The 55,257-nt window shown below is 72.5% G+C and carries 54 protein-coding genes and 1 riboswitch (2 of these 55 cut by a window edge); of the genes, 31 read left to right on the plus strand and 23 right to left on the minus strand.

All coding sequences use genetic code 11. The features are described 5' to 3' along the window. A protein-coding gene (gene tkt, locus ACGFZK_RS25270; protein ID WP_393851134.1) for a transketolase crosses the window boundary here: on the minus strand, positions 1–1,288 show its 5' portion. It extends 800 nt beyond the left edge of the window; only the first 1,288 of its 2,088 coding nucleotides appear in the window; its start codon is at positions 1,286–1,288; its stop codon lies off the left edge, out of view. A gap of 327 nt (positions 1,289–1,615) precedes the next feature. Here tkt and ACGFZK_RS25275 point away from each other — a divergent pair, with 327 nt between their 5' ends. From ACGFZK_RS25275 to ACGFZK_RS25285, 3 genes are all read left to right on the plus strand, one after another. Continuing rightward, positions 1,616–2,563, plus strand: coding sequence for a heme o synthase (locus ACGFZK_RS25275; protein WP_393851232.1), 948 nt, complete (start codon positions 1,616–1,618; stop codon positions 2,561–2,563). Between the two features lie 24 nt (positions 2,564–2,587). Next, a complete protein-coding gene (locus ACGFZK_RS25280; protein ID WP_393851135.1) occupies positions 2,588–2,953 on the plus strand; it encodes a hypothetical protein in 366 nt (121 codons plus the stop codon). A gap of 127 nt (positions 2,954–3,080) precedes the next feature. After that, positions 3,081–4,172, plus strand: a complete 1,092-nt coding sequence (locus ACGFZK_RS25285) for an amidohydrolase family protein (protein ID WP_393851136.1) — start codon at positions 3,081–3,083, stop codon at positions 4,170–4,172. On the opposite strand, the gene ACGFZK_RS25290 is transcribed toward ACGFZK_RS25285, so the two are convergent. The 4 genes from ACGFZK_RS25290 to ACGFZK_RS25305 form a co-directional block, all read right to left on the minus strand. After that, on the minus strand, positions 4,169–5,158 hold the full coding sequence (locus ACGFZK_RS25290) for a heme A synthase (protein WP_393851137.1): 990 nt from the start codon (positions 5,156–5,158) through the stop codon (positions 4,169–4,171). The genes ACGFZK_RS25285 and ACGFZK_RS25290 overlap by 4 nt on opposite strands. A 4-nt stretch (positions 5,159–5,162) precedes the next feature. Continuing rightward, positions 5,163–6,296 (minus strand): hypothetical protein, encoded by a 1,134-nt coding sequence (locus tag ACGFZK_RS25295; protein WP_393851138.1) that lies wholly within the window; start codon positions 6,294–6,296, stop codon positions 5,163–5,165. A gap of 67 nt (positions 6,297–6,363) precedes the next feature. Further along, entirely contained in the window at positions 6,364–7,146 is a 783-nt protein-coding gene (locus tag ACGFZK_RS25300; RefSeq protein WP_393851139.1) for an ABC transporter permease, read from the minus strand. Next, complete coding sequence (locus ACGFZK_RS25305; protein ID WP_393851140.1) at positions 7,143–8,069, minus strand: ABC transporter ATP-binding protein; 927 nt, start codon at positions 8,067–8,069, stop codon at positions 7,143–7,145. Before ACGFZK_RS25305 ends, ACGFZK_RS25300 begins: the two co-directional genes overlap by 4 nt. A gap of 390 nt (positions 8,070–8,459) precedes the next feature. Between ACGFZK_RS25305 and ACGFZK_RS25310 the strand changes: the two genes are divergently transcribed. The 8 genes from ACGFZK_RS25310 (at position 8,460) to ACGFZK_RS25345 (ending at position 15,058) form a co-directional block, all read left to right on the plus strand. Next, a complete protein-coding gene (locus ACGFZK_RS25310) occupies positions 8,460–9,221 on the plus strand; it encodes a helix-turn-helix transcriptional regulator (RefSeq protein WP_393851141.1) in 762 nt (253 codons plus the stop codon). Next, a complete protein-coding gene (gene sufB / locus ACGFZK_RS25315) occupies positions 9,218–10,633 on the plus strand; it encodes a Fe-S cluster assembly protein SufB (protein WP_393851142.1) in 1,416 nt (471 codons plus the stop codon). Before ACGFZK_RS25310 ends, sufB begins: the two co-directional genes overlap by 4 nt. A gap of 79 nt (positions 10,634–10,712) precedes the next feature. After that, positions 10,713–11,891 (plus strand): Fe-S cluster assembly protein SufD, encoded by a 1,179-nt coding sequence (gene sufD / locus ACGFZK_RS25320; protein WP_393851143.1) that lies wholly within the window; start codon positions 10,713–10,715, stop codon positions 11,889–11,891. Next, complete coding sequence (locus ACGFZK_RS25325; protein WP_393851144.1) at positions 11,891–12,208, plus strand: bifunctional 3-phenylpropionate/cinnamic acid dioxygenase ferredoxin subunit; 318 nt, start codon at positions 11,891–11,893, stop codon at positions 12,206–12,208. The genes sufD and ACGFZK_RS25325 overlap by 1 nt, the downstream gene beginning before the upstream one ends. A gap of 7 nt (positions 12,209–12,215) precedes the next feature. After that, positions 12,216–12,980, plus strand: a complete 765-nt coding sequence (gene sufC, locus ACGFZK_RS25330) for a Fe-S cluster assembly ATPase SufC (protein ID WP_351291360.1) — start codon at positions 12,216–12,218, stop codon at positions 12,978–12,980. After that, positions 12,977–14,233, plus strand: coding sequence for a cysteine desulfurase (locus ACGFZK_RS25335; protein ID WP_189973804.1), 1,257 nt, complete (start codon positions 12,977–12,979; stop codon positions 14,231–14,233). The genes sufC and ACGFZK_RS25335 overlap by 4 nt, the downstream gene beginning before the upstream one ends. A gap of 22 nt (positions 14,234–14,255) precedes the next feature. Beyond that, entirely contained in the window at positions 14,256–14,717 is a 462-nt protein-coding gene (sufU, locus tag ACGFZK_RS25340) for a Fe-S cluster assembly sulfur transfer protein SufU (protein WP_393851145.1), read from the plus strand. Then, positions 14,714–15,058 carry a metal-sulfur cluster assembly factor gene (locus tag ACGFZK_RS25345; protein ID WP_215020285.1) on the plus strand — a complete coding sequence of 115 codons (345 nt, stop codon included), beginning with the start codon at positions 14,714–14,716 and terminating at the stop codon, positions 15,056–15,058. The genes sufU and ACGFZK_RS25345 overlap by 4 nt, the downstream gene beginning before the upstream one ends. 283 nt (positions 15,059–15,341) lie before the next feature. On the opposite strand, the gene ACGFZK_RS25350 is transcribed toward ACGFZK_RS25345, so the two are convergent. Then, positions 15,342–15,611, minus strand: coding sequence for a hypothetical protein (locus tag ACGFZK_RS25350; RefSeq protein ID WP_393851146.1), 270 nt, complete (start codon positions 15,609–15,611; stop codon positions 15,342–15,344). 20 nt (positions 15,612–15,631) lie between these two features. Here ACGFZK_RS25350 and ACGFZK_RS25355 point away from each other — a divergent pair, with 20 nt between their 5' ends. Continuing rightward, positions 15,632–15,952 (plus strand): DMT family transporter, encoded by a 321-nt coding sequence (locus tag ACGFZK_RS25355; protein WP_393851147.1) that lies wholly within the window; start codon positions 15,632–15,634, stop codon positions 15,950–15,952. Beyond that, positions 15,952–16,503, plus strand: a complete 552-nt coding sequence (locus tag ACGFZK_RS25360; protein WP_393851148.1) for a TetR/AcrR family transcriptional regulator — start codon at positions 15,952–15,954, stop codon at positions 16,501–16,503. Before ACGFZK_RS25355 ends, ACGFZK_RS25360 begins: the two co-directional genes overlap by 1 nt. Here the strand turns inward: ACGFZK_RS25360 and ACGFZK_RS25365 are convergent. Beyond that, positions 16,494–17,483 (minus strand): winged helix-turn-helix transcriptional regulator, encoded by a 990-nt coding sequence (locus ACGFZK_RS25365; protein WP_393851149.1) that lies wholly within the window; start codon positions 17,481–17,483, stop codon positions 16,494–16,496. The genes ACGFZK_RS25360 and ACGFZK_RS25365 overlap by 10 nt on opposite strands. Positions 17,484–17,576: 93 nt before the next feature. Between ACGFZK_RS25365 and ACGFZK_RS25370 the strand changes: the two genes are divergently transcribed. After that, positions 17,577–18,836, plus strand: coding sequence for an MFS transporter (locus ACGFZK_RS25370; RefSeq protein WP_393851233.1), 1,260 nt, complete (start codon positions 17,577–17,579; stop codon positions 18,834–18,836). Positions 18,837–18,845: 9 nt separating this feature from the next. Continuing rightward, on the plus strand, positions 18,846–19,826 hold the full coding sequence (gene dapD, locus ACGFZK_RS25375) for a 2,3,4,5-tetrahydropyridine-2,6-dicarboxylate N-succinyltransferase (RefSeq protein ID WP_393851150.1): 981 nt from the start codon (positions 18,846–18,848) through the stop codon (positions 19,824–19,826). Between the two features lie 91 nt (positions 19,827–19,917). Here dapD and ACGFZK_RS25380 read toward each other — a convergent pair whose 3' ends face one another. From ACGFZK_RS25380 to ACGFZK_RS25390, 3 genes are all read right to left on the minus strand, one after another. Next, a complete protein-coding gene (locus ACGFZK_RS25380) occupies positions 19,918–20,169 on the minus strand; it encodes a hypothetical protein (protein WP_393851151.1) in 252 nt (83 codons plus the stop codon). A 145-nt stretch (positions 20,170–20,314) separates the two neighbouring features. After that, positions 20,315–20,779 carry a GNAT family N-acetyltransferase gene (locus ACGFZK_RS25385; RefSeq protein WP_393851152.1) on the minus strand — a complete coding sequence of 155 codons (465 nt, stop codon included), beginning with the start codon at positions 20,777–20,779 and terminating at the stop codon, positions 20,315–20,317. Positions 20,780–20,848: 69 nt separating this feature from the next. Beyond that, positions 20,849–22,690, minus strand: coding sequence for an endonuclease/exonuclease/phosphatase family protein (locus tag ACGFZK_RS25390; RefSeq protein WP_393851153.1), 1,842 nt, complete (start codon positions 22,688–22,690; stop codon positions 20,849–20,851). A gap of 381 nt (positions 22,691–23,071) precedes the next feature. Between ACGFZK_RS25390 and ACGFZK_RS25395 the strand changes: the two genes are divergently transcribed. The 3 genes from ACGFZK_RS25395 to ACGFZK_RS25405 all read left to right on the plus strand — a co-directional run bounded on the left by ACGFZK_RS25395 (position 23,072) and on the right by ACGFZK_RS25405 (position 26,852). Beyond that, entirely contained in the window at positions 23,072–24,580 is a 1,509-nt protein-coding gene (locus tag ACGFZK_RS25395; RefSeq protein ID WP_393851154.1) for a hypothetical protein, read from the plus strand. A 69-nt stretch (positions 24,581–24,649) separates the two neighbouring features. Beyond that, positions 24,650–25,168: a proline dehydrogenase gene (locus ACGFZK_RS25400; protein ID WP_393851155.1), complete on the plus strand. Its 519-nt coding sequence runs from the start codon at positions 24,650–24,652 to the stop codon at positions 25,166–25,168. A 244-nt stretch (positions 25,169–25,412) separates the two neighbouring features. Further along, complete coding sequence (locus ACGFZK_RS25405; RefSeq protein WP_393851156.1) at positions 25,413–26,852, plus strand: alkaline phosphatase PhoX; 1,440 nt, start codon at positions 25,413–25,415, stop codon at positions 26,850–26,852. 51 nt (positions 26,853–26,903) lie between these two features. Here ACGFZK_RS25405 and ACGFZK_RS25410 read toward each other — a convergent pair whose 3' ends face one another. The 4 genes from ACGFZK_RS25410 to ACGFZK_RS25425 form a co-directional block, all read right to left on the minus strand. Then, positions 26,904–27,080 (minus strand): hypothetical protein, encoded by a 177-nt coding sequence (locus ACGFZK_RS25410; RefSeq protein WP_393851157.1) that lies wholly within the window; start codon positions 27,078–27,080, stop codon positions 26,904–26,906. A 102-nt stretch (positions 27,081–27,182) separates the two neighbouring features. After that, on the minus strand, positions 27,183–28,442 hold the full coding sequence (locus ACGFZK_RS25415; protein ID WP_393851158.1) for a TerD family protein: 1,260 nt from the start codon (positions 28,440–28,442) through the stop codon (positions 27,183–27,185). A 62-nt stretch (positions 28,443–28,504) separates the two neighbouring features. Then, on the minus strand, positions 28,505–28,759 hold the full coding sequence (locus ACGFZK_RS25420) for a hypothetical protein (protein WP_393851159.1): 255 nt from the start codon (positions 28,757–28,759) through the stop codon (positions 28,505–28,507). A 164-nt stretch (positions 28,760–28,923) separates the two neighbouring features. After that, on the minus strand, positions 28,924–30,447 hold the full coding sequence (locus tag ACGFZK_RS25425) for an aldehyde dehydrogenase (NADP(+)) (protein WP_393851160.1): 1,524 nt from the start codon (positions 30,445–30,447) through the stop codon (positions 28,924–28,926). A 128-nt stretch (positions 30,448–30,575) separates the two neighbouring features. Between ACGFZK_RS25425 and ACGFZK_RS25430 the strand changes: the two genes are divergently transcribed. From ACGFZK_RS25430 to ACGFZK_RS25475, 10 genes are all read left to right on the plus strand, one after another. After that, the gene (locus ACGFZK_RS25430; RefSeq protein WP_393851161.1) at positions 30,576–31,358 is read left to right on the plus strand and encodes an IclR family transcriptional regulator; all 783 of its coding nucleotides are present in this window, start codon (positions 30,576–30,578) and stop codon (positions 31,356–31,358) included. A 219-nt stretch (positions 31,359–31,577) separates the two neighbouring features. Next, complete coding sequence (locus ACGFZK_RS25435; RefSeq protein WP_393851162.1) at positions 31,578–32,570, plus strand: hypothetical protein; 993 nt, start codon at positions 31,578–31,580, stop codon at positions 32,568–32,570. Positions 32,571–32,575: 5 nt separating this feature from the next. Then, the gene (locus ACGFZK_RS25440; RefSeq protein ID WP_393851234.1) at positions 32,576–33,856 is read left to right on the plus strand and encodes a sensor histidine kinase; all 1,281 of its coding nucleotides are present in this window, start codon (positions 32,576–32,578) and stop codon (positions 33,854–33,856) included. 59 nt (positions 33,857–33,915) lie between these two features. Next, entirely contained in the window at positions 33,916–34,536 is a 621-nt protein-coding gene (locus ACGFZK_RS25445; RefSeq protein ID WP_393851235.1) for a response regulator, read from the plus strand. A gap of 62 nt (positions 34,537–34,598) precedes the next feature. Continuing rightward, positions 34,599–36,047 carry a peptidoglycan D,D-transpeptidase FtsI family protein gene (locus ACGFZK_RS25450; RefSeq protein ID WP_393851163.1) on the plus strand — a complete coding sequence of 483 codons (1,449 nt, stop codon included), beginning with the start codon at positions 34,599–34,601 and terminating at the stop codon, positions 36,045–36,047. A gap of 62 nt (positions 36,048–36,109) precedes the next feature. Then, on the plus strand, positions 36,110–36,652 hold the full coding sequence (locus ACGFZK_RS25455) for a GNAT family N-acetyltransferase (protein WP_393851164.1): 543 nt from the start codon (positions 36,110–36,112) through the stop codon (positions 36,650–36,652). A 68-nt stretch (positions 36,653–36,720) separates the two neighbouring features. Further along, positions 36,721–37,428 carry a DsbA family oxidoreductase gene (locus ACGFZK_RS25460; protein WP_393851165.1) on the plus strand — a complete coding sequence of 236 codons (708 nt, stop codon included), beginning with the start codon at positions 36,721–36,723 and terminating at the stop codon, positions 37,426–37,428. A 69-nt stretch (positions 37,429–37,497) separates the two neighbouring features. Beyond that, on the plus strand, positions 37,498–38,559 hold the full coding sequence (locus tag ACGFZK_RS25465) for an aminotransferase class V-fold PLP-dependent enzyme (RefSeq protein ID WP_393851166.1): 1,062 nt from the start codon (positions 37,498–37,500) through the stop codon (positions 38,557–38,559). Positions 38,560–38,589: 30 nt separating this feature from the next. Next, positions 38,590–39,693, plus strand: coding sequence for an amidohydrolase family protein (locus ACGFZK_RS25470; protein ID WP_393851167.1), 1,104 nt, complete (start codon positions 38,590–38,592; stop codon positions 39,691–39,693). A 282-nt stretch (positions 39,694–39,975) separates the two neighbouring features. After that, positions 39,976–40,905: an SCO1860 family LAETG-anchored protein gene (locus ACGFZK_RS25475; protein WP_393851168.1), complete on the plus strand. Its 930-nt coding sequence runs from the start codon at positions 39,976–39,978 to the stop codon at positions 40,903–40,905. A gap of 159 nt (positions 40,906–41,064) precedes the next feature. On the opposite strand, the gene ACGFZK_RS25480 is transcribed toward ACGFZK_RS25475, so the two are convergent. After that, a complete protein-coding gene (locus ACGFZK_RS25480) occupies positions 41,065–42,306 on the minus strand; it encodes a CapA family protein (protein WP_393851169.1) in 1,242 nt (413 codons plus the stop codon). 158 nt (positions 42,307–42,464) lie between these two features. Then, positions 42,465–43,886, minus strand: a complete 1,422-nt coding sequence (gene cobC / locus ACGFZK_RS25485) for an Rv2231c family pyridoxal phosphate-dependent protein CobC (protein ID WP_393851170.1) — start codon at positions 43,884–43,886, stop codon at positions 42,465–42,467. Between the two features lie 131 nt (positions 43,887–44,017). Here cobC and ACGFZK_RS25490 point away from each other — a divergent pair, with 131 nt between their 5' ends. Next, positions 44,018–44,743, plus strand: coding sequence for a ZIP family metal transporter (locus ACGFZK_RS25490; RefSeq protein WP_393851171.1), 726 nt, complete (start codon positions 44,018–44,020; stop codon positions 44,741–44,743). A gap of 20 nt (positions 44,744–44,763) precedes the next feature. Here the strand turns inward: ACGFZK_RS25490 and ACGFZK_RS25495 are convergent, their stop codons facing one another. The 7 genes from ACGFZK_RS25495 to ACGFZK_RS25525 all read right to left on the minus strand — a co-directional run bounded on the left by ACGFZK_RS25495 (position 44,764) and on the right by ACGFZK_RS25525 (position 53,467). Beyond that, positions 44,764–46,245: a cobyrinate a,c-diamide synthase gene (locus ACGFZK_RS25495; protein ID WP_393851172.1), complete on the minus strand. Its 1,482-nt coding sequence runs from the start codon at positions 46,243–46,245 to the stop codon at positions 44,764–44,766. Positions 46,246–46,262: 17 nt separating this feature from the next. Continuing rightward, entirely contained in the window at positions 46,263–46,862 is a 600-nt protein-coding gene (gene cobO / locus ACGFZK_RS25500; protein WP_030013115.1) for a cob(I)yrinic acid a,c-diamide adenosyltransferase, read from the minus strand. Beyond that, complete coding sequence (locus ACGFZK_RS25505) at positions 46,862–49,009, minus strand: putative cobaltochelatase (RefSeq protein ID WP_393851173.1); 2,148 nt, start codon at positions 49,007–49,009, stop codon at positions 46,862–46,864. The genes cobO and ACGFZK_RS25505 overlap by 1 nt, the downstream gene beginning before the upstream one ends. A gap of 79 nt (positions 49,010–49,088) precedes the next feature. After that, positions 49,089–50,609, minus strand: coding sequence for a cobyric acid synthase (locus ACGFZK_RS25510; protein WP_393851174.1), 1,521 nt, complete (start codon positions 50,607–50,609; stop codon positions 49,089–49,091). Further along, positions 50,606–51,568, minus strand: a complete 963-nt coding sequence (locus ACGFZK_RS25515) for a cobalamin biosynthesis protein (RefSeq protein WP_393851175.1) — start codon at positions 51,566–51,568, stop codon at positions 50,606–50,608. Before ACGFZK_RS25515 ends, ACGFZK_RS25510 begins: the two co-directional genes overlap by 4 nt. A 58-nt stretch (positions 51,569–51,626) precedes the next feature. Continuing rightward, positions 51,627–51,712, minus strand: a riboswitch (cobalamin riboswitch). A gap of 157 nt (positions 51,713–51,869) precedes the next feature. Next, on the minus strand, positions 51,870–52,091 hold the full coding sequence (locus ACGFZK_RS25520; RefSeq protein ID WP_393851176.1) for a hypothetical protein: 222 nt from the start codon (positions 52,089–52,091) through the stop codon (positions 51,870–51,872). A gap of 26 nt (positions 52,092–52,117) precedes the next feature. Beyond that, positions 52,118–53,467, minus strand: a complete 1,350-nt coding sequence (locus ACGFZK_RS25525) for an anion permease (protein WP_393851177.1) — start codon at positions 53,465–53,467, stop codon at positions 52,118–52,120. A 310-nt stretch (positions 53,468–53,777) separates the two neighbouring features. On the opposite strand from ACGFZK_RS25525, the gene ACGFZK_RS25530 reads away from it, so the two are divergent. Then, on the plus strand, positions 53,778–54,908 hold the full coding sequence (locus ACGFZK_RS25530; RefSeq protein WP_393851178.1) for an alpha/beta hydrolase family protein: 1,131 nt from the start codon (positions 53,778–53,780) through the stop codon (positions 54,906–54,908). 132 nt (positions 54,909–55,040) lie between these two features. Further along, on the plus strand, positions 55,041–55,257 hold the 5' portion of the coding sequence (locus tag ACGFZK_RS25535; RefSeq protein WP_393851179.1) for a hypothetical protein. The gene runs 1,208 nt beyond the window's last position; the window shows 217 of its 1,425 coding nt (coding positions 1–217); the start codon lies at positions 55,041–55,043; its stop codon lies beyond the right edge, outside the window.

The raw sequence follows: 55,257 nt of genomic DNA on the forward strand, positions 1-55,257 counted from the left end.
GGATGGTGCGGCCGTACGGGTCGGCCTCCGGCAGGGGGTTGCCCACCGGCAGGAACGAGGAGTCCTTGTCGATGGTGGTGTTGTTGGAGCCGGCGAGGTCGGCCGAGCCGCCCCACAGCTCCGGGATGACCGCGCCGAGCGCCTGGAGCACCTTGCCGGAGGCGGCGCGGGTGGCGAGGCCCTTGCCGGGCTCGAAGGAGGGGAGCTTGTCCTCCCAGCCCGCGGGCAGCTCGTTGGCGTTGATGCGGTCGAACTCGGCGGCGCGCTCCGGATTGGCGGTGCGCCAGGCGGAGAAGTCCTTCTCCCACGCGGCGCGGGCGTCGCGGCCGCGGTCCAGGGCCTTGCGGGTGTGCGCGATGACCTCGTCGGAGACCTCGAAGGTCTTCTCCGGGTCGAAGCCGAGGACACGCTTGGTGGCCGCGACCTCGTCGTCGCCGAGCGCCGAGCCGTGCGCGGCCTCGGTGCCCTGGGCGTCCGGGGCGGGCCAGGCGATGATCGAGCGGGCCGCGATGAAGGACGGGCGGCCGGTCTCGGCCTTGGCGGCCTGGAGGGCCTTGAACAGCGCCTTCGGGTCGAGGTCGCCGTTCTCCTGCTGCGCGACGCGCTGGACGTGCCAGCCGTACGCCTCGTAGCGCTTCAGGGTGTCCTCGGAGACGGCCGTCTCCGTGTCGCCCTCGATGGAGATGTGGTTGTCGTCCCAGAGCAGGACGAGGTTGCCGAGCTTCTGGTGGCCGGCCAGCGCGGACGCCTCGTGGGAGATGCCCTCCTGGAGGCAGCCGTCGCCCGCGATCGCGTAGATCATGTGGTCGAACGGCGAGGCGCCCTGCGGGGCCTCGGGGTCGAACAGGCCGCGCTCGTAGCGGGAGGCCATGGCCATGCCCACCGCGTTGGCGATGCCCTGGCCGAGGGGGCCGGTGGTGGTCTCGACGCCGGCCGTGTGGCCGTACTCCGGGTGGCCGGGGGTCTTGGAGCCCCAGGTGCGGAACGCCTCGAGGTCCTCCAGCTCCAGCCCGAACCCGCCGAGGTACAGCTGGGTGTAGAGCGTCAGGGACGAGTGCCCCGCGGAGAGCACGAAGCGGTCGCGGCCCACCCACTCGGGGTCCGCCGGGTCGTGCCGCATCACCTTCTGGAAGAGGGTGTACGCGGCGGGGGCCAGGCTCATCGCCGTACCGGGGTGGCCGTTTCCGACCTTCTGGACCGCGTCAGCGGCCAGGATGCGGGCGGTGTCGACGGCCCGCTGGTCCAGTTCGGTCCACTCGAGCTCTGTGGTGGTCGGCTTGGTGCTCACCGTGGGTCAGGGCTCCTCTCCACATGTATGAATCCCGGTGACGAACGGTGCACCGGCGCGATTCCGAGCCTACCCCTGCAACGGCGTGCAGCTATTCGAGTGCAGGCAGTCCGTCACCGCGCCGCCGGCCCTTGTTCACCCGCCCACCGGCGCCCGGCGAGGCCCGCGCCCCGTATGTATGCACGGTCCGATCGGCCCAACACGAAGCGACCCCGGCGCAGGGCGACGTAAGTGCAACGTCTACAGTGGCGTGGTACGCGCAAGCCTTAACCGGGCCTTCATGTTGTGGGCGGTCCGAGTCGGAGCTTGCTGGATTCTCTCTCAGGGGTGTGCGTGACGGCCGTCGAATCCCGTCCAGCGGGGGTGCTCGGGACGAGCCCCGGTCACCGGCCGCTCGGGACCCGCGTCATGGCTTTCGTGGCATTGACCAAGCCGCGGATCATCGAACTTCTGCTGATCACCACAGTGCCGGTGATGTTCCTTGCCGAGCAGGGTGTTCCGTCGTTGCGGCTGGTCCTCGTGACCTGCCTCGGCGGCTACTTGTCCGCGGGCGGCGCCAACGCGCTGAACATGTACATCGACCGCGACATCGACGCGCTGATGGACCGGACCTCGCAGCGCCCGCTGGTGACCGGCATGGTCAGCCCGCGGGAGTGCCTGGCCTTCGGCCTCACCCTTGCGGTCGTCTCCACCCTCTTCTTCGGCCTGCTGGTCAACTGGCTGTCGGCGGCGCTGTCGCTCGGTGCGCTCCTCTTCTACGTCGTGGTCTACACGATGCTGCTGAAGCGGCGCACCGCGCAGAACATCGTCTGGGGCGGCATCGCGGGCTGCATGCCGGTGCTCATCGGCTGGTCGGCCGTCACGAACGAGGTCTCCTGGGCCGCGGTCATCCTCTTCCTCGTCATCTTCTTCTGGACGCCGCCGCACTACTGGCCGCTGTCGATGAAGGTCAAGGACGACTACGCGCGGGCCGGCGTGCCGATGCTCCCGGTCGTCGCGGGCAACCAGGCCGTGGCACGCCAGATCGTCCTCTACAGCTGGGTGATGGTGGCGGTCTCCCTGCTGCTGACCCCGCTGGGCTACACCGGCTGGTTCTACACCGCGGTCGCGCTGGTCTCGGGCGGCTGGTGGCTGTGGGAGGCGCACACGCTGCACGCACGGGCCAAGGCGGGCATCACGGGTGTGAAGCTCAAGGAGATGCGGCTGTTCCACTGGTCGATCACCTACGTGTCGCTGCTGTTCGTGGCGGTGGCCGTGGATCCCTTCCTCCGCTGATTACTCGCCGGTAGCATGCCTTCCATGGGAGACACCGAAGACACCGCCGCCGCGGACACCGCAGGCGCCGCGGACAAGAAGCAGGACCGCAGGGCCGCCAAGCTGGCCCGGCAGATCGGCGCGTTCGCCAAGCAGCACGGCGGCGCCGAGGGCCAGCTCGCCCACATCGGCCAGGCCGGCACCCGGATCGTGCTCGTGGGCACGGACGGCGGCTGGGGCGACCTGGTCGCCCCCACCTTCGCGGTGGCGCAGCTGGCCGCGGAGAAGGCCGGGCTGACCCTGCACGACGAGTTCGACGGGGAGTTCGCCGCGCGCGTGCGCACGGGCCCGTACGAGTGGACGCGGATGGCCGGCATCCAGCTCGGCGGACGCCGGAACCCGGCGGCCTGAGCCCGGTACGGCGTCCGGGGGACCCGGGAGTGCCGTCTCGGTCAACAGCCCGAGCAACACCTCACACCCCGCTCACCCGTTAGGACGTGTGGAAGCCCCTTCCTCACGTCCGCAACGGGATGCCCGGATGATCGAAACGCCGCACCTGGTGGACCAGTACTGCCACGGAGTACTCCGTACGGAGCTGGGCCTGGGCACCTTCGAGGCCCAGCTGACGCGCTCGGCGGGCCCGCCCGCCGCGGGCACCACCTTCTTCGACACGCAGACCGGCTTCGCGGTGCGCCGCTGGTGCCCGCCGTTGCTGGGGCTGGAGCCGCACGCCACCCCCGCCCGCTATCTGGCGCGGCGGCGCGAGCTGGGCGCGGCCGAGACCGCGCGGCGGCTGCTGAGGGGATCCGGGGTCGCCGCCTACCTGGTCGACACCGGGCCGGCCGGGGACCTCACCGGGCCCAAGGAGCTGGCGCTCGCCGGGGACGCCGAGGTCTTCGAGACGGTCCGGCTGGAGTTGCTGGCCGAGCAGGTCGCCGACACCTCCGGAACGGTGGGCGCCTTCCTCTCCAATCTCGCCGAGGCCGTCCACCACGCCGCCGCCGGGGCCGCGGCCTTCACCTGTGCCACGGCCTTCACCTGCACGGACGCCCCGGCCTTCGAGCCCGATCCGCCCGGTCCCGGCGCGGTGCGCGGGGCGGCCGGGCGGTGGCTGGCCCGGCGGCCGAGGGGCGGAGCCGTCCGGGACCCCGTACTCCTGGCGCACCTGCTGTGGAGCGCGGTGGCGTCGGGGCTGCCGCTCCAGCTGCACACGGGCGCGGTCGACTCCGCGCCGCTGACCGGGTTCGTACGGGCCACCGCGGGCCTGGGCACGCGGCTCGTGCTGCTCGGCGGCTATCCGGACCAGCGCCGCGCCGCGCAACTGGCGGCGGCCTTCCCGCACGTCTACGCGGACACGGGCGCGGCCCTCGGGCAGACCGGGGCGCGGGCCGCGGCGGTCCTGGCGGAGCTGCTGGAACTCGCGCCGTTCGGGAAGGTGCTGTTCTCCAGCGGCGGCCGTCGGCTGCCCGAACTGCACGCGGTGGGCGCCCTGGTGTTCCGCGAGGCGCTCGGCCGGGTGCTGGGCGGCTGGGTCGCCGAGGGTGCCTGGTCCTGGCGGGACGCGGAACGGGTGGCGGCGATGGTCGCGGCGGGCAACGCCCGCCGCCTCTACCGCCTGGATCCGCCCTAGACGGCGGAGAGCTGCGGGTCGCCCTGGGAGGGGGCCTCGGCCTGCTCGGCCGGCCGCTCGCGCAGGCTCAGGGCGATCCGGAGCGCGGCGATCCAGACCAGGCAGGAGCCGAACATGTGGGCGGCGACCAGGGCCTCGGGGACCTGGGTGGCGTACTGCACGTAGCCGATGGCGCCCTGGGCGAGCAGCACGATCAGCAGGTCCCGGGCGCGCGCCCGGGTGTCGGCGGGGGCGTCCACGACGCGCAGCACCAGCCACATCGCGACGGCGAGCGCGCACACCAGCCAGGCGGCGACGGCGTGCAGGTGGGCGGTGGTGTCCCAGTCGAAGGGCATGCGCCTGATCTCGCTGCTGTCACCGGCGTGCGGACCGGAGCCGGTCACGACGGTGCCCGCCGCGATCAGAACGAGGGTGGTCGCGAGCAGTGCCCACGACAGCTTGCGCACCGGGCCGGGCACGCGGGGCCGGGGGGCGCCGTCGCCCTCGCGGGTGCGCTGCCAGGTGACCGTCGTCACGGCGATCAGGGCGGTGGCGAGCAGGAAGTGCCCGGCGACGCTGTAGGGGTTGAGCCCGGTGAGGACGGTGATGCCGCCGAGCACCGCGTTCGCCATCACGATCACGAACTGGACCCAGCCGAGCTGCGTCAGGGAGTGCCGCCAGGGCTTGGCCGAGCGGGCGGCGATGATCCCCCAGCCGACGGCCGCGCTGAGCACGTAGGTCAGCATGCGGTTGCCGAACTCGATGACGCCGTGGAAGCCCTGCTCCTGCGTCACGATCAGGCTGTCGTCGGTGCACTTGGGCCACGTGTCGCAGCCGAGGCCTGATCCGGTGAGCCGTACCGCGCCGCCGGTGACGACGATGACCACGCTCATGACGAGCGCGGCGAGTGCGGCCCGCTGGACGGCCCGGGGTGACGGGGTCCAGCGGCGAGCGATGTGGGCGAGGGGGTTCAACACGCCCCATATCGTAGGCGACCCCTTGTGCAAAGTTTCACGAGGGGTCGGTCATGGGGGCGTCCGGGCCGGCGAGCAGCCGGAACCGGGCCCCCGCGAGGTCGCCCTCCTCGTGCCACCACAGGTGGACGCGCCAATGGCCACCCTCGCCCGGGTAGTCCGCGGAGCTGACGAAGCCGCGTAGCAAATCGTCCGCTACGTCCTTGGCCGTCCGATTCCTTACTTCTGTGGCGCTGTGCCAGGGATGTTCCAGTACGTTCCACAGTCCGTCACTTCCCCGCACCTCGAAGCGCCACACGGCGAGCCAGGGCGTGACCTCCAGCATCGTGCGCACCTGCTCGACGCCGAGCCCCAGCCCGGCCGCGATCCCCGCCTCCGGCACCCCCTGGATACGGGCGGCCACCACGGCTTGGGGCAGCAGCCGTTCGGGCAGCAGACCCTGCGTGCGCAGACTGGCCAGGGAGTCGAAGGCCAGGAAGCGCAGGCGCAGTTCCAGCTGGCGGCCGATGTGGTCGAGGGCCTCCTCGGCGTCCCCGGACTCCTCGGCGGCCGGGTCCGCGAGCAGCAGCTGCCGGAAGTCGGACTCGGCGGCCACGGCCCAGGCCACGGCCTCCTCGGCGGACCCCAGCTCGGCGAGGCGGTCCCCGAGGAACACCTTGGCCTGGGCCAGGCCCCGCCGGTTGACCGGATCCTGCTGGTCCAGGCCCGCCCACACCTCCACCGCGGTCCGGGTCAGATCGCGGGCGCGCTCACCGGCCGCCCGCTCCATGGCGCTCGGCCCCGCGCCGGCCGCCGGACCCAGCGGGTGCCTCGGCAGCCGGGCCCCGTCGCTCAGCGGCCAGGCCAGCCAGACCCCGTGGTTGATCAGCCCGCGGGCGTACCAGCGGGCGAACTCGGGGGAGTGCCCGGCCGCACGCTCGGAGCTGCGCAGCCCCTCCTCGATCGTGGCGAGGGCGCCCGCGCGGTCCCCCGCGGCGAACCGCAGGGTGGCCCGGTCGGCGAGGCGCAGCCCGAGCAGGGCGGTGCACCGCGGGTCGTCGTCGAAGGGGCGCAGCGCCCCGATCAGCTCGTCGAGGAGCCGCTCGCGCTCCCCGGGCTCCGTGTGCTCCTCCCCCGAGCGCACCCGTGCCCATTGCTCGTCCAGCCGTAGAACGGCTTCCCGCTGCACCATGTCCGCCCCCCGGCTTCATGTGTGAGGGGCCCATCCTCGCGGCTGCGCCGCCGCGGGGGGAGGGGTTTCATTCCCAGCGGAAGAGCCGCGCGGCGGCGCCCAGACCGAGTACGGCCCAGCCCGCCAGTACGGCCGCGTCGCCCCACGGCAGCGTCGCCCCGTGCTGGAGCACCTCGCGCAGCCCGTCGGACAGGGCGGAGATCGGCAGCAGCCCCAGTACGGTCTGCACCGTCTCCGGGAACTTCTCCAGCGGCACGATCACCCCGCCGCCGACCAGCAGCAGCAGGAAGACCAGATTGGCGGCGGCCAGGGTCATCTCGGCCTTGAGGGTGCCCGCCATCAGCAGCCCGAGCCCGGAGAAGGCGGCGGTGCCCAGCAGGATCAGCGCGGCGACCGACAGCGGGTCGCCCTGCGGGGACCAGCCCAGCGCGAGGGCGATCACCGTCAGCAGGGCGATCTGCAGCACCTCGGTGACCAGCACCGACAGGGTCTTGGCGGCCATCAGCGCCCAGCGGGGCAGGGGGGAGGCCCCGAGCCGCTTGAGGACCCCGTAGCGGCGGTCGAAACCGGTGGCGATGGCCTGGCCGGTGAAGGCGGTGGACATCACGGCGAGCGCCAGGATCCCCGGCGCGAGGAAGTCGACGGACTTCCCGCTGCCCCCCTCATCGACGGGCACGGTCACGATGTCCACCGCCGAGAAGAGGGTCAGCAGCAACGCCGGGATGATCACGGTCAGCAGCAGCTGTTCCCCGTTGCGCAGCAGCATCCGGGTTTCGAGGGCCGTCTGCGCGAGGATCATGCGGGACACGGGAGCGGCCCCCGGGCGGGGGGTGAACGTACCGGCGCTCATGCGCGCAGCTCCTTGCCTGTGAGCTCGAGGAAGACGTCTTCGAGGGTGTGCCGCTCCACCGTGAGGCTGTCCGGCATCACGCCGTGCTGCGCGCACCAGGAGGCGACGGTGGCCAGCAGCTGCGGATGGACGTCCCCGGTGACCCGGTAGACGCCCGGGGTGAGCTCGGCGGCCTGGGTGCCGTCGGGCAGCGCCTTGAGCAGCGAGGCGAGGTCGAGGGAGGGGCGGCCGGTGAACCGCAGGGTGTTCTCGGCGCCGCCCCGGCACAGCTGCTCGGGGCTGCCGTGGACGATGACCCGGCCCGCGTCCACGATGGCGACCTCGTCCGCGAGCTGCTCGGCCTCGTCCATGTGGTGGGTGGTGAGGACGACGGTGACGCCGTCGGTGCGCAGCTCCCGTACGAGGTCCCAGGTCGCGCGGCGGGCGTGCGGGTCCAGGCCGGCGGTGGGCTCGTCGAGGAAGACCAGTTCGGGGCGGCCCACCACGGCCATGGCGAGGGCGAGGCGCTGCTGCTGGCCGCCGGAGAGCCTGCGGTAGGGGGTGCGGCCGCAGCCGCCGAGTCCGAGGCGTTCCACCAGGGTGTCGACCTCGAGCGGGGCGGCGTACAGCTTGGCCATGTGGCGCAGCATCTCGACGGCGCGGGCTCCGGAGTAGACGCCTCCGGACTGCAGCATCACGCCGATCCGCGGGCGCAGGGCCCCGGCCTGCGCGACCGGGTCGAGGCCGAGGACGCGGACGGTGCCGGCGTCGGGCCGGTGGTACCCCTCGCAGGTCTCCACCATGGTTGTCTTGCCCGCGCCGTTGGGACCGAGGACCGCGGTGACGGAGCCGCTCCGGACGGTGAGGTCCAGGCCGTCCACCGCGGTCTTGGCGCCGTACCGCTTCACCAGTCCGCGGATGTCCACGGCGGGGTCGTTGCTCATGAGGGGTGAGTCTACGGAGCGCGGGGAGGGGGCCCAGGTCCCGGGGTCGGGCCGGCCACGCGCAGCGGGAGTCGCCGTGGCAGTCGCCGTGAGATTCGAACACCGCGAAGTGAATACGGCTTTTTCAGTCGGTTGGCCCTGCGCGGATCGGCATGTTTCCGTGATCTTTTCCGGAACCCGGTGTTTACGGCGCCGGGAGAACCTCTCGGGTGGAGGTGTGCTGGTGGGAGCCGTCCTCGGGGCCGGCGGAGGGGGCCGGAAAGATAGCGGACTACTCCCCTCCGAATAACTCTCCGTCGATAAATTAGGTAACCCTTAGTGATGGAGGCCACCAGGGGTGGCGTCCATCACGGCTTGTCGCCGCTCGGTTAATTACGCAACAATGGCGTTGTGAAATACGGCGAACGGCAGATCGACACCCCTCACGGGGAGCTCGGCACCGGGGAGCGGTCAACCCGCAACCGGGTGGCGCGCTCGATCCTGGACCACGGTCCGTCCACCGTCGCCGACCTCGCCCAGCGCCTCGGCCTCACCCAGGCCGCCGTCCGCCGCCACCTCGACACGCTCGTCAACGACGACGTGGTCGAACCCCGTGAGCAGCGTGTGTACGGTGCGCGGACCCGGGGCCGGCCCGCCAAGGTCTTCGCGCTCACCGACTGCGGCCGCGACGCCTTCGACCAGTCCTACGACACGCTCGCCGCGGACGCCCTGCGCTGGATCGCGCAGTCGGTCGGCGGCGGCGAACAGGGCGAGGTGGCCGTGGCCGCCTTCGCCAGGTCGCGGATGGAGGCGCAGGCGCAGGCCTACAAGGTGGCCGTCGAGGCCGCCGCCCCGCAGGAACGGGCGGAGGCCCTTGCCAGGGCGTTGACCGTGGACGGGTACGCTGCTACGGCGAAGAGCGCTCCCGGTCCGCACAGCGGTGAACAGCTCTGCCAGCACCACTGCCCGGTCGCACACGTCGCCGAGCAGTTCCCGCAGCTCTGCGAGGCGGAGACCGAGGTCTTCTCCCGCCTGCTCGGGACCCATGTGCAGCGCCTCGCCACGATCGCCCACGGCGACGGGGTGTGCACGACGTTCATTCCGCGTAGCGCGAGCACCACACAGACCGACACATCAGTATCTGCAAGTACGGCCGGGAGGAACCCCGCATGACCACGGAGATCGCTCACCCTGAGCTCGATGGCCTGGGCACCTACGAATACGGCTGGGCCGACTCCGACGCGGCCGGTGCCGCTGCCAAGCGGGGTCTGTCCGAAGAGGTCGTCCGCGACATCTCGGCGAAGAAGTCCGAGCCGGAGTGGATGCTCAACCTCCGCCTCAAGGGCCTGAAGCTGTTCGACAAGAAGCCCATGCCGAACTGGGGCTCGGACCTCAGCGGCATCGACTTCGACAACATCAAGTACTTCGTGCGTTCCACCGAGAAGCAGGCCGCTTCGTGGGAGGACCTGCCCGAGGACATCAAGAACACGTACGACAAGCTCGGCATCCCGGAGGCGGAGAAGCAGCGCCTCGTCGCCGGTGTCGCGGCCCAGTACGAGTCCGAGGTCGTCTACCACCAGATCCGTGAGGACCTGGAGGAGCAGGGCGTCATCTTCCTCGACACGGACACCGCGCTCAAGGAGCACCCGGAGCTCTTCCAGGAGTACTTCGGCACGGTCATCCCGGTCGGCGACAACAAGTTCGCGTCGCTGAACAGCGCGGTGTGGTCCGGCGGCTCCTTCATCTACGTCCCCAAGGGCGTGAAGGTCGACATCCCGCTCCAGGCCTACTTCCGTATCAACACGGAGAACATGGGCCAGTTCGAGCGGACGCTGATCATCGTCGACGAGGACGCCTACGTCCACTACGTCGAGGGCTGCACCGCCCCGATCTACTCCTCGGACTCGCTGCACAGCGCCGTGGTCGAGATCATCGTCAAGAAGGGCGGCCGCTGCCGCTACACGACGATCCAGAACTGGTCGAACAACGTCTACAACCTGGTCACTAAGCGCGCCGTGGCGTACGAGGGCGCGACCATGGAGTGGGTCGACGGCAACATCGGTTCCAAGGTCACCATGAAGTACCCGGCCGTCTACCTGATGGGCGAGCACGCCAAGGGCGAGACCCTGTCCATCGCCTTCGCGGGCGAGGGCCAGCACCAGGACGCCGGCTCCAAGATGGTCCACATGGCGCCGAACACCTCCTCGAACATCGTCTCCAAGTCGGTGGCGCGAGGCGGCGGCCGGACCTCCTACCGAGGCCTGGTCGAGATCGGCGAGGGCGCCCACGGCTCGAAGTCCAACGTGCTGTGCGACGCGCTCCTGGTCGACACCATCTCCCGTTCGGACACGTACCCCTACGTGGACGTGCGCGAGGACGACGTCTCCATGGGCCACGAGGCCACCGTCTCCAAGGTCTCCGACGACCAGCTCTTCTACCTGATGAGCCGCGGTCTGACGGAGTTCGAGGCGATGGCCATGATCGTGCGCGGCTTCGTCGAGCCCATCGCGCGCGAGCTGCCCATGGAGTACGCCCTCGAGCTGAACCGGCTGATCGAACTGCAGATGGAGGGATCGGTCGGCTGACCCCGGCCACGCGGCATCCCCGCCGCACATCCTTTGACGTAGGCAGTGTTCTTTAAAGAGAGTGAGCAAGACGACAGCCATGGCTGAGGCTCAGAACATTCCGGCGGGTTCGACCACCGCCGGCGCGATCGCGGTGGCCGCCGAGTCCACCGTTGCCACCCGGATGAGTGCGCCCCCGTCCTTCGACGTGGCGGACTTCCCGGTTCCGAACGGCCGCGAGGAGGAGTGGCGGTTCACCCCGCTCGCCCGCCTCAAGGGCCTGCACGACGGCACCGCGGTCGCCAACGGCACCATGAAGGCCCAGATCGACGCGCCCGAGGGCGTCACGGTCGAGTCGGTGGAGCGCGGCGACGCGCGCATCGGCAAGGCCGGCACCCCGGTGGACCGGATCGCCGCGCAGGCGTACTCGGCCTTCGCCAAGGCCACGGTCGTCACCGTGCCCAAGGAGACGGTGCTCACCGAGCCGGTGCGCGTGACGCTGCACGGCGAGGGCGGCACCACCTTCGGGCACACCGTCTTCGACGTCGAGGCCTTCGCCGAGGCCGTCGTCGTCATCGACCACACCGGTGACGGCGTGCGCGCCGCCAACGTCGACTTCCTCGTCGGCGACGGCGCCAAGCTCACCGTCGTCTCCGTGCAGGACTGGGACGACACCGCCGTCCACGTGTCCCAGCACAACGCACTGATCGGCCGCGACGCCACCTTCAAGTCGATCGTCGTCACCTTCGGCGGAGACCTCGTACGCCTCCACCCGCGCGTGACCTACGCCGGCCCCGGCGGCGAGGCCGAGCTCTTCGGCCTGTACTTCACGGACGCCGGCCAGCACCAGGAGCACCGCCTCCTGGTCGACCACAGCGCCCCGCACTGCAAGTCGAACGTGGTCTACAAGGGCGCGCTGCAGGGCCAGGACGCCCACGCGGTCTGGATCGGTGACGTGCTCATCGAGAAGACCGCCGAGGGCACCGACACCTACGAGATGAACCGCAACCTCGTCCTCACGGACGGCGCGCGGGTCGACTCGGTGCCGAACCTGGAGATCGAGACCGGCGAGATCGTCGGCGCCGGCCACGCCTCCGCGACCGGCCGCTTCGACGACGAGCAGCTCTTCTACCTGCAGGCCCGTGGTATCCCGGCCGACGAGGCTCGCCGCCTGGTCGTCCGCGGCTTCTTCGCGGAGCTCGTCCAGCAGATCGGTGTCGACGACATCGAGGAGCGCCTGCTCACCAAGATCGAGACCGAGCTCCAGGGTTCCGTCTGATGAATTACGTCAAGGCCTGTGCGCTCAGCGAGCTGGAGGAGAACACCCCGAAGCGGGTGGAACTCGACGGCACGCCGGTGTCCATCATCTCCACCGAGGGGGAGGTGTTCGCGATCAACGACATCTGCTCGCACGCGAACGTCTCGCTCTCGGAGGGCGAGGTCGAAGACTGCATGATCGAGTGCTGGCTGCACGGGTCGGCCTTCGACCTGCGCACCGGCAAGCCCTCGGGTCTGCCCGCGACGCGCCCCGTACCCGTATACCCCGTAAAGATCGAAGGGGACGACGTGCTCGTCTCCCTCACCCAGGAGTCCTGAGGTATCCATGGCAACGCTTGAAATCCACGACCTGCACGTCTCCGTCGAGGCCGAGAACGGCGCCCGCGAGATCCTCAAGGGCGTCGACCTCACCGTCAAGCAGGGTGAGACGCACGCCATCATGGGTCCGAACGGCTCCGGCAAGTCCACCCTGGCCTACTCGCTCGCCGGTCACCCGAAGTACACCATCACCGGTGGCACCGTGACCCTCGACGGCGAGGACGTCCTGGAGATGTCCGTCGACGAGCGCGCCCGCGCCGGCGTCTTCCTCGCCATGCAGTACCCGGTCGAGGTCCCCGGTGTCTCGGTCTCCAACTTCCTGCGTACGTCGGCCACCGCCATCCGCGGCGAGGCGCCGAAGCTGCGTACCTGGGTGAAGGAGGTCAAGTCCGCGATGGAGCAGCTCCACATGGACCCGGCCTTCGCCGAGCGCAACGTCAACGAGGGCTTCTCCGGCGGTGAGAAGAAGCGCCACGAGATCCTGCAGCTGGAGCTCCTGAAGCCGAAGATCGCGATCCTCGACGAGACCGACTCCGGCCTGGACGTCGACGCGCTGCGCATCGTCTCCGAGGGCGTCAACCGTGTCCGCGAGACGGGCGAGGTCGGCACCCTGCTGATCACGCACTACACGCGCATCCTGCGCTACATCAAGCCCGACTTCGTGCACGTGTTCGCGAACGGCCGTATCGCCGAGTCCGGTGGCGCCGAGCTCGCCGACCAGCTGGAGGCCGAGGGTTACGACAAGTACGTGAAGGGTGGCGCGACCGCGTGACACAGCTGCCTGGCCTCCTCGACATCGAGGCGATCCGCAAGGACTTCCCCCTGCTGGATCGTGTGGTCCACGACGGGAAGAAGATCGTTTATCTGGACAACGCGGCGACTTCGCAGAAGCCGCGCCAGGTGCTCGACGCGCTGAACGAGTACTACGAGCAGCACAACGCCAACGTCCACCGTGGCGTGCACGTGCTCGCCGAGGAGGCCACGGCGCTGTACGAGGGCGCTCGCGACAAGGTCGCCGCCTTCATCAACGCGCCGAGCCGCGACGAGGTGATCTTCACCAAGAACGCCTCGGAGTCGCTCAACCTGGTCGCGAACATGCTCGGCTGGGCGGACGAGCCCTACCGGGTCGACCGTGAGACCGAGATCGCCATCACGGAGATGGAGCACCACTCCAACATCGTGCCGTGGCAGCTGCTCTCGCAGCGCACCGGCGCGAAGCTGAAGTGGTTCGGCCTCACCGACGACGGCCGGCTCGACCTGTCCAACATCGAAGAGGTCATCACGGAGAAGACGAAGATCGTCTCCTTCACGCTGGTCTCCAACATCATGGGCACGGTCAACCCGGTCGAGGCGATCGTCCGGCGCGCCCAGGACGTCGGCGCCCTCGTGCTGATCGACGCCTCCCAGGCCGCCCCGCACATGCCGCTGGACGTGCAGGCCCTCGGCGCCGACTTCGTGGCCTTCACCGGCCACAAGATGTGCGGCCCGACCGGCATCGGCGTCCTGTGGGGCCGCCAGGAGCTCCTGGAGGACCTGCCTCCGTTCCTCGGCGGCGGCGAGATGATCGAGACCGTGTCGATGCACGCCTCGACCTACGCCCCGGCGCCCCACAAGTTCGAGGCGGGTACGCCCCCGATCGCCCAGGCCGTCGGCCTCGGCGCGGCCGTGGACTACCTGAGCGCGATCGGCATGGACAAGATCGCCGCGCACGAGCACGCGATCACCGAGTACGCGATCAAGCGCCTCGCGGAGGTGCCCGACCTGCGGATCATCGGCCCCACCACGGCCGAGGACCGCGGCGCCGCGATCTCCTTCGTCCTGGGTGACATCCACCCGCACGACGTCGGTCAGGTACTGGACGAGCAGGGCATCGCGGTCCGCGTGGGACACCACTGCGCGCGCCCCGTCTGCCTGCGCTACGGAATTCCTGCGACGACGCGAGCGTCTTTCTACCTGTACTCCTCTCCGGCCGAGGTCGACGCGCTGATCGACGGGCTGGAGCACGTACGGAACTTCTTCGGCTGACGGACGAGGCGACGAGGACGCAGTGAAGCTGGATTCGATGTACCAGGAACTGATCCTGGACCACTACAAGCACCCGCACGGGCGTGGCCTGCGCGACGGCGACGCCGAGGTGCACCACGTCAACCCGACGTGCGGTGACGAGATCACGCTGCGCGTGAAGTACGACGGCGAGACGCTGACCGATGTCTCGTACGAGGGCCAGGGCTGCTCCATCAGCCAGGCCAGCGCGTCCGTACTGAACGAGCTGCTCGTGGGCAAGGAACTGTCCGAGGCGCAGAAGATCCAGGCTGTCTTCCTGGAGATGATGCAGTCCAAGGGCAAGATCGAGCCCGACGAGGCCATGGAGGAGGTGCTGGAGGACGCGGTCGCGTTCGTCGGCGTCTCCAAGTACCCGGCTCGTGTGAAGTGTGCTCTGCTGAGCTGGATGGCGTGGAAGGACGCGACGGCCCAGGCTCTGGGCGACGCGGAGAGGAAGACGGCATGACCGAGAACGCGACGCCCGAGGCGTCGATCAAGCCGGCCACCGAGGAGGAGGTCCGCGAGGCCCTCTACGACGTGGTCGACCCCGAGCTGGGGATCGACGTCGTCAACCTGGGCCTGATCTACGGCATCCACGTCGACGACGCGAACATCGCCACCCTCGACATGACGCTGACCTCGGCGGCCTGCCCGCTGACGGACGTCATCGAGGACCAGGCGAAGTCGGCGACGGACGGCATCGTCAACGAACTTCGCATCAACTGGGTCTGGATGCCGCCGTGGGGCCCGGACAAGATCACGGACGACGGCCGCGAGCAGCTCCGCGCGCTCGGCTTCAACGTCTGATCGCCGCTCGACCACCGCATGACCGAGGGCCCCCGACACACTCGTGCCGGGGGCCCTCGGGTTTTCCGGAACGCTGTTCTCCGGGTGGACGGGTGGTGTGCGGAGTCGTCCACCGCGGCCGAATCTTCTCGACGGCCGTCACGACGCTGCGGCCGTAGACGAGAGGACCTTCCGTGCCCGTTCGTTTCGCCGCCGGGACCGCCGGGACCGCCGGCGCTGCCGCACGGCTGGTCGGCCTGGCCGGCTCCTGGGCCGCGGACGACAACTCCGACCCGTACGCCCTCTACCAGTGGGACGGCGTCCCCGGCCACGCGCCGGTCAAGCGGCTGGACCTGGCGACCACCGACCCCGGCGGCTGGGAGGCCATCGTGGAGGTGCCGGAGCTGTCGGTGCCGGGTGCCCGGGTGCAGCTGTTCACCGACGGCGGGTCCGCGGACCTGTACGGGCACGGCACGGAGGCCAAGGACCTGACGCACGCCGAGTGGAAGAAGGCCCGGGCGGCCTGCTTCACGCTGGGCTGGTTGCCGCCGGCGATGTGTACGTCCGTACGCATGGATGTGTACAGTTGTACGCATGCCCTACGTCATGCTTGCCGCGGCCATCGCCGCCGAGGTCGCCGGAACGACCGCCATGAAGTACAGCGACGGCTTCACGAAACTGTGGCCGTCGCTGGGCACCCTGCTGGGCTACGCCATCGCCTTCACCCTGCTCGCGCAGACGCTGAAGTCGATGTCGGTGGGCACGGCGTACGCCGTATGGGCGGGCGTCGGCACTGCCGCGATCGCCGCCATCGGCATGGTGTTCCTGGGGGAGGCGGCCACCGCCGCGAAGATCGCCGGGATCGTGCTGGTGATCGCCGGGGTGGTCCTGCTGAACCTCGGAGGGGCCCACTGATGGCCCCCGGTGTGCGGCGCTACGACCCGGACCGCCGCCAGCGGATCATCGACGCGGCGATCCGGGTGGTGGGCGACAAGGGCATCGCGGGGCTGAGCCACCGCAGCGCGGCCGCGGAGGCCGACGTGCCGCTCGGGTCGACGACGTACCACTTCAAGACGCTGGACGATCTGCTGGTCGCCGCCCTGCAGCAGGCCAACGAGGGCTTCGCGCAGGCGGTGGCGGGCTCGGCCGCGCTGGCCGACCCGGACGCGGACCTCGCCGGGGCCCTGGCCCGCCTGCTCGGGGAGTTCCTGGCGGCGGACCGGGGCGGGGTGGAGCTGGAGTACGAGCTCTACCTCGCGGCCCTGCGCCGCCCGGCGCTGCGGCCGGTGGCGGCCGCGTGGTGCGAGGCGGTGGCGCAGGCGCTGACCCCGCGGACCGATCCGGTGACCGCGCGGGCGCTGGTGGCGGTCATGGACGGGATCGGCCTGCAGGTGCTGCTGACGGGCTCCGCGTACGACGAGTCGTACGCCCGCGAGGTGCTGCGGCGGATCCTGCGTCAGGACTGAGCGGCGGGGGGCCGGAGGGGATCCGCGCCGGGGCCCGCGGCGGCTCCCGCGATACCGCCCGCGGCTCCCGCGATACCGCCCGTGGCTTGCGCAGTACCGCCCGTGGCGGCCGTGCGGACGGCCGCGAGAGCGCTCTGCACGCTCGCCTCGATGTCCTGGATCGGGTAGATCACCTCGCGGACCGTGCGGTCGCGGTCGATGACCAGCGTCAGCCGCTTGATCCGGCTGGTGCCCGCCGTGCGGAACGTCGGCAGGCGCAGCGCAGCCGTCAGCGCCAGGTCCGCGTCCGACAGGAGGGGGAACCGCAGGCGCTCCTGCTCCGCGAACTCCCGCTGCTCGTCCGGACGCTGGGCCGACACCCCGTGCACGGTGGCGCCGGCCGCGGTGAACTCCGCGAGCTGGTCGCGGTACGTGCACGACTCGAACGTGCAGCCCTTGGCGCCCGGGATCCCGGCCCAGCCGGGCGGGTAGGAATCGGCGCGCGCGTACGCGCCGGGAAAGCAGTACAGGACCGTGAACGGGGTGTCCGCCGCCACCGGGTCGCTCAGCCCGCCGAAACGGTCCGGCAGCAGCAGCTGCGGCACCCGCGTGCCGCGCAGCGCGTGCACCCGCTCCGCCTCGCGCGAGGCCTCGTCGGTCGTCGCCGTCATCTCTCCCTCTCCCAGGACCCAGGTGTCTCCCCAGTCCTGGAGGGCCACCAGGACGGGCAGCAGCCCCCGTCCGCGCGGGGTCAGCCGGTACTCGTGCCGCACCGGGCGCTCCTGGTACGGCTCGCGCGACAGCACCCCGGCCTCGACGAGCAGCTTCAGCCGCTCCGCCAGCACCTTGCGGGACATCCCCAGCTCGCGCTGGAGCTCGTCGAAGCGGTGCAGGCCGCGCGCGGCGTCGCGCACGATCAGCAGCGTCCACCAGTCGCCCACCACGTCGAGGGCCTGGGCGATGGCGCAGTCCGCGTCGCCGAGGTGTGTGCGCTGGGCCATGGGAACTCCTTTGTCCGTTGACCCAAGGCTGTCATGCTGACATAGTCCGTTCCCAAAGGGAACTAACTCACGGATCAGGGGGGCGCGGGGGTGCTGCAGGGGTTCAAGGACATACCGAGGGTCGTGTGGCTGCTGGCTGCGGGGGTCTTCGTCAACGCCGTCGTCAGCTTCACCTTCGTCTTCGTCTTCCTCTACCTGACCGGTCCGCGCGGCCTCGGCGCCGCCCAGGCGGGCCTCGTCACCGGAATCGGCGGCATCGGCCTGGTCGCCGGCAACTTCACCGGCGGCTGGTACGGCGACCGCTTCGGCCACCGCCGGGTGCTCCTCACCGCCGCCACCCTCGGCGGCCTCGTCCTGGCGGCGCTCCCGCTGCTCCCCACCCCGCTGCTCTACGCGGCCCTGCCCGTGGCCGAGTACGCCTCCGGCGTGATCCGGGCAGCCAACTCCGCTCTGGTCGCGGTCACCGTCCCGGAGGGCGCCCGACGCCAGGCCTTCGCCCTCGTGCGCTGCGTGTCCAACGGCGGATTCACCCTGGGGCCGCCGCTGGGCGCGCTGATCGCGACCGGCCTCTCCTACGACTGGCTCTTCGTCGGCGACGCCATCGGCACGCTCTTCTTCGCCCTCTGGACCGCCCGGGTCGTACCGGCCCGCGGCGCTCCCCGCACACCCGCCGCGGCCCGGGACGGGGGTCCGGGCCGCGGCGAGCAAGGCCTCTGGCGCGAACTGCGGGCCCGCCCCGCCGTGCTGGTCCTGCTCGGAGCGATCCTGGTGACCGACGTCGTCTACCGCCAGCAGTACTCCACCTTTCCCGTCTTCCTCGCCGACCACGGCCTGGACGCGCGCGCCTTCGGGCTCGTCATCGCCGTCAACGGAGGGGTGATCCTGCTGCTGGAGCTGCCCGCCGCCGTCGCCCTGCGCGAGCGGCCGGCCCTGCCGGTCATCGGCACGGGGCTGGTGCTGGTCGGCGCCGGGTACGCGGCGCTGCTGCTCGGTGCCGGGATCGCGAGCGCCGTGGCGATGATGATCCTGCTGAGCCTGGGCGAGATCCTCTACAAGACCACCGCCACCGCCTACGTGGCCGACCAGGCGCCCGAGCACGCCATCGGGCGGTTCCAGAGCCTGTACGCGGGGGTCTCGGTCAGCGGGGTCGTCCTCGGCCCGCCCCTGGGCGGAGCCCTGTATTCCGCCGCGCCCGGGCTGCTGTGGCCGTTGTGCGCGCTGCTGGCGGCGGGGGCGGGGGCGATGCTCCTGGGGGCGCACGCGCGGCGGGCCCGGCACGCGGCCCGGCACGCGGCGCGACCCGTGCGACCGGCACATGAGACCGGTTCGCAACCAAAGGCCGTCGCCGGTTAGGTTTCGGATATGACTGCTACGCGTACCACCGGCGCCGTCGCCGCCGGACTTGCCACCATCACCGCCGACGGCACCGTCCTCGACACCTGGTTCCCCGCCCCCGAGCTGGTTGCCGAGCCCGGCCCGGCCGGCACCGAGCGCCTCACCGCCGACCAGGCCGTGGAACTGCTCGGCGCCGCCGCGGCCAAGGCGATCCGCGCGGACGCGGTCCGCGGCGTCGAGGTCGTAGCCGTCCGCACGGTCATCTCGTCCCTGGAGGACAAGCCGCTGGACGCGCACGACGCGTACCTGCGCCTGCACCTGCTGAGCCACCGCCTGGTCAAGCCGCACGGCCAGAACCTCGACGGCCTCTTCGGACTGCTGACCAACGTCGCCTGGACCTCGCTGGGTCCGGTCGCCGTCGACCAGGTCGAGACCGTCCGCCTCAACGCGCGCGCCGAGGGCCTGCACCTCCAGGTCACCTCGATCGACAAGTTCCCGCGGATGACGGACTACGTCGCCCCCAAGGGCGTGCGCATCGCCGACGCGGACCGCGTCCGCCTCGGCGCGCACCTCGCCGAGGGCACCACCGTCATGCACGAGGGCTTCGTCAACTTCAACGCCGGCACCCTCGGCACCTCCATGGTCGAGGGCCGCATCTCCGCGGGCGTCGTGGTCGGCGACGGCTCCGACATCGGCGGCGGCGCCTCCACCATGGGCACCCTCTCGGGCGGCGGCAAGCAGATCATCTCGATCGGCGAGCGCACCCTGATCGGCGCCGAGGCGGGCGTGGGCATCGCACTGGGCGACGAGTGCGTGGTCGAGGCCGGCCTCTACGTGACCGCGGGCACCCGCGTGACCCTCCCGGACGGCCAGATCGTCAAGGCCCTGGAGCTCTCCGGCGCCAGCAACATCCTCTTCCGCCGCAACTCGGTCACCGGCGCCGTCGAGGCCCGCCCGTACAAGGCGGCCTGGGGCGGCCTGAACGAGGTCCTGCACAGCCACAACTGACGCCCGTACGCGTCGACCCGTGTCGACCTGCGACTGAGCGCCCTTCCGAAGCCGGGAGGGCGCTCTCGTGTGTGCGGTGGAAGCCGGCCGGTCAGCTCAGGGGGATCGTGCGGATCAGGCCCGCGAAGGCCTGCTTCTCCGCCTCGGTCAGTTCCACCGACTCCATCGGGTGCGCGGCCGGGCCGCGCTGCGCCGGGATCCTCGGCAGGCCTTCGGCGGCGGGCTCCGGCTGGTGGAAGCGGTTGTCCCACAGCATGTGACCGAAGCCGGCGACCCACACGAGCGCGGCCACGAGCAGGACGGCGAGGCCGATTTCCTGAGCGAGGGAGATGGAGGGGAACACGAGGATCCTCCGGAAGTGCGGTCGGTACGAGCCGGTACAAGATCGGGCGTGGAGATACTCAACCACCACAACCGGTCGAATCGGCAGGGATGTGTCGAGCGTCATGCCGGGGTCGAATGTCCCCACCTTGTCCGGGAAAGCCCCGTTACGGCTCCAGGCGCAGCTTGAAGCCCTCGTGGCTGCGCGCGAAGCCCAGCCGCTCGTAGAAACGGTGCGCGGCCGTCCGTCGCTTGCCGCTGGTCAGCTGGATCAGGCCGCAGCCGCGCTCGCGGGCCCGCTCGGCGGCGAGCCGCATCAGTTCGGCGCCGAGTCCGGCGCCCCGCCGGTCCGCGCGGACCCGTACCGCTTCCACCAGCGCCCGCTCCTGCCCGTTCCGGGCCAGGCCCGGGATGTACGTCAGCTGGAGGCAGCCGAGGACGACCGTGCCCGTACCGTCCGTGCCGTCCGTGAGGACCAGCATCTCGTTGCGCGGGTCCGCCCCGATCGCGGCGAAGGCCCGCTCGTGCGCCTCGCCGACCGTGATCGTGGTCGGGTCGAGGACCGTGTCCTCGTCGCCGAGCAGGGCGAGTACGGCGGGCAGGTCCTGGCGGGTGGCCTCACGGAGGATCATGGCCGGATTGTGGCAGGGGGCCCGGCCGGGACGGCAGCCGGACCCCCTGCAGCTTCCGGACCCGGGGGGTTACGGGCGGAAGCGCAGCACCTGCGGGTCGTGGTCGCTGTTCTGCGCCGCGAACTCCGCGTTGATGTGCACGCTGTCGTACGTGTACTTCTTGATCGCCGGACTGGTCAGGATCTGGTCCAGCACCTGCGCGTTGCCCTGGTAGACGTAGGAGTACCGCTCCGCCTTCGGCAGCGACTTGATCGCCGGGTACAGCGCCCCGCCGTCCGCCAGCGCGTCCGTCGTCGCCGAGAACTCGAAGTCGTTGATGTCACCGAGGACCAGGACGTTGGCGTTCTTGTCCTCCGCCAGGATCTGCTTCACGAAGCCGTTCACGGCCTGCGCCTGCTGCAGTCGCTTGGCCTCCGAGGAGCGGACCGGCGGCTGGTGGTGCGAGGTCAGGCCCTCGTCGCCGCCCTTGGAACCGAAGTGGTTGGCGATCACGAAGACCGTCTTGCCACGGAAGACGAACTCGCCCGCCAGCGGCTTGCGGCTGTCCGCCCACGCCGGGTTGGCGGGGTCGACGCGGCCGGGGGAGTGGGTCAGGGCGGCCTTGCCGTTCACCTTGGTCACGCCGGTCGCGGTCACCGCGTCACCCGGGGCGCGCTCGGTGAAGGAGACCCGCGCCGGGTTGAAGAGGAACACCTGGCGGATGTTGCCGCCGGGCTCGCCGCCGTCCTTCTTGTCCTCGGGGTTGACGGTCCGCCACTGGTAGGCCGGGCCGCCCGCCGCCGTGATCGCCGCGGTGAACTTCGCGAGGGTCTGCTCGGCCGAGACGGTGCCGTCGTTCTTGGCGCCGTTGTCGTCCTGGATCTCCTCCAGTGCGAGGACGTCGGGGGAGGCCAGGTTCTCGACGACGGCCTTCGCCAGCGCGTCGAACTTCTCCTGCGGGTCGGTCGGGTCGAGGTTCTCGACGTTGTACGTCGCCACCGCGAGCTCCTGCTCGGCCTGCGGCTTGGTCTTCTCGGGGGCGAGGGTGCCCGCCTTGACGGTGCCGAGGGTGCGGGCCACCAGCGTGTAGCCGCCGAACTGGTTGAAGTCCAGCGGGCCTTCCGTGGTGCCGGTCAGCTTGTCGCCGACGTTGGCCACCGGGAACGGCTGCTGCGCGACCGGCGCGAGCTGCTGGACCTGCAGGCGGCCGGTGTTCTGGGACTCGTAGGAGCCGTAGATGGTGCCGCCGCGCTTGGCCGTGTTCTCCCAGCCCTTCACCGTGACCCACAGCTCCGAGTACGGGTCGGTGGCGCCGACCACGCGGGAGGTGCCGATCTTGACGTTCATGCCCTCCAGCGACTCGTAGTAGTCGAGTGCGAAGCGCGAGGGCTCCAGGGTCAGGCCGTTGACGCTGCCGCCGGCGGCCGGGTCACCGGCCGGGGTGTACTCGGCGGGGACCGTGTACTCGTTGATCGCGGTGGCCGCGGGCACCGCGTTGCCGGAGGAGACCACGGTCACCGTCGGCTTGGAGATCTGGGTCACCGACTGGTTGCCGGAGGTCAGACCGCCGGGGATGTACTCGCCGACCGTGCCGGAGACCTTGACCGCGTCGCCCGCCGCGACGGTCGGGACCGCGTTGGTGAAGACGAAGACGCCCTCGCTGGTGGCGTCGTTGTCGTCGGCGTCCGGGTCCTGGATCCAGAAGCCGCGCGAGCCGTACGTACGCACGCCCGTCACGATGCCCTCGACGTCGGTGACCTGCTTGCCGTTGAGCGGGGATATCCGGGTGGTGCCCTGGATGTCGTGGATGCGTATCGGATCGGCGGACACGGCGCCTTCGGCCGCGTCGGCGGAGCCCGCGAGCAGGCCGGTGGCCAGTGCGGTGGCGACGAGGGCCGCGACGGCGGCGGAACGGGGATGCGAGGAGCGCATGGGCAGGAACTCCGGTGTGGGAGAGGGGAAAGGTGGGGGGTGCGGCAGCGAGATCTGCGGGAGACTTGCCGCTCCCTATACATCTACGCGCGTCAATTTCCTGTGTGGTCAGCAAAGTTGTCAAGCCCTCCAGGGAATACGACAGCTGACTGTGGGATGAACCAAAGGCGATGCCCCGCCGGACACGCCCGAAATGCGTCTACGCTGGAGCGCCGTACGAAGGCCACGCCTGTCATCTGCGCCACATCTGCCATGCCCGCACTGCCCGTCATGTCGGCCATGTCAGCGAAAACCGGGCGCATATGACGGTCCGGCCGGCGCACGGCCCGTGTCACCTACGCCACACCCCCGTCCCACCGCGTCCGCGAGGAGAACCGCCCCATGTCCGCAGAGTCGCACCCCACGCTGCCGCCGGTACGGCTGCACTCCGATGCGGAACTGGCCCGCGACGCCCTCGGCGCCCCGCTGTTCGCGCGCGCCGTACGGCTCGCCCGCTGGGCCGGACCCGACACCCGCGTCGGCGTCGGCGGTGAGCTCGCCGACGCCCAGCTGCCCGAGGCCGCCGCGCTGCTCGGCCTCGACGCCGTCGACGCCGACGCCGCCGGACACGCGAGCCAGGCCTGGCGCGTGGCCGTGGACACCGGCCTGGTCGACGTGACGGAGCCGGAGGACGACGGCGGGGAGAGCGACGAGGAGCGCTTCGGCACGGCCGCGCCCGGTGAGGACCTCGCGCTCGTGACGAGCGGTGCGCCCGGCGACGTGCTCGACCTCTGGCTGGCGGCGCTGGACACGGTGCTCGCCGACGCCGCCGTGCCCGACCTGGACCACCTCGTCGACGCGCTGGACGCGGGCGGCGAGATCGACTTCGACCGGCTGGACTGGAACCCGGGGCGCGAGGCGGACTTCCTCGACCAGGTCCTCGCCAACCTCTACCTGCTCACCGTCACCGAGGGCGGGGCCGCGGACGGGCCGGTTCCGCTGCCGGTGCTCGCCGCGTCGATGGTCGTGCCCGACGACATGGGCGAGCCGACCGATGCGGTCCTGGAGCAGGTCTCGGACGCGATGATGCGCCTCGACGACCAGTTCCGGCAGCTGGAGCCGATCGGGCTGGTGGAGTTCCGGCCCGTCGACGAGGAGCTGATGGCGGAGGCCGACGGCCCGCTGGACTCGGAGACCGGCGCGGGCGGGGGTCACGGGGACGGTGCGGGCGACGTGGACGACGAGGACGTCTCCCGCTACGGGATGGTCCGCCTGACTCCGCTCGGCCTGTACGGGATCCGGGCCCGGATGCTGGAGGCCGGGGTCGATGCCCCCGCCGTCGGCGAACTGGCCGAGAAGGGCGCTGACGCACTGCTCGACGCGGTCTCCCTCTACTCCGAGAACGCCGCCCAGGCCGAGATCGAGCAGTGGCTCGCCGGCCGCGACCCGGCCGTCGCGGCCGCCGAACTGCTGGCCGCCGCCCGCGGCGACGACGAGGGCGGCCCGCTGCGCCGGCTCCGGTGCCAGCAGGCCCTGGCACCGGCCGGACCGGAGGCCGAGCCCGCGGTCCGCTCGGTGCTGGACGACCCGGAGCTCGGCGGGCTCGCCCGCGTCTGGCTGGCGGAGCGCGGGGTGGGTGACGTACCGGCCCCGGACCCGGAGATGGTCTTCTGGCTGACGGTCGACACGATCGCGGCGCAGCTCGCCGCCGACGGGGAGACGGAGGAGCTGCCGCTCCTGATGGAGACCCTGACCGCTCATCACGCGGGCTTCTTCGAGCAGGTGTGGCGGGTGGAGCACCCGGCGACGGCGTACGTCCTGGAGGCGATGGGCCGGATGCACCCGGACCGGAAGGCCGCCAAGGAGGCCCGCAAGGCCGCGTTCAAGGCGCGCTCCCGCCGGCCGGCCTGACCGGCGGGACACCTTCCGGGTATGTCCGTCCCACCATCCCCGGCATCCCCGGCGGACAGAATGAAAGCCATGGACTCAGGACTTGCCGCACTGCTGGGCGCCGCCGTCGGCTCCGCCACCACCCTCGGGGCCGCGATCGTGAACGGCCGTGCGCAGGCACGGTCCCAGCACGCCCAGTGGAGCCGCCAGCTCCGCCGCGACGCCTACGCCGGCTACCTCGGCGCTCTCCACGACCGCGACGTCGCCATGGACGCCGTACTGGACGCGTTGCGTGCGGACATACCCGACCTGCCGGACGTCGAGGAGAAGACGGACCGCTTCGTCACCCTGGCCCGGGAGGTCCATCGCGCCGCGGAAATCGTCATCCTCGAAGGACCGGCCCCGATCGCGGAAGCCGCCGAACGGGTCACCCACGCTTCCAGCGATCTCTCGCACGTCATGCGGCGGATGTCCCGGAACGCCCGCGCCGGGGACACCACCCGCAAGGCCGAGGACACCGCCCTCGCCGCAGAACGGCAGCGAATCCTCTACCGGGCGGTCAAGGACTTCCGCCTCGCGGCCCGCCACACCATCGGCAGGACCGACTGACCCCGGGCCCTTGACCGGGGCCCTCGGCCGGGACCTTGACCGGGGCTCGGCCGGGCCCCGAGCCGGGTGCCCGGGTCGGGTGGCGACAATGCGCCGTTCCTGGGGCCGGAGTTGGCCATTCCGGGGCACGGCAAGGGGTCGGTTCCTCTTGGTGGGTAGTTCAGCCGCCGTTCACGTGCGGGCGAGAGCGTGTGCGCCGACGACCGCACGACAGGCGCACCACCTCCCCACCCCTGGAGCCCCGATGCCGCTCAGCCGTAGAGACTTCACCGCTCGCACCGTCATCGCCGGAGCGGGAGTCGCGCTCACCGGGACGGTCGGCGCCCTCGCCACCGCCCCCGGGGCGCTCGCCGCCGAGGACAGCACGGACCGCGACGGGCACGGGCGGCCCTGCGAGCCCGGCTACGGCCCGCTCGTCCCCGACCCGGCCGGGTTGCTCGCCCTCCCCGCCGGGTTCACGTACCGCGTGATCACGCACAGCGGGGTCACCACGCTGGACTCCGGTGAGACCACCCCGTCCAACCACGACGGGACCGCCGCCTTCGAGGGCCACCGCGGAGTCACCCTCCTCGTCAACAACCACGAGCTCAAGGGCAAGCGCGAGGGCTGGGCCCACCCCGTCCCGCTCGCCGAGGGCCTGGTCTACGACCCCGCCGCGGCCGGCGGTTGCACGGTCGTCGAGGTCCGGCGCGGCGGCGAGGTCGCCGAATGGGTGGGCATCGCCGGTACGTCGACCAACTGCGCGGGCGGCGCCACCCCCTGGGACACCTGGCTGACCTGCGAGGAGAATTCGGACCTCGCCGGCAAGAACGGCATGACCAAGGACCACGGCTACGTCTTCGAGGTCGACCCGCACGACCGCCGTGCCAACCGCGACCCGCGGCCGGTCAAGGCCTTCGGGCGCTACGACCACGAGGCCGTGGTCATCGACCCGCGCCAGGGTCACGCGTACCTGACCGAGGACGCCTCCGGCCCCAACGGGCTGCTCTACCGCTGGACCCCGCCCCGCGGCTTCCGCCACGGGCGCGGCAGGCTCCGTACGCTCGCGGCCGACGCCGGTGTGCTCCAGGCCGCCAAGTGCATCGACAGCTCCGGCCGGTTCGTCGACGACCTCTCGCGCGCCACGAAGATCGGCACCGTCTACGGGGTCGACTGGGTGGACGTGACCGACCGTGACGCCCGGACCGTGCCGGTGCGCAAGCAGTTCGCGGACGGGGTGGTGACGCGCGGGCGCAAGCTGGAGGGCATGTGGTGGGCCGACGGCGGCGCGTACTTCGTCTCCTCCTACGCCCGTGAGGAGAGCCCGGGCGCGGCCCACGACGGTCAGGTCTGGTTCTACGACCCCAAGCGGCGCACGATCCGGCTCACGGTCCTCATCGGGGTCAACGCGGACCCGTCGGCCGACGGCGGCTACGACGGCCCCGACAACATCACCGTGTCCCCTTACGGCGGCCTGATCATCGCGGAGGACGGCTCGGGACTGCAGCACCTGTTCGGTGCGACCGCATCGGGCCGTACCTACCCGCTGGCGCGCAACGAGCTGAACATCGGGTCGGCCGAGGAGCCGGAGTACTCCGAGTTCACCGGGGTCTGCTTCTCCCCGGACGGGCGCACGCTGTACGCCAACATTCAGGACCCGGGCATCATGCTGGCCATCACCGGGCCGTGGCGGCGCGGGCACTGACGGCTGCGCCCACGTCGGTGCGGGCGCGGGCGCCGCTCCGGCGCCCGCACCTCACTGGGCCGGGGAAACCTCTGCGCGGGAGGCCTCTGCCCACTCGGCGAGCAGGAACTCGTACGCCTCCGAGGGCCACTCTTCGTCGACACGGGTCTCCACAAGGTGCCGTATCGCCTCGTTCGCCTCGGCGGCGGACGGGCGGGCGGGACCCGCAGGTGTGAAGGTCTTGTGCATGCCTCCAAGGCTACGGGCGGGCACTGACAGCCACTCACGGATTACGCGTGGCATCCATCACCCGTAATCCGCGGTCTCGGCCACATGTGCCCGCCCACCTGCTCAGAGGGCCTGCGCGGCGGGCTTGACCATGCCGCGCACTGTGCGCGACTTCACAAAGTCACCGATGGCCGTCATCTCCCACTCGCCGGAGAACTGCTTGATCAGCTTCGCCATCATCACGCCGGTCTGGGGCTCGGCGCCGGTGAGGTCGAAGCGCACCAGCTCCTCGCCGCTCGCCGCGTCGATCAGACGGCAGTAGGCCTTGGCCACTTCGGTGAACTTCTGGCCGGAGAAGGAGTTGACCGTGAAGACCAGGCCGGTGGCGTCGGCGGGGATCCGGCCGAGGTCCACGACGATGACCTCGTCGTCGCCCGCGCCCTCACCGGTGAGGTTGTCGCCGGAGTGCTTGATGGCGCCGCCCAGGATGGACAGCTTGCCGAAATAGCAGCTGTCGATGTGGTTGCGCTGGGGGCCGTACGCGATGACGGAGGCGTCGAGGTCGATGTCCCGGCCGCGGAAGGCGGGCTCCCAGCCCAGGCCCATCTTGACCTGGGAGAGCAGCGGACGGCCGCCCTTGACCAGGGAGACGGTCTGGTTCTTCTGGAGGCTGACCCGGCCCTTGTCGAGGTTGATCTTTCCGGTGCCGGGGGCGGCGGCAGGGGGTGCGGCAGGCGCGGCGGGTGCGGCCGGGGCGGGAGCCGCGGGCGTGGTGGCGCCGCCGAGCCAGGGGGAGGCCGGGTAGGTGACCGGCGGCGCGGGCGGCGCGGCGGGGGCCGGGGGTGCGGGCGGGGCCACGGCCTGGGCCGGCGCGGGCTCCTCCTCCACGGAGACGCCGAAGTCGGTGGCGATGCCGGCGAGGCCGTTCGCGTACCCCTGGCCGACCGCGCGTACCTTCCACACGCCGCCGCGCTGGTAGATCTCGACGACGACGAGCGCGGTCTCGGTGCCCAGCTGCGGCGGGGTGAAGGCGGCGATCACCGCGCCGCCGCCGTCGGCGTTGCGCACGGTGGCGGTGGGCTCGATGCCCTGGAAGCTCTGCCCGGCGGCGTCGGGGCTGGCCGTGACCACGATCCGCTCGATGCCCGGGGGCACCGCGCCGGTGTCCACGGTGATCGAGTCCGGCGTCGAACCGCCGCCGGACCGGTAGGTGACTCCGGGCCCGGTGGGCTGGTTGAAGAAGATGAAGTCGGCGTCGGAGCGCACCTTGCCGTCCGCCGTGAGGAGCAGGGCCGATACGTCGAGCCGCACCGGCGCAGCCACGTCGACCGTCACGCGGACGGCATTGAGCGGCAGGTTGGATCCAGGGGTCATAGCGGTCATGCCCGGAGAACGACCGGAGGTGCTTTGCCGTTCCCTTACCCTCGGGGGATATTCGGGATATTTCAGTGCCGATTTCGCTGATTTCGCTGATTGCGAGGGTGGCTGCGCGCGACGCGCTCGTTGCCGAACTTGTACGAGCCGGTCCAGCGGGCCATCACGAGCTGCGCGTCGCCGGACTCCACCTCGGCGAGGAACTTCTCGGCCCGGCCTCCGCGGAGGGTGGCCGCGGTGCGGCCGAGGTGGGTGATGACGACGGCGTCGTCCCGGTGCTGCTCGTCCCGGTGGTGCTCGTACGTGAATCCGTGCGGTCTCGGCATGCGGCGCAGCCTGCCGCGGCGGGGGCGTGCGGGCAACGGGATTTCCGCTGCCCCGGTTGCCCCGACTGCCCAGGTTGTCCTAGGTGTCCCGGCAGACGGGCGGCCTGCCGGGACACCAGGACGAACCGGGACACCCGGGGCGTCGTCGCGGGTGGCGCGCCCGCTCAGCCCCCGGTGACCTGGCGCGGCAGCCCCAGCGGGTTGGCCTCGCGCAGTTCCGCCGGAAGGAGCGCGTCCGGCACCGACTGGTAGGCCACCGGCCGCAGCCAGCGCTCGATCGCGGTACCGCCCACCGAGGTGGAGTGCGAGGTGGCCGCCGGGTACGGGCCTCCGTGGTGCTGGGCCGGGGCCACCGCGACCCCGGTCGGCCAGCCGTTGACCACGATCCGGCCCGCAAGCCCCGTGACCTGCCCGATCAGCTCGGCGGCCGGGCCCGGCGCGCCCTCGGTCTCGGCGGCCGACAGCTGGAGCGTGGCGCTCAGGTTCCCGCCGAGGCGCCCGAGGACCGCCCCCACCTCGCCCTGCGCGGCGTACCGCACGACGACAGTGACCGGACCGAAGCACTCCTCCAGGAGGAGGTCGTGGGCGCCCCCCTCCAGGAGGTGCTCCGCCCGTACGGTCAGGTAGCCCGCCCCGACGGTGTGCTCCCCGCCGGAACCGGGCGTGACGGGGGCCTCGACGCCGGGCAGTGCGGCCCGCTCGCGTACCCCGGAGACGAAGTTCTCCCGCATCCGGTGGTCGAGCAGCACCCCCGGCTCGGTCTCCCCGAGCGCCTTGGTGAGCTCATCGGTGACCCGGTCGCCGTCCGGGCCCGCGGGGACCAGCACCAGGCCGGGCTTCACGCAGAACTGGCCGACGCCGAGGGTGACCGAGCCTGCGAGGCCGGCGCCGATCTCCTCGGCGCGTTCGGCGGCGGCGGCCGGGGTGACCACGACGGGGTTGAGGGAGCCCAGTTCGCCGTGGAAGGGGATGGGGACGGGCCGGGCGGCGGCCGCGTCGAAGAGGGCCCGCCCGCCCCGGATGGAACCGGTGAATCCGGCGGCCGCCACCAGCGGGTGGCGGATCAGCTCCAGGCCGGCGTCGAACCCGTGGACCACGCTCACCACTTCGGCCGGGAGTCCGGTGGCCATCGCGGCCCGGCGCAGCAGCGAGGCGCACAGTTCGGAGGTGGCGGGGTGGTCGGGGTGCGCCTTGACGACCACCGGGCAGCCGGCGGCGAGCGCGCTCGCGGTGTCCCCGCCGGGGACGGAGAAGGCGAGCGGGAAGTTGGAGGCGGCGTAGACCGCGACCACCCCGAGCGGGACCCTGTAGCGGCGCAGTTCGGGGCGCGGCGGGCTGAGGGAGGGGTCGGCGCGGTCGATGCGGATGTCGAGGTAGGCCCCGGCGTCCACGGCGTCGGCGAAGGCCCGCAGCTGGCCGGTCGTGCGGGCCAGCTCGCCGGTGAGCCGGCCCGGGCCGAGCGCGGTCTCGGCGTCGGCGGCCTCGATGACGTGGGCGGCGGACTCGTCCAGCAGTGCGGCGGCGGCACGCAGGAAGGCCGCACGGGCGGTGGCGTCGGCGAGCGCGCCACGGGCGGCGTGGGCCGCCCGGACGGCTTCGTCCACCTCGAGGGGTGTGGCCTCCACCGCAACCTGCTCGCGCTGCTTCCCGGTGCGGGGGTCCACACTCCAGACTGGTGTCGTTGTCATGGGCCCACTGCCTCCTGGATCGTTCAGTATTCTGAACGCGGTTCCGGTGGATGAATGATCACATCTGCTGTGGACTCTATTTCCGCGTCCTCGGCGTGACAAGGGGCGATCAGAGGGGGAGCAGGCGTATGACGACGACCGAGCCGGGGATCCCGGCCCAGGCGGCGCCGGTCAAATCGGCGGTGCGGACCGTCCTGCTCCTGGAGCATTTCGCGGCCCGGCCCGGGCTGCACAGCCTGGCCGACATCCAGAACGACCTCTCCCTGCCCAAGTCCAGCCTCTACATGCTGCTGCGCACGCTGGTGAACCTGGGGTGGGTGGAGACGGACGCGACGGGCACGCGGTACGGCATCGGCGTACGGGCCCTGCTGGTCGGCAGCTCGTACATCGACGGCGACGAGGTCGTCGCGGCGGCCCGGCCCACCCTGGACCGGCTCTCCGACGACACGACGGAGACCATCCACCTGGCCCGGCTGGACGGGACGAGCGTGGTCTACCTCGCCACCCGGCAGTCCCAGCACTACCTGAGGCCCTTCACCCGGGTGGGGCGGCGGCTGCCGGTGCACTCGACGGCACTGGGCAAGGCGCTGCTGGCCACGCACACGGACGAAGAGGTGCGGGGACTGCTGCCGCGACGGCTGGAGGCGGTCACCGAGCACACCCTCACCGACCGGGAGCGGCTGATCGAGGAGTTGGCCCTGGTGCGGGAGCAGGGGTACGCGGTGGACCGGGAGGAGAACACGCTCGGGCTGCGCTGTTTCGGGGTCGCCGTGCCGTACCGGACGCCGGCCCGGGACGCGGTGAGCTGCTCGGTGCCGGTGGCCCGGCTGACGGCGGATCACGAGCAGCTCATCAAGGCGGCGTTGTTCGAGGCGCGCGACCGGCTGTCGGTGGTGACGCGCCGGATGTGAGGCGCCGGATGTGAGGCGCCGGACGTGAGGCGCCGGACGTGAGGCGCCGGACGTGAGGCGCCGGATGTGACGTGTCGTGGGTGACGTGCCCTGGGTACGTGCCGCTCGTGATGCGGGGTGTGACGCGGGCGCGAGGGGGGGTGATCCTCCCCCGCGCGGGGGAGGTGGTTCCCCTTCAAGGGGGAGGTGGCGGGGCCGCGCAGCCGCGACCGTTGAGTCATGAACACGCGAGCGATGCACCCGAGTGACGTGGCGGCCGGGGAACGGCCGTCGCCTTCCCGGCCGGGGCCGGGAAGGCGGATCCTGAGGGCGGTGGCCCTGGCCGCCACCCTGCCGTACCTGGGGCTCAAGGCGGCCTGGCTGGCCGGGAGCCAGGTGGGGATACCGGCGGGCAGCGTGCTGAGCGAGCCGGGCACCGTCCTCACCGTGGCCAATTCCGTGACGCTGCTCATGGACGCCTCCGTGATCCTGCTCGTGCTGGTGCTCACCAGGCCCTGGGGCATACGGGTGCCGGCCTGGACACTCGCCGTCCCGGTGTTCGTCGCCACGGGACTGCTGACCCCGATCCTCCTCGCGTTCCCGGGCCAACTGCTCATACGGGCGCTCGGCTTCGGGGCGGACCCGGTCACGGAGGCGGTGCGGGAGCCCTTCCTGGACCCCTGGGTCTTCAACGTCGTCTACACCGGATTCACGGTCCAAGGACTCGCCCTGGCCGGGTTGTTCGTGCCCTATGCGCGGGAGCGCTGGGGCCGGCGGTGGCAGGGCGTGACGGGGGAGCGGCTGCCGTCGTCCACGGGGGTGGTGGCGGCAGCCGCGGCCTCGGGCGGCCTGGCGATGGCGGCGGTGTACCTGTACTGGACCTTCGGCGGCACCGCCGGTATGGGAGCCGGGGCGGTGGCCACGCACTCCACGGAGACGGCCGTGGTGTCCGCGGCCCACGCGGTGTGCGCGCTGGCCGCCGGAGCGGGGGCCCTGTTCCTGGCCCGCGGTGGGGCGCTCCCGGCCCGGTGGCCGCTCGTCCTCGCCTGGATCGGCGGCGCGGCCGCGCTGAGCTGGGGGACCTGGATGCTGCTCGCCTCGCTGGGGCCGCAGCTGGACGGCGGCGAAGGGCCCTCGGCCGCAACGAGGGTGACCTACGCTGGCCAGATGATCACCGGATTGCTCACCGGCACCGTCCTCATACGGTTCCTCGCCTCCCGCCGCCCGGCGTGAAACGGCTGCTGGGGACCAGGGCCCGATGGCGCTGGGTGCACCTGATCCTCGGCGGAGCCCTGCTGATGCCGTACTTCCTGCTCGCGCAGGTGGTGGTCGGCGTGGTCGCGGGCGGGGTCAACGCACTCGATTCCGCCCCGCTCAGCTTCCTCGCCTACGCCGCCTCCCTGCCCCTGGTCGCCGTCACGGCGCTGTTCGGGCCGGTCCGGCCGATGTCGGTGGCCGCCGTCCGGGCCGTGTGCGACGTGCCGGGGGAGCGGTTGGCCGACGGGCCGGCGAAGTCCTGGGCCGCGCGGGGGCGGGCCTCGGCCTGGTGGACCCTGCACCTGGGGACCGGAGCGCTGATCAGCGGGATGGCCCTCGCCGTGCCGCCCATGGCGGTCCTGCTGATCGCGGTGCCGATCGTGGGCGGGCTGGAGGACGTCCGGCTCGGCTACGGCTGGTTCGCCACGGACGCCGGCCCGTACGTCGCCCCGCTGCTCGGGATCGGGCTGCTGGCCGGGCTCGTCCTGTGCGCCGCCGGGGCCGGGCGGCTGCTGGCCCGGCTGGCGCCCGTACTGCTCGGGCCGACGGCGGCGGACCGGCTGGCCGCGGCCGAGGAGCGGGCCGCAGACCTGGCCGTGCGCAACCGGCTGGCCCGGGAGCTGCACGACGCGGTCGGGCACGCGCTGAGCGCCGTCACCCTCCAGGCGGTCGCCGCCCGGCGGATGCTGGAGCGCGATCCCGCGTTCGTACGGGAGGCGCTGACCGCGATCGAGGACACCACCCGGCGGACGGTGGGCGAGCTGGACGCCGTACTGGGCCTGCTGCGGGACGGCGACCCGGCCCGGCCGGACGCCGCGCCCGCGCCCACCCTCGCCGCCGACCTCGACGGGCTGCTGGCCCGCACCCGGGCCGCCGGCACCACCGTCACCGCACGCCAGGACCCCGGACCCGCCGGGGACTGGGCCGCCCTCCCGGCGATCGCCTCCCGCGAGGCGTACCGGATCGTCCAGGAGGGTCTCAGCAACGCCCTGCGACACGGCGCGGGCCCGGTGGATCTGCGGATCCGCGTACAGGCCGGCCCGGGTCCGGGCACCGGCCCCGCACCTCGTGAACTGGAGATCACCATGACCAATCCGCCCGCCGCCCCCGACGAGGACCGGGAGCCCCGTACCACCGGGGGCCGCGGACTGCGCGGCTCCGCGGAGCGGGCCGCACTGCTCGGCGGCAGCGTCGAGGCGGGCCCGCACGGGGACCGGTGGCGGCTGCGGGCCGTCCTCCCGCTCGCCGGGGACGACCGGTGACCGGGCCCACCCCCGCGGGGCGGCCGCCGCTGCGCATCGTGCTCTGCGACGACGAGAGGATGGTCCGCACGGCGCTGCGGGTCATCCTGGAGGCCGAAGCCGATCTTGAGGTCGTCGGCGAGGCGGCCACGGGGGCCGAGGCGGTGGCGCTGGTCCGCTCGCTGGCCCCCGACGTGGTGCTGATGGACGTCCGGATGCCCGAGATCGACGGCATCCGGGCCACGGAGCAGATCCTCGCCACCATGGCCGAGCCGCCCCGGATCGTGGTCGTCACCACCTTCGAGAACGACGCCTACGTCTATGACGCGCTGCGCGCGGGAGCCGTCGGCTTCCTCCTCAAACGGGCCGATGCCGACGAGCTGATCGGCGCGGTACGGCTCGTCGCCCGCGGCGACTCCCTGCTCTTCCCGGCCGCGGTCCGCTCCCTCGCCGCCGCCCACACGGCCGGCGCGCGGCCCACCGGTGCGCCCTGGGTGGCCCGGCTCACCGACCGCGAGGCCGACGTGCTGCGTCTGATGGCCACCGGGCTGTCCAACCACGAGATGAGCGAGCGGCTCGGCGTCGGGCCGCAGACCGTCAAGACGCACGTCGCGGCGGTCCTCACCAAGACCGGCTCCCGCGACCGCACACAGGCGGTCATCGCGGCCTACGAGGGAGGCTTCATCATGAAGAAAGGCTGAGAACCCCGCCACAATCGGGGCAGAGCGGAACGGCTGGGACCGCCGGGACGTCCTTCTGGGGGATGAACAAGACGATCAGGCGTGCGTCGGTCTTCTGTCTGCTTCTGGTGCTGGCCCTGCTGGTCCGCGTCACCTGGGTGCAGGCATACCAAGGCCAGGCCCTCGCAGACGACGAGCACAACCGCCGGAATCTCATCGGGCAGTACGAGAACCCGCTGGGCAACATCATCGTGGGCGGGGAGGCGATCACCGGCTCGGTGAAGACGGGCGGCAAGGACTTCGGCTACAAGCGGACGTACGTCGACGGTCCCCTGTACGCGCCGATCACGGGCTACAGCTCCCAGGCCTACGGAACCACCCTGCTGGAGGGCATCTACAAGAACGTCCTCAACGGCTCCGACAACCGGCTGAAGACCGTGATGGACACGCTCACCAACAAGCGGGCCGCCCCCGGCAACGTCCTGACCACCATCGACAAGGACGTCCAGAAGGCCGCCTACGACGCGCTCCAGGGCAAGCAGGGCGCGGCCGTGGCCATGGATCCGCGGACCGGCGAGATCCTCGCCGTGGTGAACAACCCCTCCTTCGACCCGGGCACGATCACCGGCGCCAACGACCAGAAGGCCTGGACCGAGCTCTCCGCCGACAAGGGCAAGGCCATGGAGAACGTGGCGCTGCGCAAGCCCCAGGCACCCGGCTCCACCTTCAAGCTGGTCACCCTCGCCGCGGCGATCGAGAACGGCCTCGTCACCGACATCGACCGGCAGACCGGGATCGCCGACCCGTACACGATCCCCGGCACCCGCACCCCGCTGCCCAGCGAGGCGGGCTCCGCGGCCTGCAACAACGTCTCCGTGCGCACTGCCCTGCGGCTGTCGTGCAACAACGTCTTTGCCGAGCTGGCCTCCAAGCTCGGCCAGGACAAGATGCGGGCGACGGCCGAGAAGCTCGGCTTCAACGTGCAGATCGACACCCCGGTCCGCACCAACCCGTCCAGCAAGTACCCGTCGAAGAAGATGTCCATCGACCAGGTCGCGCAGACCGGTATCGGCCAGTTCGACGTGCAGGCCACCCCGCTGCAGATGGCGATGGTGACGGCCGCGATCGAGAACGGCGGGAAGCTGGTCGCCCCGCACATGGTCTCCGAGGTCACCGACGCGGGCGGCAATGTGCTGGAGAGCTTCAAGGACCCCAAGTCCCAGCAGGTCATGGACGAGAAGACCGCCTCGATGATCCGCGACGCCATGCGCACGGTCGCCACCGAGGGCGGCGGCAAGCCGGCCCAGGTGCCGGGCGCCGAGGTGGGCGGCAAGACGGGTACCGCCCAGCGCGGTGTCAACAACAGCCTCGCTCCGCTGGCCTGGTTCACCTCGTACGGCAAGCTGAAGGGCAAGCAGATCGCGGTCGCCGTGGTGATCGAGAACTCCGACACCGACCGCTCCGAGATCGGCGGCGGCAAGCTGGCCGCCCCCATCGCCCAGAAGATGATGGAGGCGTGGCTGAAGAAGTAGCCACGGGGCAGTCCGTCCGACGCGCCGGGAACCGTCCAGGGGCCCGGCGCGTTTTCCTTCCCATGATCAGAGACGCGTCCCCCACCGACCTCGCCGCCATCGCCGCCCTGCACACCCGGGCCCGCGCCACCTACTACCAGGGCCACATCCCCGAGGAGGCCTACCTGGGTGACGCCGAGCTCGACCGGACCCGCGAGGGCTGGTCGCGGGCCATAGCCCGGGACGCCGCCGAGGGCGGCGTGCTCTGCGCCGAGCAGGACGGCGAGCTCACCGGGGTCGCCGCGTTCCGCACGCAGGACGGCGAGACCGCCCTCACCCAGCTCCACGTCGACCCGGTCCACTGGCGCCGCGGCACCGGGGCCGCGCTGCACGCCGCCTGCCTGGACGCCTGGCGCAGAGCCGGCATCAGCCGGGTCCGCCTGGAGGTCTACGAGCACAATCTCCGCGCCCAGGCCTTCTACGCCGCCCAGGGCTGGCTCGCGGACCCCTCGGCCCCCCGCTCGGGCACCCACCGCATCCTCTGGCTCCAGGTGGGCCCGATGCCGCCGTCCGGGAACGAGCGGTCCGGGAACGAGCCGTCCGGGAACGAGCCGTCCGGGGAATGAGACGGGGCGGTGGATGGTTGAACAACAAACCGTTTCACACCCACCTGAACCCGGAGAGAAGAAGGATCATGCGCGTCGAGATCTGGAGCGACATCGCCTGCCCGTGGTGCTACATCGGCAAGGCCCGTTTCACCAAGGGGCTCGCCGAGTTCGCGCACCGCGACGAGGTGGAGGTCGTCTTCCGGTCCTTCGAGCTCGACCCGGGCGGCCCGAAGGGCATCACCGCTCCCGTCGTCGAGATGCTCGCCAAGAAGTACGGCCGCACCCTCGACGAGGCGCGCGGCATGGAGGAGCACGTCGCCGCCAGCGCCCGCGCGGAGAGGCTCACCTACCGGACCGAGGGCCGCGACCACGGCAACACCTTCGACATCCACCGGCTGCTGCACCTGGCCGCCGCCCGTGGCCGCCAGGAGGAGCTGCTCGACCTCGCCTACCGGGCCAACTTCGGCGAGGAGCGCTCCGTCTTCGACCCCGAGGTGCTGGTCGCGCTCGCCGTCGAGGCCGGGCTGGAGGAGGCCGAGGCCCGCGCCGTCCTCGCCGACGACTCCGCCTACGCCGACCAGGTCCGGGCCGACGAGCGCGAGGCCGCCGAGCTGGGTGCGAACGCCGTGCCGTTCTTCGTCCTCGACCGCCGCTACGGGATCTCCGGCGGGCAGCCCGCCGAGGTGTTCACCCGGGCCCTGGAGCAGGCGTGGGCCGGGCGCGAGGTCGAGGAACCCGCCCCCGGAGCCGAGGCCTGCGAGCCCGACGGCGCGTGCGCGGTCCCTCAGGCATAAGGGTCCTCGACACGCTTTGGTGGGACTCGGCAATGGACTGCGGGTCGTTCCTGGCGCAGGGTGGAGGGCATGGACCTTCCGCTCGCCGAAGCGACCCGCGCCGAGTTCGCCCCCACCACCACCTACCTCAACACCGCCCGGTGCGGAGTCGTCCCGCGTTCGTCCGTCGCGGCCGTACGGGAGCTGGCCGAGGCGGCGGGGGCCGGGCTCCCCACCGGCTTCGGCGACTTCGGCCGCGTGCGCGGGGCCCGCGCGGCCTTCGCCCGCCTGGTCGGGGTGGACGCCGACCGGGTGTCCGTCGGCTCGGCCGTCTCCACCCATGTCGGCCTGGTCGCCGCCTCGCTCCCGTCTGGCGCCGAAGTGCTGTGTCCCGAGGGCGAGTTCGCCTCCGTGATCAACCCCTTCGTGGCGCGCGGCGATCTCAAGGTGCGTTTCGCCCCGCTCGAGTCCGTCGCCGAGGCCGTCGGCCCCGGCACCGCCCTCGTCTCGCTGAGCGTCGTACAGTCCGCGGACGGCCGCACCGCCGACCTGGCCGCGGTGCGTGCGGCGACGACGGCCCACGGGGCCCGGATGCTCGTCGACGCCACTCAGGCCGCGGGCTGGCTCCCCTTCGATGCCTCGCCGTACGAGTACACGGTCGCAGCCGGCTTCAAATGGCTGCTCGGCGTGCGCGGGGCCTCGTACCTGACCGTGTCGCGGGAGGCCGAACACACGCTGACCCCGCTGCACGCGGGCTGGGTGCCGGCGGTGGCCGAAGGGGACGCCACCTACGGGCCGATGTCCGAACTGGTCCACGGAGCGTGGCGGTTCGACGAGTCCCCGGCCTTCCTGGCCTACCACGCCTCCGAGCCCGCGCTGGCCCTGCTCGAGCGGATCGGCATCGGGGCCGTCCACGCGCACGACACCGCCCTGGCCACCCGCTACCGGGCCGGACTCGCGCGCCTGGGCCACGAACCCGTCCCCGGCGACTCCGCCATCGTCTCGGTGCCGGGCCTCGCCGACCGGCAGCCCGCCCTCGAAGCGGCCGGCATCGCCACCTCGGCCCGCGCCGGCCTCCTGCGGGCCTCGTTCCACCTCTACAACACCGAGGCCGACGTGGACCGGCTGCTGGACGTCCTGTCCGCCTCCTGACGCGGCAGGGCCCGCGCATACAGTGCCGCCATGAGCGATGTGAGTGATGTGAGCGACGTGCTGCACGTGAAGGGGCGGGTGCTGGTCGGGCCCGACGAGGTCCGGGACGAGCTCTGGGTGGTGGGCGGCCGGATCTCCTACGAGCGCCCGCTCGGCGCCCGCGAGGTCACCACGGTCACCGGCTGGGCCCTGCCCGGGCTGGTCGACGCGCACTGCCACGTGGGGCTGGACTCGCACGGCCCGGTCGACGCCGAGACCGCCGAGCGCCAGGCCCTCACCGACCGCGACGCCGGCACCCTCCTCATCCGGGACGCCGGGTCGCCCTCGGACACCCGCTGGATCGACGACCGCGAGGACCTGCCGAAGATCATTCGGGCCGGGCGGCACATCGCGCGCACCCGCCGCTACATCCGCAACTACGCCCACGAGATCGAGCCCGCCGACCTCGTCGAGTACGTGGGCCGCGAGGCGCTGCGCGGCGACGGCTGGGTCAAGCTCGTCGGTGACTGGATCGACCGCGACGCCGGGGACCTCGCGGCCTGCTGGCCGCGCGCCGAGGTCGAGGCGGCCATCGCCGAGGCGCACCGGCTGGGCGCCCGCGTCACGGCGCACTGCTTCGCCGAGGACTCGCTGCGCGACCTGGTCGAGGCGGGCATCGACTGCATCGAGCACGCCACGGGCCTCACCGAGGACACCATCCCGCTCTTCGCCGAGCGCGGCGTCGCGATCGTCCCCACGCTCGTGAACATCGCGACCTTCCCGAAGATGGCGGCGGGCGGCGAGACGAAGTTCCCGCGCTGGTCGGCGCACATGCGAAGGCTCCACGACCGGCGGTACGACACCGTCGGCGCCGCCTACGACGCGGGCATCGAGGTCTACGTCGGCACCGACGCGGGAGGTTCCCTCCCGCACGGCCTGGTCGCGGCGGAGGTCGAGGAGCTGGTCAAGGCCGGTATCCCGGCACTGGACGCCCTCTCCGCGACGACCTGGGCGGCGCGGCAGTGGCTCGGCAGGCCGGGCCTGACCGAAGGGGCGCCCGCCGACCTCGTGGTCTACGCCGCCGACCCGCGGGCCGACGTACGCGCACTGGCGCAGCCGCTCAGGGTCGTCGTGAACGGAAGGGTCCGGGCCTGAGCCGTGCGCCGGTGCCCGGTTGACGTCGCGTGACACCGGGGCCCGTCGGTCGTTGAAGACGACCGCGCGGACCGGGTCTCCGTGAAAGGGGAGAACTTGCGTTCATCATGGGGCGGAATGATTCGAATAAGCGCCCGGAAACCACCCTTTGGGGTGAAGTAACGTCAGGTCGCCCCTCGTTCACCCACAGTGCGTAAAGATTCCGGGGTCGAGGCCGTCGGCACGCGCAATGTCCCCCATTGGCGCCGCGACGGCACCCAACTCCCCGGGGGTTCCACCACCTTGAACAGCCATACCCTCCGCATGCCCGCGGCCGTCCTGCTCGCCACGGGAGCGGTCGCCCTGCTCACCGCTCCGGCCGCCTTCGCCACGGGAGGCGGCGGAGCCGGGGGCGAGGGCAAGGCCGGCGCCGTCGTCCTGCGCGCCGGACTGGACGTGGGCCTCCTCAACAAGACGGTGCACGTCCCGCTGAAGACGACCCTCAACGAGGTCAGCGCCCCGGCGACGGCCCAGAAGACGGCGCTGACCGTCACCCTGGACGGGGTCGAAGGGAACAAGCCGGTCAGTGTGCTGCGCGCCGACGTGGCCACCTCCAAGGCGAGCGCCGACAAGACCCGCGCCGAGGCGGAGGTGAACCTCGCCAAGGCCTCCGTCCACGTGCCCGGACTGCCGCTGCTCTCCCTGATCGAGGTGGAGAACGTCACCTCCAAGGCCGTCTGCGAGGCGGGCAAGAAGCCGGTGGCCGGCGCGAACGTCGTCGGGAAGGTGACGGCGCTCGGCAAGAAGGTGACCCTGACGGCGGGCGGCCCCACCAAGATCGAGGTCCCCGGCGTGGGCGAGGTCCTGCTGGAGCTGTCCGGCACCCAGACCACCTCCACCACGGCTGCCGCGGCCGCGCTTCGCCTGAAGGTGGCGGTGAACCCGCTGAAGCTGAACGTGGCGCAGGTGGACGGGGAGATCGTGCTCGCCGAGGCGCACTGCGAGTCCCCCGCGGGCGCGGCCCCGGCCTCGACCCCGCCCACGAACCCGGACGTCAAGCCCCAGACCGCGACGGGGACCGGCTCCGGCGTCGCGTCCGGCACCACGGCCAACGCCAACCTCGCCGAGACCGGCGGCGGTTCACTGACCCCCTACGTCGCGGGCGGGGCGCTGACCCTGCTCGCCCTCGGCGGGGGCGCGCTCCTGCTCACCCGGCGGGGCAGGGCCTCGTAGGGCGGGCGGAAGCCCCGGGCCGCCGCCCGGCGTGCCCGCTCCCGGGGAGCACACGGAGGGGAGTGCTCAACGGGCGGCGGCTGCGCCGGGCGGCGTGGCGCGTGGGAGGCGCGACGGGCGGGCGGCGCGGCGACCGGCGGGCCCGGCGCCGAGCGGGGCTCAGCGGGTGGCGTGCTCCAGGCCCTGTCCGTCCGCGCCACGTGACATCACGGCCTGGGTGACCTGCTGGTCGATCCGCGCGTACTCGCTCCGCTTGCCGGCCGGGAGCGAGGTGTCCGAGGCCGCGCAGGAGGCGCAGACGACACGGAACGGCGGCCCCATGTCCGAGTACTGCGTGAGGTATTCGGCCTTGACCACCTCCCAGCGGCCGGGACGGCCCGCCGCCGGGGAGAAGGTGAACCGGGGGACCGAGGACTGGTTGCCTCGCAGTTTGTCGGCCGGTACGAAGCTGGCGACCTGGTCGCCCATCCCGAAGACCACCCAGGTGCCGTTGATCTTCTCGTAGGGCTGCGGCACGTGGTTGTGGGTGCCGATGATCAGGTCGATGTCGGGGAGGCCGTCGGCCGAGCGGGAGGCGGTCAGCGCCTGCGCCAGTTCCTTCTGCTGCTCGTCGGGGGCCGTCTGCCACTCGGTGCCCCAGTGGACGCTGAGCACCACCACGTTCGCGCCCGCCGCCCGGGCGGCCCGGGCGTCGGCGACGATCCGGTCCTTGTCGATCAGATTGACGGCCCACGGCTTGTCCTGGGGAAGCGGGATGCCGTTCGTGCCGTACGTGTACGAGAGCTGGGCGACCTTCGCGCCGCCCGCCGCGAGCAGCGCCGGGGTCTTGGCCTCCTCCGCGCTGCGGGCCGAGCCGACGTGCGGGATGCCGACCCGGTCGAGGTGCTCCAGGGTGCGGGCGAGGCCCTCGTAGCCGTCGTCCAGGGTGTGGTTCGAGGCAGTGGAACAGCTGTCGTACCCGGCGTCCTTGAGGGCGTCCGCCAGTTGGTGCGGGGCCTTGAAGGTGGGATAGCCGGTGTAGGGGCCGCCGGGGCGCCCGTACGGTATCTCGTGGTGGCATATCGCCAGGTCGGCGGCGGTGACCAGGGGTTTGACCCCGGCCAGTATCTTCCGGAAGTCGTACTCCCCGGCCCTGCCCGCGTCGTCCGCCGACCGCTGGACGATCGACGGGTACGGGATGATGTCGCCGGTCGCCACCAGCGTGAACGGCTTCCCGGGGGCAGGCGCGGCGCCCTCGGGCCGCGCCTGCGCCTCACCCCGGCCCGGCTCGCCCCGGAGTCGCTGCTGAGTCGAGGGCGCCGCACCGCCGTCGGCGTCGAGCAGCCGGGGCACGCCGTAGATCCCCCCGCCCACGACCGCCAGCCCGGCCAGCACGGCGCCCATCTTGGCGGATGCCTTCATTTCCCAACCCCCCGGTCTCGTGCACTGATGCGGGGATCCTCACCCGGCCCGGCCCCCGGGGCCATCGTAGGGGGGCCAGATGGGTGACTTCGGGGCGAATACGCGTTCCGGCGCGGGGATGCGCGCAGGTCAGACGGCTGTTGCGGGGGCCGCCGCGGTCACCGTGCGGACAGGGCGAGGGCGTGGTCCAGGGCCTGCAGAAGCCGGCCCGTCGTCGCCCGGTCGCGCACCGCCAGCCGGAGCCAGGAGTGGTCCAGCCCCGGGAAGGTGTCCCCGCGGCGCACGGCGAAGCCGAGCGCGCGCAGCCGGGTGCGGACCTCGGCCCCGCCCGTCACCCGGATCAGGACGAACGGCCCTTCCGCCACCCCGACGGCCGTCACCTCGTCGAACTCCGCGAGCCCGGCCAGCAGATGCGCGCGGTCCACGGCTGTGCGCCGGGCCGCCTCCTCCGCCTCGGCCAGCGCCTCCGGAGCCATGCAGGCCTCGGCCGCCACCAGCGCCGGTGTCGACACGGGCCACAGCGGCTGCGCGGCCGCCAGCTTCGCGATCACCTCGGGCTCGGCCAGCACGTAGCCGATCCGCAGCCCCGCCAGGCCCCACGTCTTGGTCAGGCTGCGCAGCACCACCAGCCCCGGCAGGTCCATCCGTCCGGCCAGGGCCTCCCGCTCGCCCGGGACGGCGTCCATGAACGCCTCGTCCACCACCAGGATCCGGCCCGGCCGGGCCAGCGCCGCCAGCGTCTGCGCCGGGTGCAGCACGGACGTCGGGTTGGTCGGATTGCCGATCACCACCAGGTCCGCGTCCTCCGGCACCGCCGCCGGGTCCAGCCGGAAGCCGTCCGCCGCCCGCAGCACGACCCGCTCCACCCGGTGCCCCGCGTCCCGCAGGGCCGCTTCCGGCTCGGTGAACTGCGGATGCACCACGACCGGCCGTACGGCTCCCAGGGCCCGGGCGATCAGGACGAACGCCTCCGCGGCCCCGGCCGTCAACAGCACCCGCTCGACCGGCAGCCCGTGCCGAACAGCCACGGCCGCGCGGGCGGGCCGCCCGTCGGGATATGCGGCGAGATCCCCGAGGGAGGCGGCGATCCGCTGCTTGAGCCAGTCCGGGGGCGTCTGCGCACGTACGTTGACCGCCAGGTCCACCAGCGCCGAGCCCGCGTCCATCACCTCGGCGTCCCCGTGATGGCGCAGGTCGTGCCCGTGCGCCGTGGCCACCGCGCAGGTCGCCGCCATCGACCGCCGCTTGGGCACGAGGAGCTCCCCGCCGGCCGCGAGGGCCGCGGCCTCCGCGACCGAGGGGGTCCCGGTGGCGGTGCGCGCGGCCTCGGAGGGATGCGGCACGGTGACGGCGGCCAGCCGTTCGGCGGGATAGCTGACGAGAGGTACGCCGAAACGTTCCGCCGCGCCGGTGATCCCGGCCTCGCCCGCCTTCGACTCCACCGTGGCCAGCGCCGTCACCGCCCCCACGGCCAGCCCGGCCCCGCGCAGCGTCTCCTCGACCAGGGCGCAGACCTCCGCGACGGAAACCCCCGCGCGTCCGCCGACCCCGACCACCACCTGTGTCGTGTACTCGCCCACCGGGGTTCCTCCCTCCGTAGTCACCTTCACCGGCAAGTCACCGGCACCGGCCGGTCAGTCGTCAACCCTCCGCCGCCCGCCACCCGCGCGCGGACGTGCGCGCGGGCCGAGGAGTCTGTATTCAGGGGCACATGGCCGTGATCGTGGCGTTGGGTGCGTTCCTGATGACCCTGGCGGGCGGATGGACGGCGCAGCGCGTCACCGACCGCCGCCACCTCGTGCTGGGCCTGGCCGGTGGGCTGATGCTCGGCGTCGTGGGCCTCGACCTGCTCCCGGAGGCCCTCCACGCGGCGGGCGGCGAGGTGTTCGGCGTCCCGCTCGCCCTGCTGCTGTTCGTGGCGGGCTTCCTGGTCGCGCACGTCGTGGAACGGCTCCTCGCCGTCCGCCAGGCCGCGCACGGCGCCGAGAACGGCGCCCGCGTCCCCCAGGTGGGGCTCACCGCGGCCGCGGCCATGGTCGGCCACAGCCTCGCCGACGGCGTGGCCCTGGGTGCGGCCTTCCAGGTCGGCGGGGGGATGGGCGTGGCCGTGGCGCTGGCCGTGCTCACCCACGACTTCGCCGACGGGTTCAACACGTACACGCTCACCAGTCTCTACGGGAACGACCGCCGCAAGGCCCTGATGATGCTCTTCGCGGACGCCGTCGCCCCGGTCGTGGGCGCGGCGTCCACTTTGCTGTTCACCCTTCCGGAGGAACCCCTCGGCGCGTACCTCGGCTTCTTCGGAGGCGTCCTGCTGTACCTCGCGTCCGCCGAGATCCTGCCCGAGGCCCACCACAAGCACCCCGCCCTGTCCACGCTGATGTGCACGGTGGGCGGGGTGGCCGGGATCTGGCTGGTGGTGGGCATCGCGGACTGAGCGCCGGCGGGGGACGGAGGTCACCGCCGTGCTGCCGCGGCTTGCGTGAAGCGGCGGGCGACGGACGGCTCCGCCGCCCAGTGCGTGTGCAGGTAGCTGGCGTGCACACCCTGCTGTACGAAGCCCTCGACCCGGCGCTCCGGGTGCGTGAACCCCCAGGCGGGGGCCGCCCCGGCGCCCGGCTCGATCACCGTCCGGTGGAACTCGTGCCCGCGCAGCCGGGTCCCGGCCCGGGCGAGGGCGCTGTCGGACACCGCCACCGCCTCGCGGTAGCCGAGGGTGAGGCGCTCCGACATCCGGGCGTCGGCGTCGAGCACCCCGCACATGGGCTTCCCGTCGAGCGACCGCCCGAGGTAGAGCAGCCCGGCGCACTCCGCGGCCACCGGGCCGCCGGCCGCGGCGAAGGCGGCGACGGCCGCGCGCAGCGGTTCGTTGGCGGACAGTTCGGGCGCGTACATCTCCGGGAAGCCGCCGCCGATCACCAGGCCGGTGGTGCCGTCGGGGAGCGCCTCGTCCCGGAGCGGGTCGAAGGTGACGACCTCCGCCCCGGCGGCGGTGAGCAGCTCGGTGTGCTCGGCGTAGGAGAACGTGAACGCCGGCCCGCCCGCGACGGCGATCACCGGCCGTCTGCCGGGGGCTCCGCCGAGGTCCGCGGGTGCGGCGCCGTTGCCGGGGCCCCTCCCCGGACCCCGCGCCTCAGATACCGGCGAGGCTGGATCTTCCAGCCCGTCCGGCGTTCGAGGACCGGAGGCCGGGGCGGTGCCCCGAGTGCCCGCCAGGGCACGCTCCGCAGACCAGGCCTCGCAGTCCAGCGGTGGGGCCGTGCGGGCCAGGGCCATCAGGGCGTCCAGGTCACAGCCCGCCCGGACCTGCGCGGCCAGGGCCGACACCGAGGCCAGGGCGTCGGTGTGGCGCTCGGCCACCGGGACCAGGCCCAGGTGGCGTGACGGCGTGGCCACCTGGGGGGCCCGCCGCAGGACGCCGAGGACCGGCATGCCGGCCTCCTCCAGGGCCTCCCGCAGCATCACCTCGTGCCGGTCGGAGCCGACCTTGTTCAGGATCACGCCCCCCAGCCGCACCTGCGGGTCGAACGACGCGAATCCGTGCACCAGCGCCGCCACCGACCGCGACTGCGACGACGCGTCGACCACGAGCACCACCGGCGCCCGCAGCAGCTTCGCGACCTGCGCCGTCGACGCCAGTTCACCCCGGCCCGCGGCCCCGTCGTAGAGCCCCATCACGCCCTCGACCACGGCCAGATCGCACCCGGCCGCCCCGTGCGCGAACATCGGAGCGATCAGCTCCGGCCCGCACATGAAGGCGTCGAGGTTGCGTCCGGGCCGGCCGGTGGCCAGCGCGTGGTACCCGGGGTCGATGTAGTCGGGGCCGGCCTTGTGCGGGGACACGGCGAGGCCGCGCTCCGCGAAGGCCGCCATCAGGCCCGTGGCCACGGTGGTCTTGCCGCTGCCGGAGGACGGCGCGGCGATCACCAGACGAGGCATGTTGAACCGGTACGAAGTCACCACTCGATGCCCTTCTGGCCCTTCTGTCCCGTGTCCATCGGGTGCTTGACCTTGGTCATCTCGGTGACGAGGTCCGCGAACTCCACCAGCTTCTCCGGCGCGTTGCGGCCCGTGATCACCACGTGCTGGGTGCCGGGCCGGTTGCGGAGCACCTCGATGACCTCGTCGACGTCGATCCAGCCCCAGTGCATCGGGTAGGCGAACTCGTCGAGCACGTACAGCTTGTGCGTCTCGGCGGCCAGGTCGCGCTTGACCTGCTCCCAGCCCTCCTTGGCCGCCTGCTCGTTGTCGAGCTGCGCGTCCCGCTGGACCCAGGACCAGCCCTCGCCCATCTTGTGCCAGACGACGGAGCCGCCCTCGCCGGAGGCCCCGAGCACCTTGAGCGCGTTCTCCTCGCCGACCTTCCACTTCGCCGACTTGACGAACTGGAACACCCCGATCGGCCAGCCCTGGTTCCAGGCGCGCAGCGCCAGCCCGAAGGCCGCCGTCGACTTGCCCTTGCCGGGGCCGGTGTGGACGAAGACCAGCGGACGGTTGCGGCGCTGGCGCGTCGTGAGCCCGTCGTCGGGAACGACGGACGGCTGTCCCTGAGGCATTACGCGGCCCTCCTGTTGCTGCTGTGGGGTGATGCAGTGGATGTCACTGCCGTGCGTACGTTCTTCACGAGCCCGGCCAGCGAGTCGGCCCGCAGCCCGTCGAGCGTGACGGCGGGTCCGCCGAGGTCACGGGCCAGTACCCCGGCCAGCCCCAGCCGGACCGGGCCGGTTTCGCAGTCCACGACCACCGAGGCGACGCCCCCGGCCTGCAACAGCCGTGCGCTGTGGCCCGCGAGCTCGCGCGGACTGCTGTCCGTACGGCCCCCGGCGTTCCCGGCCGAGGTGGCCCGGCCGTCGGTGACGACGACGAGCAGCGGCCGGCGCGAGGGATCCCGGAGCCGCTCGATCCGCAGCACCTCGTGGGCCTTCAGCAGCCCGGCGGCCAGCGGGGTGCGGCCACCCGTCGGCAGCTGCTCCAGCCGGGCCGCCGCCGCGTCCACCGAGGAGGTCGGCGGCAGGGCCAGCTCGGCCGTGGCCCCCCGGAAGGTGATCAGACCGACCTTGTCCCGGCGCTGGTACGCGTCCAGGAGCAGCGAGAGCACGGCGCCCTTGACCGCGCTCATGCGCTGCCGGGCGGCCATGGAGCCGGAGGCGTCGACGACGAAGAGGACGAGGTTGCCCTCGCGGCCCTCCCGCGTGGCCTGGCGCAGATCGTCCTTGCGGATCACCAGACCGCGTCCGTGGCGCCCGCGCGCCTTCTGGTGCGGGGCGGCGGCCTGGATGGTGGCGGTCAGGTGCAGCTTCGTCAGGTGGCCGCGCGGGCGCTGGGCGCCGGTGGTGCGGCCGTGGGCGGTGCGGGCGCGGGACCGGCGTCCGGACGCGCCCTCGCCGAGGCCGGGCACGCTGAGCATCTTGGTCCGGAACGGCTCGGCGGCCCGTACGGGTGCCTGCTCGGGCCCGGCGCTCTCCTGGGCGGAGGGCTGCGGGGCCTCGGGGGCGTCCCCGGGGGCCTCGCCGGGCTCGTCGGTGCCGGAGTCCGGGGAGGTCTCGGCCGAGGTGCCCGGGTCCTGGGGACCGTCGTCCTGCGGAGGCACCCCGCCGCCTCCGCCGGGGCCGCCGTCGTCGTCGTCGTTGTCGTCGTTGTCGTCGGGACCCTCGGGTTCCGGGTCGGGCTCGGGCTCGGGTTCCGGCTCCTCGTCCGGGAACTGGTCGAGGATCTCGTCCAGCTTGTCCTCGTCGAGCCCGGGCGCGTCGAACGGGTTGCGGCGGCGCCGGTGGGGGAGCGCCAGCAGGGCGGCCTGCCGGACGTCCTCCTTGCGCACCTCGGTGCGCCCGGCCCAGGCGGCCAGCGCGGTCGCGGTCCGCGCCATCACGATGTCGGCCCGCATGCCGTCGACCTCGAACCCGGCGCAGGTCGCCGCGATCATCAGGAGCGCGGTGTCACCGAGCGAGACCTTCGGCAGGAGCGCCCGGGCGGCCACCACACGGGCGCGGACCTCGTGCTCGTCCCCGGCCCAGCGGGTCGCGAAGCCCGCGGGATCGTCCTCGTAGGCGAGCCGGCGGCGGACCACCTCCACCCGCTGGGCCGGCTCGCGGGAGGCGGCCACCTCGACGGTGAGGCCGAACCGGTCGAGGAGCTGCGGGCGGAGCTCGCCCTCCTCGGGGTTCATGGTGCCGACGAGCAGGAAGCGGGCGGCGTGCCGGACGGAGACGCCCTCGCGTTCCACGTACGAGGCGCCCATCGCGGCGGCGTCCAGGAGCAGGTCGATCAGGTGGTCGTGGAGGAGGTTGACCTCGTCGACGTAGAGGATCCCGCGGTGTGCGTCGGCGAGCAGCCCGGGCTCGAAGGCCTTCACGCCCTCGGCGAGGGCCCGTTCGATGTCGAGGGCGCCGACCAGGCGGTCCTCGGAGGCGCCGACGGGCAGCTCCACCATGCGGGCGGGGCGGAGGCCGCCGGGGCCGGGCTCGTGCGGGCCGTCCGGGCAGGCCGGGTCGGGCGTGGCGGGCGCGCAGCTGAACCGGCAGCCGGACACCACGTCCACCTGCGGCAGCAGCGCGGACAGCGCGCGGACGGCGGTGGACTTGGCGGTCCCCTTCTCACCGCGCACGAGCACCCCACCGACCGCTGGGCTCACGGCGTTGAGCAGGAGCGCCAGCCGCAGGTCGGTCTGGCCGACCACTGCGGTGAACGGGTAGGGCGTGCTCATGCGTTGCTCACTCCTTCTGTGCGTACGTATGCCGTCGGCGTGCGGGTCGCCACTGCGCGCAAGGGCAGGGACCGGGCCGTCACGGGGCGCCCGGGGGGATGAAGGGGAGGCCGGCCGGGGCGCCACCCTCGATCAGGCGAAGCAGCGCACCCGTGTCGGCGTGTTCTTCGATCAGGTCGCCCAGCAGGTCCAGCTGTTCCTCCCGCAGGGCGGAGAACGAGGTGTCCGGGGCGGGGACGAAGCGGCGGCCCGCGGCCGTCGCCACCTCCCGCAGGAACGCCCGGCGGAAGCCGTCCGACTCCAGCGAACCGTGCCAGTGGGTGCCCCACACCGACCCGACCCGGCAGCCGTCCAGGAAGGCCTCGCCGCCGAGCACCTGCGCCACGCCGTGGTGGATCTCGTAGCCCGTCACGTCCTCGCCCAGCGCCGAGCCGACCGGCCGGGCCAGGGTCTTCTCCCGCTCGAAGCGGACCCGTACCGGGAGGAGTCCGAGGCCGTCGACCTCGCCCGCCCGCGATTCGACCTCGTCGGAGATCCGCTCGCCCAGGACCTGGAACCCGCCGCAGATGCCCAGCACCGGCCGCCCCTCGGCGGCCCGCCGCAGCAGTGCGTCCGCGAGCCCGCGTTCGCGCAGCCACTGCAGGGCCTTCACCGTGCCCCGGGTGCCGGGCACGACGACCAGGTCCGCGTCGGCCAGTTCCTCGGCCCGGTCCACGAACCGCACCACGATCCCCGGCTCCGCCGCGAGCGCGTCGACGTCCGTGAAGTTCGACATCAGCGGCACCGCGCACACCGCGACCCGCAGCACGTCCTCGCCCACCGGCGGCGCGACCACGGACTCCCGTACCGCCCCGCGCAGGGAGACCCGCAGGCCGTCCTCCTCGTCGATGCCGAGGCCGTGCCGGAAGGGCAGCACCCCGTACGTGGCCCGGCCCGTCAGCCCGCGCAGCATCTCCATGCCCGGCTCCAGCAGCGACACGTCACCGCGGAACTTGTTGACCATGTACCCGGCGATCAGGGACTGGTCCTCGGGGGACAGCAACGCCGTCGTCCCGAAGAAGGACGCGAAGACCCCGCCGCGGTCGATGTCCCCGACCACGACCACCGGGAACCGCGCGGCCCGCGCGATGCCCATGTTCACGATGTCGGTCCGGCGCAGGTTGATCTCGGCCGGACTCCCCGCCCCCTCGCAGATCACGGCGTCATACGTGCCCCGCAGCTGCTCCAGGCAGTCCGTGACGATGCCGAGCAACTGCTCCTGGCGCCCGCCGTGGTAGCCGCGGGCGCTCATCTCGCCCACCGGCTTGCCCAGCAGCACCACCTGGCTGCTGCGGTCGCTGCCCGGCTTGAGCAGCACCGGGTTCATCAGCGCGGTCGGCTCCACGCGGGCCGCCTGGGCCTGCATCGCCTGGGCCCGCCCGATCTCGGCGCCCTCCAGCGTGACGAAGGAGTTCAGCGACATGTTCTGCGCCTTGAAGGGCGCCACCTTCACGCCCTGGCGGGCCAGCCACCGGCAGATGCCCGCCGTGACCACGCTCTTGCCCGCGTCCGACGTGGTGCCCGCGACGAGCAGACCCCCGCCGCGCTTCGCGCCGCTCATGCGCGCCGCCCTCTCTGTGCCGTACGGGAGACGAGCAGCCGGGCGGCCACGCAGGCACCCAGCGCCAGCCAGGTCACCTGCCGCGACAGCCGTACCGCCCGCTCGATGTCCGCGACCTCCACCGGCCGCCCGGCCCCGCCGTTCAGTACGGCCCGGTGCTCGACCCGGCCGCCGTACGCGAGGGTGCCGCCCAGTCTGACGCCCAGCGCCCCGGCGAAGGAGGCCTCGACGGGTCCGGCGTTCGGGCTCGGGTGCGCGGCGGCGTCCGCACGCCAGGCCCGTACGGCGCCCCGCCGGTCCGGGCCGGCCAGGACGGCGGCGACCGCCGTCAGCCGGGCGCCCGGCCAGCCCGCCAGGTCGTCGAGGCGGGCCGAGGCCCAGCCGTAGCGCAGGTAGCGGGGGGACTTGTGGCCGACCATCGCGTCCAGGGTGTTCACGGCGCGGAAGGCCAGCAGTCCGGGGACTCCGGCGGCGGCGCCCCACACCAGGGCCCCGACCACCGCGTCGGAGGTGTTCTCGGCGACGGACTCCACGACCGCGCGGGCCATCTGCTGCCCGTCCAGGGCCTGCGGGTCGCGCCCGCACAGGTGGGGCAGCCGCTCGCGGGCCACCTCGATGTCCCCGGCGGCGAGCGCGCCGCCGATGGCGCGGGCCTCGCGGCCCAGCGAGGTGCCGCCCACGACGGCCCAGGTGGCGGCGGCGGTCAGGGCGATACGGGCGGCCGCGGGCCGGGAGCGCACGGCGCGGGCGCCCAGCGCGCCGATGGCGGCCGCGCCCCCGGCGCACACGAGGGTGTGAAGGAGGCCGCGGGCGCGGTCGTCGCGCCACAGGGAGCGCTCGACGGCGGCGGCGGCCCGTCCGAAGGCGGCCACGGGGTGCCCTCGGCGCGGATCACCGAGGATCCGGTCGCCGATCAGGCCCGCCGTGGCGCCGTACGCGAACACGCGATCGGCACGCATGGTGGCAGGTATGTCCTCACTCAGGGTCCGCGCCCTGGTTCGACGTGTCCGGCGGCGAGAGTTCCTGGCTCCCGGGGCGCACGCGGGGCGTGCTCTCCCGGTGACAGTGGCGGGACCGCGCCGGATTCGCACCGGACTTCCTCTCCATGCCGCCGTATTGGCTCGGGCAGTCCACCACGCACCGCGAAGGCCCGTCAACTCGCCGTTGACCTGCGGTGCTGCGGGGGCGCAGGACGCGAAAGCTCCCCCCGGGACAAACCCGGAGGGAGCCTTCACACCCGACCCGCCGTACGGCGGCGGATCAGGAGACGATCAGGTAGATCCCGTACGTCACGGCCGCCGCGACGAGCGTGAAGCAGAGGTACGCGCCGGTGCGGGCGAGGGCGGCGGTGCCGCCCTGCTCGGTGGCGGTCTCGTGCTTGGACAGGCCCACCAGGCCCAGGGTGAACAGGGCCACGAGGGCGACGGTGGCGGAGAGGCTGACCCCGAAGACGGAGCCGAGTGCTTCCCAGTCGATCTTCATACTGCCGTTTCCTCTGTGTGTCTCGGTCAGACCGCGGCGGCCGGGGACGGCGCGGTCGTCGGGGCTGTCGTCTCGGCCGGGATGGTGGCCTTGAGGTCCTCGTCCGCGAACGCGGCGGCCATACCGACAGCGGCCATACCGACAGCGGTCGTACCCACAGCGGTCGTACCGGCAGCGGTCGCAGCGGCGGGGATACCGGCCGCGGCGACGGTCGGCGGGACGGTGACGGCGGCGATCGCCGTGGTGACGACGCCCGGCTCCTCGGCGGTGGCCGGGTCCACGTCGTTGACGTTGTGGTGGTCGACGACCTGGCGGCGGGAGATGACCCAGATGGCGAAGCAGGAGGCGACCAGGAAGACCGCGACGGCGGCGACGCCGATGTCACCGGTCCGCATGACCAGCTCGGCACCGGCGGAGACCAGGGCCGCGGCCGGCAGGGTCAGGCCCCAGGCGATGAACATGCGGGTGGCGGTGGACCAGCGGACCACGCCGCCCTTGCGTCCCAGACCGGCACCCATGACGGCGCCGGAGCACGCGTGGGTGGTGGAGAGGGAGAAACCGAGGGAGGAGGAGGCCAGGATGACGCTGGCGGCCGAGGTCTGGGCGGCGAAGCCCTGCTGCGGCTGCAGATCGGTCAGGCCCTTGCCCATGGTGCGGATGATGCGCCAGCCGCCCAGGTAGGTACCCATCGCGATGGCCATACCGGCGGAGACGATGACCCACACCGGCGGGTTGGCGCCGGCCGGGAGGGCGTTTCCGGCGATGAGCGCCAGGGTGATGATGCCCATCGTCTTCTGCGCGTCGTTGGTGCCGTGCGCGAGGGAGACGAGACCGGCCGAGGCGATCTGACCGGTGCGGTAGCCCTTGGTGGAGGTCTTCTCACCGACCTTGCCGCCCAGCTTGTACGTGACCTTGGCGGCCAGCATCGCGGCCAGACCGGCCACGAGCGGCGCGGCGATCGCGGGGATGAGGACCTTGGTGACGACGACGCTGCCGTTGACCGCGCCGATGCCGGCGGAGGCGACCGCGGCGCCGATCAGGCCACCCATCAGGGCGTGCGAGGAGCTGGAGGGGAGACCGACCAGCCAGGTGACGAGGTTCCAGAGGATCGCTCCGACCAGGGCGGCGAAGATCACCTCTGGCTGGATGCCTTCCTCGTTGACCAGGCCCTTGGAGATCGTCTTGGCGACCTCCACGGACATGAACGCGCCGACGAGGTTGAGCACGGCGGACATGGCCACCGCCGTCTTGGGTTTGAGGGCGCCGGTCGAGATGGTGGTGGCCATCGCGTTGGCCGTGTCGTGGAAACCGTTCGTGAAGTCGAACACGAGAGCGGTAATGATCACGATCCCGAGGAGAAGCGTTATGTGCTCCATTTACCCAGGCTTCTGTTTGACGTCAGTGGCTCGGCGACCGTAGGCAACCTGAGTGAACGGAAGATGAACTGACTCGGGCGCAGCGGTGTAATGAGGCGGGGCGCGATCGGGCCATTCGTCCTGATTCTGACGTAGATGACGCTATTAATGCACGTCAAAGCCGGGTGAATGAACCCCTCCGCGGCGGGTCGGCCGCGCCGGCGCACCCGCCCCCCGGGCCCCGAAAGAGACTTAGATCACTCGACCCCGGTCGGCGGCGGACGGATCTCCTCCGGTGGCCCGCCCGAGGTCGCGCCACGACACTGGAGCGGTGCGTACCGCGACAGCAACGGCTGCGGCCGTCACCACGACCCTCCTGGGTGCCGGCGCAGCCGCCGTCGCCGTCGGACGGCACGCCGCCGATGCGGCCCTGCGGCCCGAACCGGGACGCCCCCTCCCCGGCGGCCCGAAGCTCAGCGTCCACTCCGCCGCCGCCGGCCGGATCGCCCTGACCCGCTCGCTCGCCTCCCTGCGCCCGGGCACCTACGGCCTGGTCGCACCCGGCGTGCACGCCGTCGTCGGGCCGGTGCTCCCCGACGTCGGCCGCGACCCGGACGCCGTCGTACGGCGGCTCGTCTCCGTCACCCACGGCACCCTCGACCCCGGCACCCGGGTGACGCTCACCCCCCAGGTGCACGTCGGCAATCCGAGCACCGCCCTCGGACTCGACCACGCCGACGTGGACGTACCCGGGGAGCTCGGCGCCCTGCCCGCCTGGTTCGTGCCCGCGGCCCGGGACACCTGGGTGATCGCCGTGCACGGGCTCGGCAGCAGCCGTGAGCACCCGATGGTGGTCATGCCCTTCCTGCACCGCCACCGGCTGCCCGTCCTGGACCTCGCCTACCGCGGCGACCTCGGCGCCCCCGCCTCCCCGGACGGCCTCGGCCACCTCGGTGAATCGGAATGGCGGGACCTGGACGCCGCCATCCGCTACGCGGTGCGCTACGGCGCCCGCCGCGTGGTCCTGTACGGCTGGTCCACCGGCGCGACCATGGCCCTGTACGCGGCCGAGCGCTCGGCGCTGGCCCACCGGATCTCCGGGCTGGTGCTGGACTCTCCGGTGCTCGACTGGCACGCCACCCTGCGCGGGCTCGCCGCGGCGCGCCGTATCCCGGCCGTCGTGCTGCCGCTGGCGGTCCGGGCCGCCGAGGGCCGGGCGGGCCTGCGCGCCGACCGCCGGCCGCCGGGCGCCGACCCCGGCGCGCTGCGCGTCCCCGTACTGATCTTCCACGGCCCGGACGACGCGCTCGCCCCCTGGGGGCCGTCCCGGAGGCTGGCCGCCGCCCGCCCCGACCTCGTCACCCTGCACACCGTGCGTGAGGCCGGGCACGGCGCGATGTGGAACGCCGACCCGGCCGGGTACGAGGAGGTCCTGCGCCGCTTCCTCACTCCCCTGATGTGAAGGCCCGTCATGTGAAGGCCCTGTGACGGAGCGGGCCCTGCGGGCGGCTTGTCCCGGTCTGCGCTGCGGGTGGCCGGCGGTAACGACCCGTTCCGTTTGGGCTTTCGGCCAGTGACGGGCGAGACTGCTTCCGTGACGTCCCGAAAGCCTGATGAGCAGTTGGCTCGCGACTCCAGACTCCGACTCGTCTCGCCGCGTTCCGTCGCCGCGGCCCGCAAGGCGGTGACCGACCGACGCACCCGGCCCGCGCCCCGGCCCCCGGCGGGTACGCCCGCCACGGCCGACCTCGCGAACCGGGCCCGGGCCTCGCTCGCCGACGCCGTACGCCTGACCCGCTGGGCCGAGCGCA

The sequence above is a fragment of the Streptomyces sp. NPDC048257 genome, assembly GCF_043201855.1.
Lineage (GTDB): Bacteria > Actinomycetota > Actinomycetes > Streptomycetales > Streptomycetaceae > Streptomyces.

Coding starts and splice junctions, on each gene's coding strand:
- ACGFZK_RS25460 (WP_393851165.1), top strand. CDS start 36,721: ATGCGCGTCGAGATCTGGAGCGACATCGCCTGCCCGTGGTGCTACATC.
- ACGFZK_RS25390 (WP_393851153.1), bottom strand. CDS start 22,690: ATGCGCTCCTCGCATCCCCGTTCCGCCGCCGTCGCGGCCCTCGTCGCC.
- ACGFZK_RS25525 (WP_393851177.1), bottom strand. CDS start 53,467: ATGGAGCACATAACGCTTCTCCTCGGGATCGTGATCATTACCGCTCTC.
- dapD (WP_393851150.1), top strand. CDS start 18,846: ATGACTGCTACGCGTACCACCGGCGCCGTCGCCGCCGGACTTGCCACC.
- ACGFZK_RS25350 (WP_393851146.1), bottom strand. CDS start 15,611: ATGCGTACGGACGTACACATCGCCGGCGGCAACCAGCCCAGCGTGAAG.
- ACGFZK_RS25385 (WP_393851152.1), bottom strand. CDS start 20,779: ATGATCCTCCGTGAGGCCACCCGCCAGGACCTGCCCGCCGTACTCGCC.
- ACGFZK_RS25510 (WP_393851174.1), bottom strand. CDS start 50,609: ATGAGCGGCGCGAAGCGCGGCGGGGGTCTGCTCGTCGCGGGCACCACG.
- ACGFZK_RS25430 (WP_393851161.1), top strand. CDS start 30,576: ATGACGACGACCGAGCCGGGGATCCCGGCCCAGGCGGCGCCGGTCAAA.
- ACGFZK_RS25285 (WP_393851136.1), top strand. CDS start 3,081: ATGATCGAAACGCCGCACCTGGTGGACCAGTACTGCCACGGAGTACTC.
- ACGFZK_RS25505 (WP_393851173.1), bottom strand. CDS start 49,009: ATGAGCACGCCCTACCCGTTCACCGCAGTGGTCGGCCAGACCGACCTG.
- ACGFZK_RS25425 (WP_393851160.1), bottom strand. CDS start 30,447: ATGACAACGACACCAGTCTGGAGTGTGGACCCCCGCACCGGGAAGCAG.
- ACGFZK_RS25395 (WP_393851154.1), top strand. CDS start 23,072: ATGTCCGCAGAGTCGCACCCCACGCTGCCGCCGGTACGGCTGCACTCC.
- ACGFZK_RS25365 (WP_393851149.1), bottom strand. CDS start 17,483: ATGGCCCAGCGCACACACCTCGGCGACGCGGACTGCGCCATCGCCCAG.
- ACGFZK_RS25305 (WP_393851140.1), bottom strand. CDS start 8,069: ATGAGCAACGACCCCGCCGTGGACATCCGCGGACTGGTGAAGCGGTAC.
- ACGFZK_RS25345 (WP_215020285.1), top strand. CDS start 14,714: ATGACCGAGAACGCGACGCCCGAGGCGTCGATCAAGCCGGCCACCGAG.
- ACGFZK_RS25405 (WP_393851156.1), top strand. CDS start 25,413: ATGCCGCTCAGCCGTAGAGACTTCACCGCTCGCACCGTCATCGCCGGA.
- ACGFZK_RS25495 (WP_393851172.1), bottom strand. CDS start 46,245: ATGCCTCGTCTGGTGATCGCCGCGCCGTCCTCCGGCAGCGGCAAGACC.
- ACGFZK_RS25435 (WP_393851162.1), top strand. CDS start 31,578: ATGAACACGCGAGCGATGCACCCGAGTGACGTGGCGGCCGGGGAACGG.
- ACGFZK_RS25415 (WP_393851158.1), bottom strand. CDS start 28,442: ATGACCGCTATGACCCCTGGATCCAACCTGCCGCTCAATGCCGTCCGC.
- ACGFZK_RS25295 (WP_393851138.1), bottom strand. CDS start 6,296: ATGGTGCAGCGGGAAGCCGTTCTACGGCTGGACGAGCAATGGGCACGG.
- ACGFZK_RS25300 (WP_393851139.1), bottom strand. CDS start 7,146: ATGAGCGCCGGTACGTTCACCCCCCGCCCGGGGGCCGCTCCCGTGTCC.
- ACGFZK_RS25455 (WP_393851164.1), top strand. CDS start 36,110: ATGATCAGAGACGCGTCCCCCACCGACCTCGCCGCCATCGCCGCCCTG.
- ACGFZK_RS25325 (WP_393851144.1), top strand. CDS start 11,891: ATGAATTACGTCAAGGCCTGTGCGCTCAGCGAGCTGGAGGAGAACACC.
- ACGFZK_RS25470 (WP_393851167.1), top strand. CDS start 38,590: ATGAGCGATGTGAGTGATGTGAGCGACGTGCTGCACGTGAAGGGGCGG.
- ACGFZK_RS25515 (WP_393851175.1), bottom strand. CDS start 51,568: ATGCGTGCCGATCGCGTGTTCGCGTACGGCGCCACGGCGGGCCTGATC.
- ACGFZK_RS25465 (WP_393851166.1), top strand. CDS start 37,498: ATGGACCTTCCGCTCGCCGAAGCGACCCGCGCCGAGTTCGCCCCCACC.
- sufB (WP_393851142.1), top strand. CDS start 9,218: ATGACCACGGAGATCGCTCACCCTGAGCTCGATGGCCTGGGCACCTAC.
- sufD (WP_393851143.1), top strand. CDS start 10,713: ATGGCTGAGGCTCAGAACATTCCGGCGGGTTCGACCACCGCCGGCGCG.
- ACGFZK_RS25420 (WP_393851159.1), bottom strand. CDS start 28,759: ATGCCGAGACCGCACGGATTCACGTACGAGCACCACCGGGACGAGCAG.
- ACGFZK_RS25355 (WP_393851147.1), top strand. CDS start 15,632: ATGCCCTACGTCATGCTTGCCGCGGCCATCGCCGCCGAGGTCGCCGGA.
- ACGFZK_RS25410 (WP_393851157.1), bottom strand. CDS start 27,080: ATGCACAAGACCTTCACACCTGCGGGTCCCGCCCGCCCGTCCGCCGCC.
- ACGFZK_RS25445 (WP_393851235.1), top strand. CDS start 33,916: ATGGTCCGCACGGCGCTGCGGGTCATCCTGGAGGCCGAAGCCGATCTT.
- ACGFZK_RS25400 (WP_393851155.1), top strand. CDS start 24,650: ATGGACTCAGGACTTGCCGCACTGCTGGGCGCCGCCGTCGGCTCCGCC.
- ACGFZK_RS25520 (WP_393851176.1), bottom strand. CDS start 52,091: ATGAAGATCGACTGGGAAGCACTCGGCTCCGTCTTCGGGGTCAGCCTC.
- cobO (WP_030013115.1), bottom strand. CDS start 46,862: ATGCCTCAGGGACAGCCGTCCGTCGTTCCCGACGACGGGCTCACGACG.
- ACGFZK_RS25450 (WP_393851163.1), top strand. CDS start 34,599: ATGAACAAGACGATCAGGCGTGCGTCGGTCTTCTGTCTGCTTCTGGTG.
- ACGFZK_RS25490 (WP_393851171.1), top strand. CDS start 44,018: ATGGCCGTGATCGTGGCGTTGGGTGCGTTCCTGATGACCCTGGCGGGC.
- sufC (WP_351291360.1), top strand. CDS start 12,216: ATGGCAACGCTTGAAATCCACGACCTGCACGTCTCCGTCGAGGCCGAG.
- ACGFZK_RS25360 (WP_393851148.1), top strand. CDS start 15,952: ATGGCCCCCGGTGTGCGGCGCTACGACCCGGACCGCCGCCAGCGGATC.
- ACGFZK_RS25480 (WP_393851169.1), bottom strand. CDS start 42,306: ATGAAGGCATCCGCCAAGATGGGCGCCGTGCTGGCCGGGCTGGCGGTC.
- ACGFZK_RS25280 (WP_393851135.1), top strand. CDS start 2,588: ATGGGAGACACCGAAGACACCGCCGCCGCGGACACCGCAGGCGCCGCG.